The 41,359-nt window shown below is 71.0% G+C and carries 42 protein-coding genes; 13 read left to right on the top strand and 29 right to left on the bottom strand.

Annotated elements, in window-relative coordinates:
- Positions 1–100: 100 nt before the first annotated feature.
- A complete protein-coding gene (locus ACOADB_RS09995) occupies positions 101–562 on the bottom strand; it encodes a hypothetical protein (RefSeq protein ID WP_378597810.1) in 462 nt (153 codons plus the stop codon).
- A gap of 42 nt (positions 563–604) precedes the next feature.
- Positions 605–1,294, bottom strand: a complete 690-nt coding sequence (locus ACOADB_RS09990; RefSeq protein ID WP_378597809.1) for a demethylmenaquinone methyltransferase — start codon at positions 1,292–1,294, stop codon at positions 605–607.
- 94 nt (positions 1,295–1,388) lie between these two features.
- Here ACOADB_RS09990 and ACOADB_RS09985 point away from each other — a divergent pair, with 94 nt between their 5' ends.
- Entirely contained in the window at positions 1,389–2,378 is a 990-nt protein-coding gene (locus ACOADB_RS09985; protein ID WP_378597808.1) for a L,D-transpeptidase family protein, read from the top strand.
- 9 nt (positions 2,379–2,387) lie between these two features.
- Here the strand turns inward: ACOADB_RS09985 and ACOADB_RS09980 are convergent, their stop codons facing one another.
- The 6 genes from ACOADB_RS09980 to ACOADB_RS09955 are packed head-to-tail and all read right to left on the bottom strand — an operon-like array spanning position 2,388 to position 9,363.
- Positions 2,388–3,071 (bottom strand): hypothetical protein, encoded by a 684-nt coding sequence (locus ACOADB_RS09980; RefSeq protein ID WP_378597807.1) that lies wholly within the window; start codon positions 3,069–3,071, stop codon positions 2,388–2,390.
- A 42-nt stretch (positions 3,072–3,113) separates the two neighbouring features.
- The gene (locus ACOADB_RS09975) at positions 3,114–3,752 is read right to left on the bottom strand and encodes an MBL fold metallo-hydrolase (protein WP_378597806.1); all 639 of its coding nucleotides are present in this window, start codon (positions 3,750–3,752) and stop codon (positions 3,114–3,116) included.
- Positions 3,753–3,762: 10 nt separating this feature from the next.
- Positions 3,763–5,628 (bottom strand): Na+/H+ antiporter, encoded by a 1,866-nt coding sequence (locus tag ACOADB_RS09970; RefSeq protein ID WP_378597805.1) that lies wholly within the window; start codon positions 5,626–5,628, stop codon positions 3,763–3,765.
- A gap of 2 nt (positions 5,629–5,630) precedes the next feature.
- Positions 5,631–7,337: a 2-succinyl-5-enolpyruvyl-6-hydroxy-3-cyclohexene-1-carboxylic-acid synthase gene (gene menD, locus ACOADB_RS09965; RefSeq protein WP_378597804.1), complete on the bottom strand. Its 1,707-nt coding sequence runs from the start codon at positions 7,335–7,337 to the stop codon at positions 5,631–5,633.
- The gene (locus tag ACOADB_RS09960) at positions 7,334–8,284 is read right to left on the bottom strand and encodes an o-succinylbenzoate synthase (protein ID WP_378597803.1); all 951 of its coding nucleotides are present in this window, start codon (positions 8,282–8,284) and stop codon (positions 7,334–7,336) included. The genes menD and ACOADB_RS09960 overlap by 4 nt, the downstream gene beginning before the upstream one ends.
- Positions 8,281–9,363 carry an AMP-binding protein gene (locus tag ACOADB_RS09955; RefSeq protein WP_378597802.1) on the bottom strand — a complete coding sequence of 361 codons (1,083 nt, stop codon included), beginning with the start codon at positions 9,361–9,363 and terminating at the stop codon, positions 8,281–8,283. Before ACOADB_RS09955 ends, ACOADB_RS09960 begins: the two co-directional genes overlap by 4 nt.
- A gap of 37 nt (positions 9,364–9,400) precedes the next feature.
- Between ACOADB_RS09955 and ACOADB_RS09950 the strand changes: the two genes are divergently transcribed.
- Entirely contained in the window at positions 9,401–10,720 is a 1,320-nt protein-coding gene (locus ACOADB_RS09950) for an MFS transporter (RefSeq protein WP_378597801.1), read from the top strand.
- On the opposite strand, the gene ACOADB_RS09945 is transcribed toward ACOADB_RS09950, so the two are convergent.
- Positions 10,701–11,156, bottom strand: a complete 456-nt coding sequence (locus tag ACOADB_RS09945; protein ID WP_378597800.1) for a MarR family winged helix-turn-helix transcriptional regulator — start codon at positions 11,154–11,156, stop codon at positions 10,701–10,703. The genes ACOADB_RS09950 and ACOADB_RS09945 overlap by 20 nt on opposite strands.
- A gap of 55 nt (positions 11,157–11,211) precedes the next feature.
- Between ACOADB_RS09945 and ACOADB_RS09940 the strand changes: the two genes are divergently transcribed.
- The 6 genes from ACOADB_RS09940 to ACOADB_RS09915 are packed head-to-tail and all read left to right on the top strand — an operon-like array spanning position 11,212 to position 16,504.
- Complete coding sequence (locus ACOADB_RS09940; protein ID WP_378597799.1) at positions 11,212–12,186, top strand: glutamate-cysteine ligase family protein; 975 nt, start codon at positions 11,212–11,214, stop codon at positions 12,184–12,186.
- Positions 12,183–13,184 (top strand): glutathione synthase, encoded by a 1,002-nt coding sequence (locus tag ACOADB_RS09935; protein WP_378597798.1) that lies wholly within the window; start codon positions 12,183–12,185, stop codon positions 13,182–13,184. The genes ACOADB_RS09940 and ACOADB_RS09935 overlap by 4 nt, the downstream gene beginning before the upstream one ends.
- A complete protein-coding gene (locus ACOADB_RS09930; protein ID WP_378597797.1) occupies positions 13,181–13,576 on the top strand; it encodes an MAPEG family protein in 396 nt (131 codons plus the stop codon). The genes ACOADB_RS09935 and ACOADB_RS09930 overlap by 4 nt, the downstream gene beginning before the upstream one ends.
- A gap of 4 nt (positions 13,577–13,580) precedes the next feature.
- Entirely contained in the window at positions 13,581–14,306 is a 726-nt protein-coding gene (locus tag ACOADB_RS09925; protein WP_378597796.1) for a gamma-glutamyl-gamma-aminobutyrate hydrolase family protein, read from the top strand.
- A gap of 10 nt (positions 14,307–14,316) precedes the next feature.
- Positions 14,317–15,612, top strand: a complete 1,296-nt coding sequence (locus tag ACOADB_RS09920) for an MFS transporter (protein WP_378597795.1) — start codon at positions 14,317–14,319, stop codon at positions 15,610–15,612.
- Positions 15,613–15,622: 10 nt separating this feature from the next.
- Positions 15,623–16,504, top strand: a complete 882-nt coding sequence (locus ACOADB_RS09915; RefSeq protein WP_378597794.1) for a 1,4-dihydroxy-2-naphthoate polyprenyltransferase — start codon at positions 15,623–15,625, stop codon at positions 16,502–16,504.
- Positions 16,505–16,644: 140 nt separating this feature from the next.
- On the opposite strand, the gene ACOADB_RS09910 is transcribed toward ACOADB_RS09915, so the two are convergent.
- Positions 16,645–16,905 carry a DUF4229 domain-containing protein gene (locus tag ACOADB_RS09910; protein ID WP_378597793.1) on the bottom strand — a complete coding sequence of 87 codons (261 nt, stop codon included), beginning with the start codon at positions 16,903–16,905 and terminating at the stop codon, positions 16,645–16,647.
- Positions 16,906–16,988: 83 nt separating this feature from the next.
- On the opposite strand from ACOADB_RS09910, the gene ACOADB_RS09905 reads away from it, so the two are divergent.
- On the top strand, positions 16,989–17,240 hold the full coding sequence (locus ACOADB_RS09905) for a hypothetical protein (RefSeq protein WP_378597792.1): 252 nt from the start codon (positions 16,989–16,991) through the stop codon (positions 17,238–17,240).
- Positions 17,241–17,308: 68 nt separating this feature from the next.
- On the opposite strand, the gene ACOADB_RS09900 is transcribed toward ACOADB_RS09905, so the two are convergent.
- Genes ACOADB_RS09900 through hemL form a run of 7 tightly spaced genes read right to left on the bottom strand, consistent with a single transcriptional unit; the run spans position 17,309 to position 24,066 of the window.
- Positions 17,309–18,034 carry an SDR family NAD(P)-dependent oxidoreductase gene (locus tag ACOADB_RS09900; RefSeq protein WP_378597791.1) on the bottom strand — a complete coding sequence of 242 codons (726 nt, stop codon included), beginning with the start codon at positions 18,032–18,034 and terminating at the stop codon, positions 17,309–17,311.
- Between the two features lie 13 nt (positions 18,035–18,047).
- The gene (gene ccsB / locus ACOADB_RS09895) at positions 18,048–19,106 is read right to left on the bottom strand and encodes a c-type cytochrome biogenesis protein CcsB (protein WP_378597790.1); all 1,059 of its coding nucleotides are present in this window, start codon (positions 19,104–19,106) and stop codon (positions 18,048–18,050) included.
- Entirely contained in the window at positions 19,103–20,683 is a 1,581-nt protein-coding gene (resB, locus tag ACOADB_RS09890) for a cytochrome c biogenesis protein ResB (RefSeq protein WP_378597789.1), read from the bottom strand. The genes ccsB and resB overlap by 4 nt, the downstream gene beginning before the upstream one ends.
- Positions 20,680–21,444 carry a cytochrome c biogenesis CcdA family protein gene (locus tag ACOADB_RS09885; protein ID WP_378597788.1) on the bottom strand — a complete coding sequence of 255 codons (765 nt, stop codon included), beginning with the start codon at positions 21,442–21,444 and terminating at the stop codon, positions 20,680–20,682. The genes resB and ACOADB_RS09885 overlap by 4 nt, the downstream gene beginning before the upstream one ends.
- Positions 21,444–22,022 (bottom strand): TlpA disulfide reductase family protein, encoded by a 579-nt coding sequence (locus tag ACOADB_RS09880; protein WP_378597787.1) that lies wholly within the window; start codon positions 22,020–22,022, stop codon positions 21,444–21,446. Before ACOADB_RS09880 ends, ACOADB_RS09885 begins: the two co-directional genes overlap by 1 nt.
- Before the next feature lie 5 nt (positions 22,023–22,027).
- Entirely contained in the window at positions 22,028–22,723 is a 696-nt protein-coding gene (locus tag ACOADB_RS09875; protein ID WP_378597786.1) for a histidine phosphatase family protein, read from the bottom strand.
- Positions 22,720–24,066, bottom strand: coding sequence for a glutamate-1-semialdehyde 2,1-aminomutase (gene hemL / locus ACOADB_RS09870; RefSeq protein WP_378597785.1), 1,347 nt, complete (start codon positions 24,064–24,066; stop codon positions 22,720–22,722). The genes ACOADB_RS09875 and hemL overlap by 4 nt, the downstream gene beginning before the upstream one ends.
- 273 nt (positions 24,067–24,339) lie before the next feature.
- Here hemL and ACOADB_RS09865 point away from each other — a divergent pair, with 273 nt between their 5' ends.
- Positions 24,340–25,554, top strand: a complete 1,215-nt coding sequence (locus ACOADB_RS09865; protein ID WP_378597784.1) for a lytic murein transglycosylase — start codon at positions 24,340–24,342, stop codon at positions 25,552–25,554.
- A 57-nt stretch (positions 25,555–25,611) separates the two neighbouring features.
- On the opposite strand, the gene hemB is transcribed toward ACOADB_RS09865, so the two are convergent.
- The 11 genes from hemB to ACOADB_RS09810 all read right to left on the bottom strand — a co-directional run bounded on the left by hemB (position 25,612) and on the right by ACOADB_RS09810 (position 37,037).
- A complete protein-coding gene (gene hemB, locus ACOADB_RS09860) occupies positions 25,612–26,607 on the bottom strand; it encodes a porphobilinogen synthase (protein ID WP_378597783.1) in 996 nt (331 codons plus the stop codon).
- Positions 26,608–26,705: 98 nt separating this feature from the next.
- Complete coding sequence (locus tag ACOADB_RS09855) at positions 26,706–28,382, bottom strand: uroporphyrinogen-III synthase (RefSeq protein WP_378597782.1); 1,677 nt, start codon at positions 28,380–28,382, stop codon at positions 26,706–26,708.
- Complete coding sequence (gene hemC / locus ACOADB_RS09850) at positions 28,379–29,362, bottom strand: hydroxymethylbilane synthase (protein ID WP_378597781.1); 984 nt, start codon at positions 29,360–29,362, stop codon at positions 28,379–28,381. The genes ACOADB_RS09855 and hemC overlap by 4 nt, the downstream gene beginning before the upstream one ends.
- Entirely contained in the window at positions 29,359–30,669 is a 1,311-nt protein-coding gene (locus tag ACOADB_RS09845; protein WP_378597780.1) for a glutamyl-tRNA reductase, read from the bottom strand. The genes hemC and ACOADB_RS09845 overlap by 4 nt, the downstream gene beginning before the upstream one ends.
- The gene (locus ACOADB_RS09840; RefSeq protein WP_378597779.1) at positions 30,666–31,373 is read right to left on the bottom strand and encodes a redox-sensing transcriptional repressor Rex; all 708 of its coding nucleotides are present in this window, start codon (positions 31,371–31,373) and stop codon (positions 30,666–30,668) included. Before ACOADB_RS09840 ends, ACOADB_RS09845 begins: the two co-directional genes overlap by 4 nt.
- Before the next feature lie 154 nt (positions 31,374–31,527).
- On the bottom strand, positions 31,528–31,980 hold the full coding sequence (locus ACOADB_RS09835; RefSeq protein WP_378597811.1) for a GtrA family protein: 453 nt from the start codon (positions 31,978–31,980) through the stop codon (positions 31,528–31,530).
- Positions 31,977–33,044, bottom strand: coding sequence for a glycosyltransferase family 2 protein (locus ACOADB_RS09830; RefSeq protein WP_378597778.1), 1,068 nt, complete (start codon positions 33,042–33,044; stop codon positions 31,977–31,979). Before ACOADB_RS09830 ends, ACOADB_RS09835 begins: the two co-directional genes overlap by 4 nt.
- 38 nt (positions 33,045–33,082) lie before the next feature.
- The gene (locus ACOADB_RS09825; RefSeq protein ID WP_378597777.1) at positions 33,083–34,579 is read right to left on the bottom strand and encodes a hypothetical protein; all 1,497 of its coding nucleotides are present in this window, start codon (positions 34,577–34,579) and stop codon (positions 33,083–33,085) included.
- Positions 34,576–35,160: a hypothetical protein gene (locus ACOADB_RS09820; RefSeq protein ID WP_378597776.1), complete on the bottom strand. Its 585-nt coding sequence runs from the start codon at positions 35,158–35,160 to the stop codon at positions 34,576–34,578. The genes ACOADB_RS09825 and ACOADB_RS09820 overlap by 4 nt, the downstream gene beginning before the upstream one ends.
- A gap of 51 nt (positions 35,161–35,211) precedes the next feature.
- A complete protein-coding gene (locus tag ACOADB_RS09815; RefSeq protein ID WP_378597775.1) occupies positions 35,212–35,454 on the bottom strand; it encodes a glutaredoxin family protein in 243 nt (80 codons plus the stop codon).
- The gene (locus tag ACOADB_RS09810; protein ID WP_378597774.1) at positions 35,451–37,037 is read right to left on the bottom strand and encodes a class I adenylate-forming enzyme family protein; all 1,587 of its coding nucleotides are present in this window, start codon (positions 37,035–37,037) and stop codon (positions 35,451–35,453) included. Before ACOADB_RS09810 ends, ACOADB_RS09815 begins: the two co-directional genes overlap by 4 nt.
- A gap of 56 nt (positions 37,038–37,093) precedes the next feature.
- On the opposite strand from ACOADB_RS09810, the gene ACOADB_RS09805 reads away from it, so the two are divergent.
- The 3 genes from ACOADB_RS09805 (at position 37,094) to ACOADB_RS09795 (ending at position 40,163) form a co-directional block, all read left to right on the top strand.
- A complete protein-coding gene (locus ACOADB_RS09805; RefSeq protein WP_378597773.1) occupies positions 37,094–37,978 on the top strand; it encodes an HAD family hydrolase in 885 nt (294 codons plus the stop codon).
- 144 nt (positions 37,979–38,122) lie between these two features.
- Positions 38,123–38,929 carry a sigma-70 family RNA polymerase sigma factor gene (locus ACOADB_RS09800; RefSeq protein WP_378597772.1) on the top strand — a complete coding sequence of 269 codons (807 nt, stop codon included), beginning with the start codon at positions 38,123–38,125 and terminating at the stop codon, positions 38,927–38,929.
- 115 nt (positions 38,930–39,044) lie between these two features.
- Entirely contained in the window at positions 39,045–40,163 is a 1,119-nt protein-coding gene (locus tag ACOADB_RS09795; protein WP_378597771.1) for a DUF5667 domain-containing protein, read from the top strand.
- A gap of 165 nt (positions 40,164–40,328) precedes the next feature.
- Here the strand turns inward: ACOADB_RS09795 and ACOADB_RS09790 are convergent.
- Positions 40,329–41,359, bottom strand: a 1,031-nt coding sequence (locus tag ACOADB_RS09790) for a lysophospholipid acyltransferase family protein (RefSeq protein WP_378597770.1), incomplete at its 5' end; no start/stop codon positions are given.

The raw sequence follows: 41,359 nt of genomic DNA, 5'->3' as shown, positions 1-41,359 counted from the left end.
CGCTGTAGCGGTCGGGTAGCACCGTCAACGGGCGCGTAGAGGCGCGGACAGCGTGTTACAGCGACAGGCCGGACCGCAACAGGTAACAGGTGCGCGGGCGTCAGGTGCTGGGCGAGTCGAGCCGCAGCAACCACTCGTCAGGGAAGAGAACGCGCGGGATCAGCATCGAGTGTCGGCTGACCCGATCCTTCGCGATGATGAGGTCCCGCCCCACTCGATGGCTTCCGATACGCCCCCACGGCAACTCCATCGCTCCGGAGGCAGTGCGCATCACGAAAGCTGTATCAGTCGCCTCGGTGGTGACTGTTGCACCAACCGGGAACGCGGCCGCGAACATTCGCCGCACGGAACGACCTGCAACGAGGGCTCCAACGAGTACTGCCAGCCCGGCAGCGGCACTGAAGGCGCCCAGCAACCAGCCGCCGAGGAGTCCGAACACCGGCGCGATGACGAGGACCAGGAGGAGACCCGGCAGGCCAGGGCCGACCCAAGTTCGCCGGACGGCGGCGCCCAACAGATCGTCGTACGCGGCCTGCGTCACCGTCCAGGTCACCTGCTGCATGGGCGACAACGTACGGCCACGAGGATTCAGGAATCCGCGCGGTCAGGCGGTGGCGCGGTGCAGCGACACGATGCCGCCGCTCAGGTTGCGCCACTCGGGCGCGTTCCAGCCGGCGGCGCTGATCAGGTCGGCCAGCCCGCGCTGGTCGGGCCAGGCGCGGATGGACTCGGCGAGGTAGACGTAGGCGTCGGGCGCGGAGGACACCGCGGTGGCGACGGCCGGGAGGGCCTTCATGAGGTACTCGAGGTAGACGGTGCGCCACGGGGCCCATGTCGGGTGGCTGAACTCGCACACCACGAGGCGGCCGCCGGGCTTGGTGACCCGGCGCAGCTCGGCCAGACCGGCCCGGGGGTCGACGATGTTGCGCAGGCCGAACGAGATGGTCACCGCGTCGAAGGTGGCGTCGCGGAACGGCAGCTTCGTGCCGTCGCCGGCGGTGAAGGGCAGGTGCGGGAACTGCTTCTTGCCCACCTGCAGCATCCCGATCGAGAAGTCGCACGGTACGACGGTCGCGCCCGCGTCGCGGAACGGCTGGCTGGACGTACCGGTGCCGGCCGCGAGGTCGAGCACCATGTCGCCGTACGCCGGATCGACGGCGTCCAGCACTTCCTTGCGCCAGCGGCGGTCCTGGCCGAAGGAGAGGATGTCGTTGGTCAGGTCATAGCGCCGCGCGACGGTGTCGAACATCCGTCGGACATCGGCGGGCTGCTTGTCGAGCTCTGCGCGGGCCACCGCGGAAGCGTACCTACGCACGCATTACCCACTGATCGGCGGGTGAGCAAAAGTCGTTCGCAACCAACTGGCCTTCCGTGGCGTCTCCCTAGGCATGAAGACCAAGACGCGCGTCGCTCGCCGGATCAGCCTCATCACGCTGGTGGCCGCCCTGTGCTCCGTACTGGCGTACGGCGTCGGCTGGGCCGTCCAGAAGGACACCCTGCCGTGGGAGAGCGGCCCGCAGGCCGCGGGCGCGTCCCTGGGCGAGGACGACGAGATGCCCGGTGAGATGCCGGGCGACGGCGCAGGCAACGACGACCCCGTCGACGACGCAACCGACGTGCCGGCCGACCCGACCGAAGACCCGACCGACGACCCGACCGATGCGACGGACGACCCGACGCCGAGCACGGATCCCCAGCCCACCAAGGATCCCGGTCCCCCGCCCGCCGGACCGGCGCTGCTCTCCCCCGGTGACCGCGGCCCCGACGTCCGCGACCTCCAGGCGCGGCTGAAGCAGATCGACTGGTTCAGCGGAGATGTCACCGACAACTACGGCGACCTCACGACGAAGGCGGTCCGCGGCTTCCAGGCCAAGCGCGGGTTCGAGGTGACCGGCGAGGTCGACAAGCGCACCCTCGACCGACTGCACGCGATGACCCGCGTGCCGACCAGGGCGGAGCTCACCAACCAGCCGCCCCCGGGCAACGGGGGCAACAAGCCGGGCGCGCTCGACCCGCGCTGCAAGACCGGCCGCGTGATGTGTGTCGACAAGAGCAGCCGGACCCTGCGCTGGGTCGTGAACGGCCAGGTCCGCAAGACCGTCGACGTCCGGTTCGGCTCGGCCGAGCTGCCGACCCGCGAGGGCGCGTTCCACGTGACCCGCAAGAGCCCCAACCACGTGTCGAGCCTCTATCACACGCCGATGCCGTTCGCGATGTTCTTCTCGGACGGCCAGGCCGTGCACTACTCGCCGGACTTCGCAGCCAACGGCTACAACGGCGCATCGCACGGATGTGTGAACGTGCGGGATCGCGACGCCGTGGCGTGGCTGTTCGACCAGGTCGCCGTGGGCGACAAGGTCATCGTCTACTGGAGCTGACCGGGAGGGTCAGCCCTCGGTCTTCTCGAGGAGTACGTCGACGTAGTGGACGTACTCCTCCGGGTCCAGCCCGTTGCTGACGACGTCGAAGGTCACGCCGTCGGCCTGCACGTGGCACCCGATCTGGTAGTTGGCGCCGGTCAGCTCCTCGCCCGTCGGGACCCCCGTCGTCGGGTCGACCGACTCGACCCACTGCACGGCGCACGGGTGGCCGCCGAGCTTCTTGAGCTCGTAGTGGGCGCCGTTCTGGTTGTTCTCGAACGGGCCCTGCGGGAGCACCGGGCCGGCCGGCCCCGGGACCACGGTGACGATGATCTCGGCCGACCTGGTCTGGCCGGTGGGGTCGTTGAGCGCCGCCAGGCTCGCGTCGATGTCACGGTAGTAGCGCATGTCGGCATCGCCGTACACGTCGGTGAGGTTGGCGATCGCCTTCTTCTCCGCCTCCCCGAACGCCTTCGCGATGTCGTTGGCGTCGGTCACGTCCTCGGGCGAGTCGGCCTTGAAGTCCTCGGGCGTCGATTCGGAGAGCGAGATGAACCGGTCATCGAGGCGGTCGGGCAGCGCCGGCAGCTCGGCTGCGCTGGCGCCGGGGTCCTCGACGAGCTCCGGCAGGCCCACGCCGAAACCGACGGCACCGGCAAGAAGGACGACTCCGGTGGCGGCACCGGCAAGGGACGAACGTGCGATCGGCATCGGGCCATCATGCCCGGTCCACCTGAGAGTCCCGGACCCTGCCTACAGGTCGGAACCGTCGGGCAACCGGACGTAGTCGAGACCCCGCGCCCCGAGCAGGCGGCCGAACTGGCCGTCGATGATGCCGAGGCCCTCGCCGGAGTAGATCCGGTCGTGGATCGCCACGTTGCGCGCGGCGCCCACGGATCGGGCGAAGTCGACACCCTCGCTGGCCCGCATCCAGGGCGCACACACCGGCGCCAGGAGTACGTCGACCGGGAGGCCCGGCACGGTCAGGGCATCGCCGGGGTGGAACACGGTCTGGTCACCCACCGTCAGGACGTACCCGCTGTTGTGGAACCGCGGCAGGTCCGGGTGGATCACGGCGTGCAGCTCGCCGATCGCGCGGACGCCGATGCTGCCGACCTGCCAGCTCTCGTCGGGTGCCACGACCGTCACGCGCTCGGCGACGTCGGGTGCCGTGTCGCGGATCTGCGCGGCGACGGCAGCGATCGTGTAGATGGGCGCGTCGGTCGCGCGCAGGTGCTCGGGGTCGTAGTGATCGGGGTGCTCATGCGTGATCAGCACGGCGTCGACCCCGTCGACCGCCTCGCGCTGGGTCCAGACACCCGGGTCCAGCAACACGGTGGTGCCCTCGGACTCGATTCGTACGGCGGCGTGCCCGAACTTCGTCAGTCGCATGGCGCCAACGCTATCCGGTCTGGTGGTGCACGAAGCACCACCGCCAGTCCTCGCCCGGCTCGATCGAGCGCATCACCGGGTGCTGCTCCGCACGGAAGTGCGCGGTGGCGTGGCGGCCGGGCGAGGAGTCACAGCAGCCCACCTGCCCGCAGGACAGGCACATCCGCAGCGCGACCCAGCGCTCACCTTCGGCGACGCAGGCCGGGCAGGCGAGCTCGGCCGGCGGGTCGAGGAGGGGCAGCGATGCGAGGTGCTCGCACCCGTCGGCACGGCTGACGGTCGTCGTGCTCCGGAGCTCGGCGCGTTCGGCCTCCGCAGCGTCCAGCATCGATTCCTCGACGTCGAGCATGGCGAGCACCTCGCTGACGATCTCCGACGGGACAGTGCCCGTCGAGCGGATCTCCAGCACCCGTCGGCGTTCGGCGTCGATCATCTCCCCGCGCCAACGGGCGTAGAGGTCGCTCGGGCTCTCCTCGCCCTCGGTGGTGCCGAGGCGTTCCCACGCGGCGAAGTTGCGCTGCTCGATGCGCTGGATGATCAGGTCCCTGACCCGGTGGGGGTCGCTGCAGTCCTCGGCCAGCTCGTCGAGCTTGTGGAAGCCGGCCTTCGCTGCCTGCTGCAGCAGCGTCGCGCGGGCGAGGGCGTCGTCGTGCGGGTCGGGCGAGGGGACGCGCAGCCGGCGGGCGACCCACGGCAGGGTCAGGCCCTGGCCGAGCAGGGTGCCGGCCACCACGGCGAACGCGACGATCAGCAGCACCTCGCGGTGCTCGGTGTTCTCCGGGACGGTGAAGGCCGCGGCGAGCGTGACCACACCACGCATGCCGGCCCAGCCGATGAGGAACGAGTACCGCCAGCTGGCCCGCTCGCCCGTCACGGGGTCAGGACCGGGACGGATCAGCAGGAAGCGGGAGACGAAGACCCAGACCATGCGGAGCACGACGACCGCGACCAGCGTGGCGGCGCAGGCGGTCGCGATGGTGCCGACCCCGAACTCGCTCTCCTCGACCTCGGCGAGCAGCCAGTCGGCCTGCAGGCCGATCAGCAGGAAGACCGTGTTCTCGAGGACGTAGGCGATGGTGCGCCAGTTGGTGCGCTCCGCGATCCGCGACTGGGCGGTCTGCAGGATCGGGGCGACGTGTCCGAGCAGGAGACCGGCGACGACGACTGCGACCACACCGGAGGCGTGGATCTCCTCAGCGAGGATGTACGACGCGAACGGGATCACCAGCGAGATGGCGGTGTCCATCAGCGGGTCGGTGATCTTCTTGCGGAGGAAGCCGACCACGAGGAAGGCAAGGACGCCGACGACGAGGCCGCCACCGGCCGCGCGCACGAAGTCGAACCCGACCTCCCACACCGTCACGGTCGCGCCGATGGCCAGCACCGCGGTCCGCAGCGCGACCAGCGCGGTCGCGTCGTTGAGCAGGGACTCGCCCTCGAGGATGGTGACCACCCGTCGTGGCAGCCCGATCCGGCGACCGATCGCGGTCGCGGCAACGGCGTCCGGCGGCGCGACGACAGCACCGATCGCCAGCGCGAGCGGCCACTGGATCTCGGGGATGACGGTCCGGACCACCACGGCGACGCCCACGGTCGTGAAGGCGACCAGCCCTACGGAGAGCAACAGGATCGGGCGCCGGTTGGCGTTGAAGTCCACGAGCGAGGTGTTGACGGCCGCGGAGTAGAGCAGGGGTGGCAGCAGTCCGAGCAGCACCACCTCGGGCTCGAGGCGCAGCTCGGGCACGCCCGGGACGTACGACGCCGCGACGCCCACCACGACCAGGGTCAGCGGGGCGGGGATCTCGACGCGTTCGGAGATCGCGGTGACGGTCAGGACGACCACCGCGATGGCAACGAGCAGGAGTGCGATGTCCATGGCTACCGCTCCTCGGGGGTGGTGGCGAGGGCGCGGATCTGGAGGTCCAGGTCGCGCCGACCGACGCGACTGATCGTGGCCTCGATGACCTCGATGCCGCCATTGGGGCTGGCGAGCGCGTGCTCGAGTTCGGGGCGCGACGCGACGCGCAGGTGCGGGATCCGGGCGGCCGCGCACAGGCTGCCCAGGTCCATCCCGTGCGGCGTCCCGAAGAGCCGCTCGAAGGACGCGGCGTGGGCAGGCGCACCCTGTTCGAGCATCGAGAAGATCGCACCGCCGTCGTCGTTGGCGACCACGATCGTCAGGTCGGGCCGTGGTTCGTCGGGGCCGAGCACGAACGCCGTCTGGTCGTGCAGGAACGTCAGGTCCCCCATCAGTGCGAGGTTCCGTGGTCTCGAGACGGTCGCAGAGCGACCTCCTCGACCAACGAGCGAGCGACCGAGGGCAGCGCCGATCGACGTGCTGATCGTGCCGTCGATGCCCGCGAGGCCCCGGTTGGCGATCACCTTGCGGCGGGTGCCGACGGCCGGCGGGCGCGCCATCAGGTCCAGGTCGCGCACCGGGCTCGACGCGCCGACGACGAGCAGCCCGGCCGCGGGGAGGGCAGCGAACGTGGCCCCCGCGACGTCGTACGGCGTCAGGGTGGGCTGGTCCGCGAGCAACCGGTCGATCCGGCGACCCAGCGCGCGATCGGCCTGCTTCCAGGCATCGAACCAGGCCGGGTCGTCCACCTCGTCCTCAGTCCAGCGCGGCGCGAAGATCGCCGTCGAGCCCTCCGGCTTCGGCGGCCAGATGCCGCGGCCGGGCACCACGAGCACCTCGACATCGGGACGCTCGAGAAGACGGGTGACGGGGCGGGACAGGGTCGGGCGACCGAAGACCACGACCCGCTCGATGCGCGCGCCGAGGTCCGTGCCGACGAGCAGGCGGTAGGTGCGCAGGGCGTTCTCGCCGGTGCGGGCGCCGCTGGTCGGCTCGGCCAGCAACGGCCAGCCGGCAGCCTCGGCCAGCTGGCGGGCCGGCGGTCCCGAGTCGTCGCCGGCCACCACGACCGTGCGGGGGCCGCGGGGCAGGGCAGTGGGTTCGAGGCTCGCCGCTGGCACGCCTGGCACCTCAACCCCCGGCTGCCGTGCCATCGGCCCGCTGGTCGAGGTGCGAGCGTCAGCGAGCCTCGCAACCCGGGGCACGTCAGGAACGAGGGGGGCGTCGAGCTGCAGGTTCACGTGGACGACGTCGTGCGGCGGCGCGGCGACCGCGTCCAGTGCGGCGACGGTCGCGACGTCGTACGACGCCAGGAGGGGACCGAAGATGCCGGTCTGTTCGGTGGTCTGGTTGGCACCGGTGCCGCGCAGTCGTGCGGGGCGGTCGGCGGAGACCACGATCAGGCCGACGCCTGCGTGGACTCCCTCGAGGACCGCCGGGTGCAGGTTGGCGACGGCCGTTCCCGACGTGGTCAGCACCGCTGCGCGCGAGCCGCCCTTGGTCAGCCCGAGGGCCAGGAAGCCGGCCGTCCGTTCGTCGATGCGGGTGTGCAGGCGGGCTCCACCAGCCTGCGCGGACGCCCACAACGCCATCGACAACGGGGCATTGCGCGATCCCGGCGCGACGACGACGTCGGTGACCCCGGCCCGAGCGAGCCAGGCCACCAGCGCGTCCGCCAGGTCGGCGGCGCTGTCAGCAGCGCTCTCGGCAGAGGTCGGGGAGCTCATGATCGACGATCCTCCCGCAGCTCGCGCACCGCGGCGAGCCGGGCCTCCCAGTGCTCGACACGATCCGGGGCGGCGCCCAGCGCCGTCAGCTGTCGTACGTCGACCGTGGGCCGGAGCACGGGCAGGGCTCCGTCGACGGGGAGCAGGGGGTGGGCGACGACGTCCGAGGTGAGCAGCTGCACCGTGGCCAGCCCGCAGGCGTACGGCAGGTCGGGCAGGGAGGCGGCGAGCGCGACGCCGGCGGCGATGCCGACCGAGGTCTCGAGCGCGGACGACACCACGACCGGGAGGCCGATCCGTTCGGCGATCTCCAGGCAGGCGCGTACCCCGCCGAGCGGCTGCACCTTGAGCACGGCGATGTCGGCGGCCTCGAGGTCCCGCACCCGATAGGGGTCCTCGGCGCGACGGATCGACTCGTCGGCGGCGATCGGGACGTCCACCCGCCGGCGCACCCGGGCGAGGTCCTCGACGGACGCGGTCGGTTGTTCGGCGTACTCCAGGCCACCGGCGGCGCGATCGAGACGCCCGATGGCGAGCACGGCCTCGTCGACGGACCAGGCGCCGTTGGCGTCGACCCGGATCCGCCCGTCGGGACCCAGCGCGTCCCGCACCGCTTCGACCCGGGCCTCGTCGTCGGCAAGGGTCTGGCCGGGCTCGGCCACCTTCACCTTGGCCGTCCGGCAACCGCCGTCGAGCACGATGGCGTGCGCGCGCTCGGGACCGACCGCGGGGACGGTGACGTTGACCGGGACGAAGGTGCGCAGCGGGGCCGGCCAGTCACCGGCCGCCGACTCCTCGGCGCAGCGGAGCCAGGCCTCGGCCACGTCGGGCGGGTACTCCAGGAACGGGCTCCACTCGCCCCAGCCGCCGGGTCCACGCAGCAGTGCCACCTCGCGCACCGTGATGCCGCGGAAGCGGGTGCGCATCGGGATCGCGACGATCTTCACGGTGCAACCTCCTCGACCAGCGAGAGGAGTCCCTGGCGGTCGGGCTTGCCGTTCGGCAGCAGCGGGATCTCATCGAGGACGACGAACTGGCGGGGTGCCCAGGCGCGGGGGTGGGTCTCGGCGACCCAGTCGCGGAGGGTGGTCTGGAGGTCTCGAGACGGTCGCTGCGCGACCTCCTCGACCAACGAGCGAGACGGTCGCTGCGCGACCTCCTCGACCAACGAGAGAAAAGCGACGACGCGGTTGCCCCACTCCGGGTCCGGTACGCCGAGCACCTCGGCCTCAGCGACCGAGGGGTGGGCCAGCAACCGCTCGGCGACGGCGGGGCCCGGCACGTTCAGCCCGCCGCTGACGATCACGTCGTCGATCCGGCCGATCACGACCAGGCGTCCGTCCTCGTCGATGCGGCCGGCGTCGGAGGTGAGGAACCACCCGTCGACGAGCGTCTCGCGGGTGAGGTCGGGCTGGTCGACGTACCTGGTGAACAGGGTGGGGCCGGCGATCCGGATCCGGCCACCCTCGCCGAGCGCGATCGCGACGCCGTCGAGGGGCAGGCCGTCGTACACGCAGCCGCCGGCGGTCTCGGCGGAGCCGTAGGTGGCGACGACGTGGACGCCGGCCGCGGCGGCCCGGGCGCGCAGCGCGGGTCCGATCGGTCCGCCGCCGAGGAGCACGGTGTGCGCACGGCGCAGGGCGGACAGGTCATCGGGGGTGTCGAGCATCCGGGTCAGCTGGGTGGGGACGAGGGACACGAACCAGCCCGACCCCTCCGGCCAGCCCGCCTCCCCCAGGAGCACCGGGTCGTGGCCGGCCACCAGCGACCGCGCGACGACCTGCACCCCGGCGACGAAGGTCGGCGGCACGGCGAGGACCCAGGGACCGGTGGCGCCCAGCCGCGCGGCGGACGCGTGGACGGAGGCCAGCAGTGCTTCGCGGGTGAGCAGGACGCGCTTGGGAACGCCCGTGGAACCGGACGTCTCGACCACCAGGGCACGTGTGGAGGTGTCGCCCTCGAAGAGCCACGAGCGCAGGCCGGCGACCACCTCGTCGGGGTTGCCGCGCACCGTCCAGAAATCCACCTGACAGACGCTAGCGGTGCGGGCGAGTATGGGCGCGATGAGCACACCTGTCCCGGACACAGGATCGGGCACGTCCGGCGTCTTCCGTCGCCTGATCCCGCCCACTCCCCTGTCGCGCCGCCTCGCCCTGCAATCGATGCTGTTCTCCACCGGCGACGGTGCGTTCAACACCGGTAGCGCGGTGTTCCTCACGCAGGTGGTCGGGATGTCGGCGGGCAAGGTCGGACTGGCCCTCACCATCGCCGGGATCGCGGAATTCCTCTTCGCCTATCCCGCCGGTCGCGTCGTCGACCGGTTCGGCCCGAAGCGGGTGTGGGTGATCTCGACGGTGTTCCGGGTGGCGTGCTTCTGCGTGCTGCCGTTCGTCGGGTCCTTCTGGGAGTACGTCGCCCTGGCGGTCGCCTTCGCGCTGTTCGACTCCGCGGGCCACTCCTCCCACCACGCCTACGTCCTCGACGTCCTCCCCACCAAGGAGCGGGTCGAGACGCAGGCCTACATGTACTCCGCGCTCAACGTCGGCTTCACCCTCGGCGCGATCATCGGTGGCGTCGCCCTGGCCTTCGACAGCCTGGAGGTGATCCGCTGGACCCCGCTGTTCGCGGCCGCGCTGCTGCTGGCGAACGCGTTCTGGATCAGTCGACTCCCCGACGCACCGCACGACCTGCGGGTGGCCAGCGGCGAGACCCGGGTGAAGCCGATCGGACCGGGTCCGATGCGCAACCGGGGCTGGATGCTGGTGTCGTTCTTCCTCGGCACGCTGTGGACCAACCAGGTGCTGCTCAACATCGTGATCCCGCTGTGGCTGGTCGAGGCCACCGACGCACCGCACGTGCTGCTGGCGTGGCTGTTCGGCACCAACACGGTGCTCTGCATCTTCCTGCCGGCGTACACGTCGAAGGGGGTGCGGACCCTGGAGGACGGGCTGCGCTACATCTGGATCAGCTCGGGCTTCTTCGTGGTCTCGTGCGTGATCACGATGGTCACGCACTCGACGGTCGGGCTGATCACGGTGCTGCTGGTGTGGCTCGGGCACGTGACGGTGACCGGCGCCGAGCTCGCCGTCTCCGGTGCCAGCTGGTCGTTCCAGGCCGAGCTGATGGACCCGAAGCGGCGCGGGGAGTACCAGGGCGTCAACGACATCTTCGGCGCGCTCGGCTCGAAGTGGGCGCCGGCCCTCTACACATTCCTGGCCCTCTCCTGGGGCGCGGAGGGCTGGCTGGTGATCGCGGCGATCATCGTGCTCGCGTCGCTCGGGATGGGCCCGTCGGTGCGGATGGCCCAGGGCTTCGCCCAGCGGAACTTCCCGCCCGAGGAGGAGACCGTGCCGGACGCAGCACTCACGCCGGATCCGGCCTGAGCATCTCCCTGACCCGGAGCAGCACCTTGCGGGTGGTCTCCAGGTCGGCCGCGCCGAACTCGTCACGCAGGATGTCCTCCACCTCCATGATGTGGTTGAAGCCCTCCTGCGCGACCTTCTTCCCGTACTCGGAATAGCGAACGAGCTTCGCCCGCCGGTCCGTCGGGTCCTCGACCATCTCCAGGATCCCGAGACGGACCATGTCGCGGACCACCTCGCCCATCGACTGGCGGGTGATACCGACGCGCTGCGCCATGTCGGCAGCGCGCGAGCCTTCGGGGCCCAGCGTGGCGAAGACCGCGTTGTGGGAGCCGCCGATCTCCGTGAACCCGGCACGGTGCGCGTGGGCCAGCATGTCGTAGCTCAGCGCCCGCGCCGCCTTCTCGGTGAGCGCGATGAAGGGTTCGAAATCCGGACGGACCAGTTCGCTTGACATTTGACAGGTTGCCTTCCATTATCTGACAGGTAACCTTACTTTATCAGGAGTTGTCATGGATGCACGAACGATCCACTCCCAGGTCGCCCGGCTCTTCCGCCCCCTGTACGCCGGCGGCACCCGCACGGTGCGCGCCGCCGTCGAGCAGGAGTTCTTCGCGGTCGACTTCTTCAACGGCAGCAGCGTCGATCCGACGCGCGTCCGGGACGCGGTCGCTGGACGTCCCTACGCCCCCTGGGTCAGCTTCGAGCCCGGCGGACAGGTCGAGCTCAGCCTTCCCGTCGCACCGTCCGCGGCGGCGGCCGGACGCCACCTCGTCGAGGTGACCCAGGCACTCGCCGCGGACCTGCTCGGCTCCGGGATCGTCCTGTACGCCCAGCCGGTGCGGGCCTGCGAGCCCACCACCTCCCGGTTCCTGCGTTCGCCGCGGTACGACGCCATGGAGCGCCACTTCGACACGATCGGCCCCGCGGGACGCCGGATGATGCGCCACACCACCTCGACCCAGGTGTGCCTCGACTGGTGGCCGGGCCGCGCCGGCCTCGAGCAGTGGCGACTCCTGCTCCTCGCCGGCCCGTTCCTTGCCGCCGCGACCGCACGCAGCACCGGCCCCACCGGCCGGCTCACGACGTGGCTGGCCGCCGACCCGGACCGCACAGCGTTCGACGACCGGCTCCTGCGCGGCGACCCGGTGGCGGCGTACTCCTCGTTCGCGACCAGCGCCATGGACTTCCTCGGCGAAGGCGTCGAGGCACATCTGTCCACGCTCTTCCCTCCGGTGCGGCCGCGCGGCAGCTACCTGGAGGTCCGGTTCCCGGACGCCCAGCGCGCCGAGGACGTCGGGGAGCTGGCCGAGGGCCTCGCCGCTCTGCTGTACGACGACGAGCGCCGCCGTACCGCCCTCGCCTCCCTGGCGGGCGAACAGTCCCGGCTCGCCGAGCACTGGGCGGCTGCGGCCGCCGGGACCGGCGACGCAGAGCGCGGCCTGGCCCTCCTCGGCTCGCGTCGGGCGATGGAGGTGGCGGCATGAACGTCCTGGTCGTCACCGACCCGGTGGCCGACATCGACCCCACCATCGACGCGACGGTCGGCCTGGTGGCGGCACTGCAGCGCCTCGAGGTCCCGGTCTGGATCAGCACACCCGCGGACCTGTCCGTGGTCGACGGTCGCGTGCGGACGCTGGCCGCGCGCGTCGTGCTCGCCCCGCGCACGCGGGGCCGGGACCACCGCTGGATCGTGGAGCGCGACTGGTTCCACGTCGTCGAGCGGACCCGGTTCGACGTCGCGGAGCGGATGGACCTAGTGCTGCTGCGCATCGACCCGCCCGTCGATGCGCGCTACCTGCACACGACGTACCTCCTCGACCTCGTCGAGGCGGCCGGCACCCGCGTGACCAACCGGCCCGAGGGAGTGCGCGCCCTGCACGAGAAGGCCGTCGCCCTGCGCTTCCCCGAGCTCTGCCCGACCACACTGGTCACCACCGAACCCGCGGAAGTGCGGCGGTTCGTGGCCGACCACGGGGCGGCGGTCATCAAGCCCGTGGACGGCTTCGCCGGCCACGACGTGTGGCTGCTGCACGACGACGGAGCAACACGGGCGCTCGCGGAGTCGGCCACCGCGGGCGGGACCCGGCACGTGATCATGCAGGAGTACCTCGCTCGCGTGGAGGCCGGCAACAAGCGCCTGTTCCTGCTCGACGGGGAGATCGCCGGCGCGGTGCTGCGGCGCCCCGACAACGACGACTTCCGGATCGGCATGCCGTGCGCACCCGCCGAGGTCGACGACGCGGATCGCCACATCGCCCACGCCCTCGCTCCCCTGCTGCGCCAGCACGGCATCGCCCTGGCCGGGCTCGACGTCATCGACGGCCGGCTGATCGAGGTCAACGTCACCTGTCCCGGCGGGATGGCCAAGACCGACGCCCTGCTCGGCACCGACCTCTCCGGCGCGATCGTGCGCCGGCTGCTCGACCTCGACGAGACCCACCCCTCCTCCCCTTCCGACCTGAAAGTGATGGCCACCCGATGAGCACGATCGTGATCACCTGCATCGCCCTGATGGGCATCCTGCTGTTCCTCCTCGGCGCCAACGTGACCCGGCACCGGGCGATCCGCGGCGACAAGGGACCGCAGATGCCGACCGACCCCGCCGACCGCCTGCTCATTGCGCAGCGCGCACACGGCAACGCGGCGGAGTACGTGCCGACCCTCGTCGTCCTGCTCGTCGTCTGCTCGACGCTGACCGACGGCTGGTGGCTCGACGCCCTGGCGATCGTGGCCGCCGCCGCCCGGTTCACCCACGCCTACGGCATGCTCCGCGCCACGACGCTCGCGGCCCACGGCCCGGTCCGTGACTCGGGCGCGATGTTCACCTACCTCTCCGGCGTCGCCCTCGGGGTGACGGCCCTGGTCGCGATGTGACCCGATGAGACGGTCCACGGCGGGACGGCCCGTGATCGGCATCGCCGGCCACGGGTACGACGTCCCGAGGCCCTTCGGGACCCTCCCCGTGTACGGCGCCCCGCAGTCCTACGCGACGGCGATCCGCGCGAGCGGAGGGCTGCCGGTCGTGGTGCCGCCGGGCGCCGGCATCGACCTGCTCGGCGTGCTCGACGCCCTGGTCCTCACGGGCGGTGGCGACATCGATCCCGCCCGCTACGGCGGCGTGCCGGGGGCGGCGCGCGACGTGGACGCCGGGCGGGACGAGGAGGAGATCGACCTGGTCCGGGCGGCCGCCGTCGACGAAGTCCCGGTGCTCGGCGTCTGCCGCGGCCTGCAGGTCCTCGTCGTCGCGTTCAGCGGGACGCTGCGCACCGACGTGGACCACGATCATCCCGCGACGGGGCACGCTGTCACGACCGCACCCGGTTCGATCGTGGGCACCCTGATCGGCGCGGCCTCGACGACCAGCGCGCTGCACCACCAGGCAGTGGAGGATCCGGGACCGACGTGGGTCCCCACGGCCTGGGCGGGCGACGGGGTGATCGAGGCCGTCGAGCCCCGGCACCCGGGCTGGCCGGTGCTCGGCGTGCAGTGGCACCCCGAGCTCACCTGGAACGAATGGCCGCACGACCCGACCGGCCCGGCAATCTTCGGGTGGTTGGTCGCCGCGGCAGAAAAACGTTCGACACGGAGCCCGGTCGCGTCGTAAAATCGTCTTGATGTCAAGACAAGTCTCGGAACGCCTCCTGCGTCTCGCCGGCCCGACTTCCCTGGTCCGCCGGCTCTCGGCCCAATCGGTCCTCTCGGCATTCGGAGACGGCGTCTTCCTCACCGGCAGCGCCGTCTTCTTCACCCAGATCGTGGGCCTCAGCGCCGCGCAGGTCGGCCTCGGGCTGACCGTCGCCGGCGTCGTGTCGTTCTTCCTGGCCGTGCCGCTCGGCAAGCTCAGTGACCGGTACGGCGCCCGCCGGGTCTGGGCCATCGCATCGCTCATCGAGGCGCTGCTCTACGTCGCGTGGCTCGCCGTCGGCGGCCTCGCCACCTTCATCGCCATGATGATCCTGCTCGAGGCCGTGCAGGTCGGGAGCCGGGCAGCCCGCAACGCCTACCGCTTCGACATCTTCCCCCGCGAGGAACGCGTCTCGTCCAACGCCTACTTCCGGGCCGCCCGCAACGTCGGGTACACCTTCGGCGCACTGCTCGCCGGTGTCGCCCTGGCGACCAACAGCAACGACGTGATCCGCGCGGTACCGCTGATCACCGCCGGGTTGCTGCTGCTCAATGCCCTGCTCGTGTCACGACTCCCGGCCGCCGTACACGCGGCGACGGAGGAGCAGGCCGAGTCGGCGCTCGAGGCGGCCTTCGACGACGCCGGCGACAAGCAGAGTGCGCTGCGCAACCGGGGCTACCTCCTGATGTCGATCTTCGGCGGCGTGCTGGCCACGCACCAGGTCCTGCTCAACGTGGTGATCCCGCTGTGGCTGGTCGAGGAGACCGACGCACCACGCGTCCTGCTGGCCTGGCTGTTCGGCACCAACACGGTGATGGCGGTGGCCCTGCAGGTCGCTGCCGCGCGCGGCATCACGACCGTCTCCGACTCGCTGCGCGCCCAGCGCCGCGGAGCAGTGTTCTTCATGCTGTCCTGCGGGATCGTCCTGGTCACCCACGACACGATCGGCTGGGTGACCATCGCCCTGGTCTGGATCGGTCACGTCACGGTCACCGGTGCCGAGCTGTTCCAGTCGGCCGGCGAGTGGGGCCTGCAGGCCGAGCTGTCGGACCCGAACCGCCGCGGGGAGTACCAGGGCGTCAGCCAGCTGGGCCACACTGTCGGCTCGGTCTGGGCCCCGGCCGCCTACACGTTCCTCGCGATGGAGTGGGGTGCACAGGGCTGGCTGGTGATCGCCGCGATCGTGCTGGTGGCGGCCATAGCCATCCATCCGGCCTCCCGTGCAGCCGAACGGCACCTGGAGCGCTCGACCCCTGCGCCACGCCCGGCACCCGAACCTGCTTGAATCGCCGATCATGGCCACCCCCGCCCACTGGATCGCCGGCGCCCGCCTCCGGACCCTGCCCGCAGCCGTCGCCCCCGTCCTGGCCGGCACCGCCCTTGCGGCGTACGACGACCACGCGGTGTGGTGGAAGGCGCTGCTCGCGCTCGTGGTGAGCCTGGCCCTCCAGGTGGCGGTGAACTACGCCAACGACTACTCCGACGGCATCCGCGGCACCGACGACGAGCGCGTCGGACCGCTGCGCCTGGTCGGCTCCGGGCTCGCGACGCCGGCCGCCGTGAAGCGCGCAGCGTTCCTCGCCTTCGGCGTCGCCGGCGTTGCCGGACTCGCCCTGGCAGCCACCACGTCGTGGTGGCTGGTCGCGATCGGGGCGGTCTGCGTGCTGGCCGCGTGGTTCTACACCGGCGGCTCGAAGCCGTACGGCTACCTCGGCCTCGGCGAGGTGATGGTCTTCGTGTTCTTCGGACTCGTGGCCGTGGTGGGCACCACCTGGGTGCAGACCGAGTCATGGGGCACCATCGGCTGGGCGTCCGTCGTGGCCGGTGCCGGTGTCGGCGCCCTGGCCTGCGCGATCCTCGTGGCCAACAACCTGCGCGACATCCCGACCGACACGGTCTCAGGGAAGATGACGCTCGCCGTACGCCTGGGCGACGCCCGGACCCGAAAGTTCTATGCCCTGCTCGTGCTGGCCTCGGCGGCCGCCGTCATCGGCCTCGCCGTCCTCACCACGTGGTGGGCGCTGCTCGGCCTGGGCTTCCTGCTCCCGGCGGCCAGCGCGGCGCGCATCGTCCTGGGTGGCGCGCGCGGACCGGCGCTGATCCCGGTGCTCCAGCAGACCGGCATCGCCGAGCTGGGCTGGGCGATCCTGACCGGCCTCGGCCTGGTTGTTGCCTGAGGACTGACCCGGCGCCGGCTGGCTTGTCGCCATGCCAACTCGAGCCCTTGCAAAGTCAACCGCGGCGCGGCAGCGCGTCGAGAGGCGCGATGGCAGCTTGCTGCCCCTACCGGGCGCCGGAGACGCGCTCGCGCAGACTGTCAGTCGTCGTCTTCCTTGGCGCGCGATTCCTCGAACCGATCGACGATCCGGTCCGCCCGTCCGGCGACCCGGTGGGCGAACGCATTGCGCTGCCGCGCGAGCAGTGTGTACGACGCGAGGCCGCTCACCAGGAACGCGAACACCACGACGAGCAGCAGGTTGACGGAGTCCGCCACCAGGAACCACACGCCGAAGATGGTGCAGAACGCGGCGATGAACAAGGCGAGGCGCAGGCCGGTGTAGATCCAGAACTCCTTCACCCGCACAGGGTAGGCGTCGTGCCCGGACGTCCGGGCACGGGCATCCGGCAACGAGATGACCGGGCCGGGCCTACGCTGAGGGTGTGAAGTTCCTGCTGGTGGTCATCGTCTTCGCGGTCGTGACGTATCTCGCGATCCGCTGGATGCAGGACCGCGGCCCCGGAGCCTCCCCGGCCAAGCGCCGCCCGTCCCGGCCCCAGCCGCCCAGCCGCCCGATTGCCCCGGACGACGACGAGTCGTTCCTGCGCGACCTGGAGCGCAAGCGCCGCAAGCAGGCCCGCGACGCGAAGCCGCCGGACCCGCCCACCCCGCCTGCCCCCACGTCCGACTCCTGACCCCTCCCTCACCAGGTTGATTGATATCAATCAACCTGCGGAACGGGTGGTCCGAGCGAGCACGCCGGTCAGCGACCGCCGGCCACCCGCAGCGTGGTGGCGGTGACGTACGCCGCCTGGTCGCTCATCAGCCACGCGACCGCGTTGGCGATCTCCTCGGGCTGACCGGCCCGGCCGAGCGGGATCTGCGGCGCCATCCGTTCCACCCGTTCCGGGTCGCCGGTGGTGGCGTGCAGGTCGGTCGCGATCAGGCCCGGTGCGATCGCGACGACCCGGATGCCGCGGTCGGCGACCTCGAGGCCGAGGCCCCGCGTAGCCGCATCCAGGCCGGCCTTGGCCGCGGCGTAGTGGACGTACTCCCCCGGCGAACCGATGGTCGCGGCCCCCGAGGTGATGTTGACGATGACACCGCCGCGGTCCAGGAGCGCCACCGCTGCGCGGGCCACCAGGATCGGGCCGGTCAGGTTGATGTCGATGGTCCGCCGGATCTCTTCGGTCGGCGTCTCGTGAAGCGGCGCGAAGCGGTACGTCGCACCCGCGTTGTTCACGACGCCGGTGATCGGACCCACCTCGGCGGCGCGGGCGAACAGCTCCTCGATCCCGGCGTCGGTGGTCAGGTCGGCGCGGACGGTGACGCAGCGGACGCCGAGAGCGGCGATCACGTCGGCCGTCGCGCGGGCACTCGCCTCGTCACTGAGGTAGCCGAGCACCAGGTCGTGGCCCTCGCCTGCCAGTCGAGCCGCGATGGCGGCACCGATGCCGCGTGTTCCTCCGGTGACGATGGTCAGGGACATCGAACCAGCACCCCTACAACAGGGAGACCAGCGCGGGCGCCGGCGCGTCATCGACGAACCGCTCGACGGCGTACGAGTGCTGGCTGGTCGTCGAGAAGTAGTTGATCCCGATGAAGTTGAACCACAGGGTGGCGAGGCCGACGAGCGCGAGCATGGCGGCCTTGCGGCCCTTCCAGCCGGCGGTGGCACGGGCGTGGAGGTAGCCGGCGTAGACCACCCACGTGATGAACGCCCACACCTCCTTGGGGTCCCAGTTCCAGTAGCGGGACCAGGCCTCGTGCGCCCAGATCGGGCCGGTGATCAGCACCGCGAAGGTCCAGACCGGGAACGCGAAGGCGTGCACGCGGTAGGCGAGGCGGTCCAGCGCCGGCAGATCGGGCACGCGGCCCATCCAGCGGGAGAGCTCCCGTCCCGCGGCGGCGGCGCGACGCTCGGCCCGCATCCGGACGAGGTACATGATCGAGGCGATGCCACCGAGGGTGAACGTGCCGGTGGCGATCACGGCCGACACGACGTGGATGACCAGCCAGGGCGAGTTGAGCGCCTCGGTCAGCGGCGCGACCTCGTCGTGCAGCCAGATCACCGCGGTCATCAGGACCGTCAGCACGAAGCCGACGACGATGGGGCCCATCCAGGCGAGGCCGAACCTCTTGTGCAGGCCGACGTACAGGAGCGTCACGACGAAGGTCCCGGACACGGTGAACTCGTACATGTTGCCCCAGGGCACCCGGTTGGGGTCGGCGGCCATGCCGCGCCCGAGCAGGGCCACGAAGTGCACCGCGCAGGCGACGATCGTCAGCAGGAAGCCGAGGCGACCCAGGAACGCGATCGTCAGCCGGGAGCCGAGGCGGCTCAAGAAGGTGTCCCGCGCACCTCGCTCCACCTCGGAGGTCGAGGAGGTCGCACTGCGACCGTCTCGAGACCCGTCGCCACCGCCGGCCGCGACCAGCTCGCCCGCGGGCTGGCGCATCGCCGCCCACTCCGCAAGGTGGACGAGCAGCGCGATGAAGTAGACGAGACCCGCCATCGCAACCGCCTGGTTGCTCAGGGTCTCCCACGCGGTGTTGCTCACTTCGGTGCCTCCTGCAGTTGCGCCAACAGTCTGGCGAGGATCTCGTCCGTCTCACCGTTGCCGGAGCGATCGAGTACGGCGACCTCGACCCGAGTGCCGCCCGTGCCGTCCATTGTGTCCCCCGAACCCGCGACCGCCCGCACCCAGACCCGTCGTGGCCGCAGGAACAGCGACATGCAGAGCCCGATCAGGGCGAGCACGACACCGAGCAGCGCGACGCCCTTGCCCGGGGTCTGGCTGATCTGGACCCGGATCCACGGGTCGACCCGGTCGAAGGTGACCGAGCCCAGGCCGTCCGGCAGCTCGACGGTGTCGCCGATCTGCAGGTCGAGGCGGAACGGCTTGCCGTCCTCGCCCTCGACCGGGGTGGCCTTCGACTTGTCGAGCACGTAGACCGACTGGGAGCGACCGTCGTCCAGGCCGAGGTCACCGGTGTAGGCCAGCAGCGACAGCGTGGGGAACAGGTCATCACCGAAGACGGTGACGGGATCGCCATCGACCATCTCGAACGTCGGGTAGAAGAGGCCCTCGAGCCCGATCTGGCCGGGCTTGGCGGCGGGCGCCTTGACGACGCCGAAGGACAGGAAGGTCGCGTCCTGCGGCAGGAACACGGTCGGCCCGGTCGCGACGACGTCGCCCTTGCCGTCGCGCACCGTGATCACGGGGGCGTACCCGTGGCCGATCAGGAACACCTCGGTGCCGTCGACGTTCAGCGGGTGGTTGACCCGCAGCGTGTAGTCCTTCGCGTCGGACTGGCCCTCGCGGTAGGACAGGTCGGCCTCGAACTTGCGGGCCTGGCCCGCGCGCGGCCCGTCCCTGAGCCAGTCGACCCGGAACTCGTTGACGCTGAACCGGAAGTCCTTCATCTGCTGCTGGGTGAACAGTCCGCCCGGCTTGAAGTCGTCGTACTGCGTGAGGTTGTTGCTGAAGGTGCTGCCCTCAACGAGGATCACGCCGCCCTGGTAGCCCCAGAGCCCGCCGACCGCGAACCCGGCCAGCACGATCAGCACTGACAGGTGGAAGACCAGGTTGCCGGCCTCGCGCAGGTAGCCCCGCTCGGCCGAGACGGCGTCGCCACCTTCGGCGTCGGCCCGCAGCCGGTGCCGGCGGCCGAGCACCGCACGCGCCCGGTCGAGGACCTCGTCCGGCGTCAGGTCCGTCGTGTACGACGCATGGGCCGGCAGCCGCGACAGGTGACGCGGCGCTGCCGGGGGCTGGGCACGGAGCGCGCGGAGGTAGACGAACAGGCGCGGCACGATGCAGCCGACCAGCGAGAGGGTGAGCAGCAGGTAGATCGCGGAGAACCACGGCGAGCTGTAGACCGAGAAGAGGTCGAGGCGTTCGTACAGCGGGGTCAGCTTGGGGTGCTGGTCCTTCCAGCGGGTGACGGCGAGCGAGTCGACGCCCTGCTGCGGGATCACCGATCCGGGGATGGCAGCGAGGGCGAGGACCAGCAGCAGGATCAGCGCAGTGCGCATCGAGGAGATCTGTCGCCAGACCCACCGGGCGAACTCGCGCGCGGTCAGCTCCCCGGGACGGCGCTCGCGGGCGTCGGGCTTCGGGCCGGAGGTGCTCACAGCGCGGTCTCCCCGAAGTCGACGGTGCGCAGCTGCGCCCACTGGACGACGTGGTCCCACCAGCCGGTGACCATCAGCACGCCGATCACGACGAGGAAGAACCCGCCCGTGCGCATCACCGCGACCTGGTGGCGCCGGACCCAGCGCAGGGCGCCGACGGTGCGGTTGTAGAAGACCGCGACCAGGACGAACGGCAGGCCCAGGCCCAGGGCGTAGCAGAGGGCGAGGAGCCCGCCGCGCGCTGCGGTGGCGCCGTCGGCGTACGTCAGGTTCAGGATCGCCCCGAAGGTCGGGCCGATGCAGGGGCTCCAGCCGATCGCGAACATCGCGCCGATCACCGGCGCGGCCCCCAGGCCGACGGCCGGCACCTTGTGCATCCGGAAGTCGCGCTGCAGGAACGGCACCAGCCCGGCGAACGACAGGCCGAGCACGATCAGCAGCACGCCGAGCACGAGCGTGATCGTGTTCTCCCACTGCTGCAGCTCGGCTGCGAAGCCACCGAAGGCCGTGCCGGCGAACACGAAGACGACCGCGAAGCCCAGCACGAAAAGCACGGACCCGGCCAGCATCCGGCCGCGACGCTGGCCCGCCTCGCCACTGGCAAGGTCTGCTCCGGACAGGCCGGTGGCATAGGAGAGGTAACCCGGGAGCAGCGGCAGCACGCACGGGGAGAAGAAGGAGACCAGGCCGGCGATCAACGCCACCGGCACGGCCAGGCCGAGCGAGCCGACCGAGGCCTGCTCCGTGAACCACTCGCCCATCAGTCGCTCTCGGCCAGGGTGTCGTCGATCAGCGTGGAGAGCGTGCTCTTCGACGGGATGGGTCCGTTGATCAGCGCAGCGACACGGCCGTCCTTGTCGAGCAGGATCGTGGCGGGCGTGGCGTGCGGGGAGAACTTGCCCAGGCGCAGCAGGGTCTCGCTGCCCGGGTCGTAGAGGGAGGGGTACTCGACCCCCCGGTCGCGCTCGAACGCCGCCGCGTTCTCGGGCGCCAGGTCGCGGATGTTGATCCCGACGAAGGCCACCTCGTCGGCGTCGACCTCGGCCTCGGTGTCGACCAGCATCGGCATCTCGGTGCGGCACGGACCGCAGCCGGACCACCAGACGTTGAGGACGACGACCTTGCCGCGCAGGTCGGTCACGTCCAGCGCGTCACCCTGGACCGTCGTACCGGCGAAGTCGACGGGGTCCTCCCGGTCGCCCTTCGCCACCTCGATGACCTGGCCGTCGCCGGGGACGTAGTCGAGGTCGCCGGTACCGCCGATGTCCGAGCATCCGGCCATCAGCACCACGGCGGCGATCAGTGCCACCGAACGGGCGACACGACTCCTGCGGGTCATGCGGGTCATTCGGGAGGCGTTCCCTCCGGCTTGTTCTCCTCCGGCGCGTCACCGGCCGAGAACGGCGCGGCGATGTCGCCGGTCGGGATCAGGTCGATGGCGGGCTCGGCGTAGCTGACCTGGACCAGCTCCTCGCCGGCGAAGTGGAAGGAGGTGATCGAGCACAGCGTGCACTGGCGCTTGCGCGGGTCGTGCAGGAACGAACGCTTCTCGGCGGCCAGACGGGTGGTCCAGATCGGGAGCTGGTGCGAGACCAGGACGGCCTCGTGGCCCGTCGCGGCGACGCGGGCGTCGTGGACGGCCGCCATCATCCGCTCGACGATGGCCTTGTACGGCTCACCCCACGACGGCTTGAACGGGTTGTAGAGGTGGCGCCACAGCAGCGGGTTGCGCAGCGCGTTGTTGCCCTTGCCGAAGGTGAGCCCTTCGAACTGGTTGGTCGACTCGATGACCCGCGGCTCGAGGGTGACCTCGAGGCCGAGCTTCGCCGCGAGCGGTGCCGCCGTCTCCTGGGCCCGCTCCAGCGGCGACGAGCGGAGCACCGTGATGTCGTTGCCTCCGAGCGCCTCCCCGATCCGGTCGGCCATCGCGAGGCCGCGGGTGGACAGGTGGAACCCGTCGCGGCGGCCGTAGAGGACACCCCCCGGGTTGTGGACCTCGCCGTGGCGGACCAGGTGGACGACGGTGTCGGGCGTGCTCATGCGGTCTCCCCGGAAACGGCCGCGGCAGCCTCGGCTGCAGCGGGAAGGGCGTCAAGGACGTGCTGGACGGCGCGGTCGTCGTGGGACGACGACACGAACCAGGCTTCGTACGCCGACGGCGGCAGGTGCACGCCGCGGTCGAGCATCGCGTGGAAGAAGGCGCCGTACGCCGCCACGTCGGTGCGCTGCGCCTCGGCGTAGTTGGTGACGGGTTCCTCGGTGAGGAACACCGAGAACATCGAGCCCGTGGACTGGATGACGTGGGGGACGCCAGCGGCCGTGAACGCCTCGGCCGCGCCGGCACGCAGCGCGTCGGCGACGACGTCGAGCCGGGCGTAGACCGCGTCGTCGGCGGCAGTCAGGGTGGCGAGGCCGGCGGCGGTGGCGATCGGGTTCCCGGACAGCGTGCCCGCCTGGTAGACCGGCCCCTCGGGTGCGAGGTGCGCCATCACGTCGGCCCGGCCGCCGAACGCGGCGGCCGGGAAGCCACCGCCCATCACCTTGCCGAAGGTCGTCAGGTCGGGGGCCCAGCCCTCGACGGCACCGTCGGTGCCCCACTGGCCGGACGCGGAGACCCGGAACCCGGTCATCACCTCGTCACTGATGAACAGGGCGCCGTGGGCACGACACGTCTCGGCGAGGAACTTGTTGAAGCCGGGCGCCGGCGGGACCACGCCCATGTTGCCGGGCGCCGCTTCGGTGATGAGGCAGGCGATCCGGTCGCCGTACTCGGCGAAGACGGCGGTGACCGCAGCCGGGTCGTTGTAGGGCAGGACCACGGTGAGGTCGGTCGAGCTGGCCGGTACGCCCGGAGTTCCCGGGACGGAGAAGGTGGCCAGGCCCGAGCCGGCCGACGCAAGGAGCGAGTCGACGTGGCCGTGGTAGCAACCGGCGAACTTCACGACGACGTCGCGGCCGGTGAAGCCGCGCGCCAGCCGGATCGCCGACATGGTGGCCTCGGTGCCCGAGGAGACCAGGCGCAGGCGCTCGACGGGGGTGCGCGCGACGATCGCCTCCACCAGCGCGACCTCGCCCTCCGTCGGCGTGCCGTACGACGTCCCGCGACCGACCGCTTCACGCACGGCCTCGACGACGGCCGGGTGGGCGTGGCCCAGCAGCATCGGGCCCCACGAGCAGATCAGGTCGACGTAGGTGTTGCCGTCGACGTCGGTCAACCAGGGACCGGTCGCGGAGGCGATGAAACGAGGGGTTCCGCCGACCGCGTTGAAGGCGCGGACCGGCGAGTTGACCCCGCCGGGAGTCACTGCCCGGGCCCGGGCGAAGAGGGCGTCGGAGCCGCTGGTGGGGCCGGTGGTGGGGCCGGTGATCACGAGGTCGGGCACCGCGCCATTGTCACTGATCGACCCCAGCCGCCCGCCATCGCGGTCCGATTGGCCCCCGGGACTAGTTCGTCGGGCACATACCACGCCGTCCGCTTTGTGAGCGGGAACATGTGACACCCGTAACGTCGGTGTGTCAAACTTCGTTGTCCAGGTGTCATGCCATTCGGTTGGTCCACATCGTGGGTCACCGGACTACGCGTGACGCACGGGTGGGCCCAGCGAGGGAGTGGCCCACGGAAATCGGCCGAAAGGCCCGGGGAGAGAGTCCGATACATGTCGAGGAAGCGTCTGGGGCGTCTGCAGCGCGTCGCCACCATCATTCCGCTCGCTCTGCTTTCAGCAGCGTGGACCGCATCCGTTGCCGGTATCGGCAGCGTCGCAGCGCCGGTCATCGCCGCTGAGGGTCCGGGACAGGTCACCGACGGCACCAGCGTGCCCGAGGAGTCGATCGAGGACCCGGCCAGCTTCTCCGACCCGGCCAACGTCGAGGGTCTCAACGGTGGCAACGAGGCGGGCATCATCTCCGCCGCGTCGACCAACGCGATCCCGGCCGCCGCTCTCGCTGCCTACCAGCGTGCCGAGACGGTCATCAACTCCGCGGACGAGTCCTGCAACATCACCTGGCAGCTCATCGCCGCGATCGGCCGTGTGGAGTCCAACCACGGTCGCTTCGGCGGCAACGTCCTCAACGACGACGGTGTGGCCACCCCGGGCATCTACGGCCTCCCGCTCAACGGCACCAAGAACACCCAGGCGATCTCGGACACCGACGCCGGTGTCTACGACAACGACGCCAAGTGGGACCGCGCCGTCGGCCCGATGCAGTTCATCCCCTCGACCTGGCAGGTCGTCGGCGTGGACGCTGACGACGACGCCGCCCGCAACCCGCAGGACATCGACGACGCTGCTCTCGCGGCCGCCGTCTACCTCTGCTCGGGCGACGGCGACCTCTCCACGGTCGTCGGCCAGCGCGCCTCGGTCTACCGCTACAACCACAGCCAGGCGTACGTCGACCTGGTCCTCAAGATCATGAACGCCTACCTCGAGGGCGACTTCACCTCGGTGCCGAACAACTCGACCGCCGCGGGCTACGTCGTTCCCGAGCCGCCGAGCTTCAACTCGGGCCACAAGAAGGGCAGCAAGGGCGGTTCCAGCAGCACCGGTGGTTCGTCCACCGGCGGCACCGGCGGCACCGGCCAGACCCCGGGTGGCGAGACCCCCGGTGGCGAGACCCCCGGTGGCGAGACCCCCGGCGGCGAGACCCCCGGCGGCACGCCGACGATCCCGAAGACCAACACGCCGCTCGACCCGGTCATCGAGACCGTCGACGACGGCGTCGGCGCGGTCACCTCGAACCTGATCAGCGGCCTCCTCGGCCCGCTCGTCAAGGCCGAGGCCGGACCCGCCTGCAAGGCGGCCTACCCGAAGCTCACCCAGACGGTCCAGCTGCTGAACTGCCTGCTGAGCTACGGCCTCGCGGCGCCGTAACACCAGAACAACGAACGAGAGCCCCGGACCAACGGTCCGGGGCTCTCGTCATTTGCGTCAGCGGCGCAACAGTCCGGCGGCCTCGGTCGCCCAGTACGTCAGGATCATGTCGGCGCCGGCACGACGGATCGAGGTGAGCGTCTCCAGGATCGCGGCCTCCCGCTCGATCCACCCGTGGGCGGCAGCGGCCTCGACCATGGAGTACTCGCCGGAGATGTTGTAGGCCGCCACGGGCACCCCGAAGTCGGCGGCGGCGTCCGCGACACGGCGCAGCACGTCGAGATAGGCCAGGGCGGGCTTCACCATCACGATGTCTGCCCCCTGCTCGATGTCCAGGAGGGCCTCCCGGACGCCTTCGCGGGCATTGCGGCCGTCCTGCTGGTAGGTGCGCCGGTCGCCCGTCAGCGAGCTGTCCACGGCCTCCCGGAACGGCCCGAAGAAGGCGGAGGCGTACTTCGCGGAGTAGGCAAGGATCCCGACGTCGGTGTGACCGACGTCGTCGAGGGCCGCGCGGATCACGGCGACCTGCCCGTCCATCATTCCGCTGGGGCCGACCAGGCCGGCACCGGCCTGCGCCTGCACGACGGCCATCGCGGCGTACTGCTCGAGCGTGGCGTCGTTGTCGACCCGGCCCTGGGCATCGAGGACGCCGCAGTGTCCGTGGTCGGTGAACTCGTCGAGGCACAGGTCGCTCATCACGACGAGCTCCTCCCCCACCTCGGCCACCACGTCGGCGATCGCGACGTTGAGGATCCCGTCGGGGTCGATGCCGCCGGAGCCGGTCGCGTCCTTGTGCTCGGGGATCCCGAACAGCATCACGCCGCGCAGTCCGGCTTCCGCCGCCTCCGCCGCCGCCTTGCGCAGCGAGTCGCGGGTGTGTTGCACGACGCCGGGCATCGAGCTGATCGGCATCGGTTCGCTGGCGCCCTCGCGGACGAACATCGGCAGGATCAGCTGGCCTGCGGACAGGTTCGTCTCCGCGACGAGGTCGCGCATCGCTGCCGTCGTACGAAGGCGGCGGGGGCGTACGACGGGGCGGTCGATGTCAGTCACGCCGCCATCCTACTTTTGTCGGGTCCGACCAAAAACAGTCGTGTGCCCGGGACCCCGCCATGACGAGCTCCCGGGCACACGACCCAGAGCGGGACGAACTACTCCGCGGCAGTCTTGCGGCGACGGGCCGAAGGCTTGCGGTCGCTCGGCTTGGTGACGGGGTCACCGGCCTCGAGCATCGCCACCCGGCGGGAGGCACCGAAGCCGGCGAGGGCCTCCACCAGCAGCTCGACGTCGGGCGCAGGCGCCATCACGTCGACCCGGAGGCCGTGCTCCTCGGCGGTCTTGGCCGTGGCCGGACCGATGACGGCGATGATCGTCGACGGGTGCGGCTTGCCGGCGATGCCGACCAGGTTGCGCACCGTCGAGGACGACGTGAACACGACGGCGTCGAACCTGCCCGTCTTGATCGCGTCGCGCGTCGGCGCCGGCGGCGGGGCTGCCCGGACGGTGCGGTACGCGGTGACGTCGTCGCACTCCCAGCCGAGGTCGATCAGGCCGGCGACGAGGTTCTCGGTCGCGATGTCGGCACGCGGCAGGAACACCCGGTTGATCGGGTCCAACTGCTCGTCGTACTCGGGCCAGTCGGCCAGCAGGCCGGCCGCGGACTGCTCGCCCGAGGGCGTCAGGTCCGCACGCAGGCCCCAGTCGGCGATCGCCTGGGCGGTCTTGTCGCCGACAGCGGCGATCTTGAGGCCCGAGAAGGCGCGGGCGTCGAGGCCGTACTCCTCGAACTTCTCGCGCACTGCCTTCACGGCGTTGATCGAGGTGAACGCGATCCACTCGTAGCGACCCTCGACGAGGCCGCGGACGGCCTTGTCCATCTGCTGCGGGTTGCGCGGCGGCTCGACCGAGATGGTCGGGACCTCCTCCGGCACGCCACCGAACTCGCGCAGCCGGTTGGAGAGGGAAGCGGACTGCTCCTTGGTGCGAGGCACCAGGACGCGCCAGCCGAACAGCGGCTTGGTCTCGAACCACGAGAGCTTCTCGCGCAGGTCGACGACGGCACCGATGACCGTGATCGCCGGCGGCGCGATCCGGGCGGCGCGGGCGTCGGCGGCGATCCGCTCGAGCGTCGAGGTGATGGTCTGCTGCTCGGTGGTGGTGCCGACGCGGGTCATCGCGACGGGCGTCTCCGGGGAGCGACCGGCAGCGATGAGTGCCTTGGCGATCTCGGCGATCTGGCCGACCGCGGACAGCAGGACCAGCGTCGGGACATCGGCGTACCGGGACCAGTCGACGGCCTTGTCGCTGCAGGTCACCACGGACACCTCGCGGTGGTCCTTGGTGGTCAGCGGGATACCGGCGTACGCCGGGACCGCACCGACCGAGGAGACGCCGGGGACGACCTCGAACGGGAGACCGGCCTTGGCCACGGCCTGCGCCTCTTCGGGACCCGAGGCGTAGAGGAACGGGTCGCCGCCCAGGAGACGGACGACGCGCACGGGGCGCTTGGCCTGCTTGACGACCACCTTCGAACGGGCAGCGTGCGTGAGCGGCTGGCCGTCCTCACCGAAGCCACCGTCGATCAGCTCGGGAGCAGCGTCGGAGGTCAGCTCGCCGGTCGCCGCCGCACGGGCCCGCACGACGTCGACGAGCGACGCGTGGGTGGGGTCCTCGGTGATGATCACTTCGGCTTCCTCGATGAGCCGCACCGCACGCACGGTCAGGAGGTCGGGGTCACCGGGACCGGTGCCGACGAAGGCGACCCCACCGGGGCGGGCCTGGGGGGAGGCGGGAGTCGGGGCAGCCTTGGCTGTCGTGGCTCGCGTCATGCGTTGTGCACCTTTGCGGATCGTGCGGATGGGTCAGGGAGCGTGGTCAGTTCGGCCGCGCCGTCTTCGATCATTTCCTTGGCAAGGGCTGCGCCCAACGTGGCCGCGGTGCCGGGCCACGTCGTTTCGTCCTCGCCCAGGGGCGTGGCGGCGGAGCGGCGGACCGCGAGCGCACCATCAGTGGACAACGCCACGGCCCGCAACCACAATTCGGGGCCGTCATCACCTTCTGCTATGTCGGCCAGGGCACCGATGGGCGCCGAACAGCCGCCCTCGAGGGTGGCCAGCGCAGCACGTTCGGCGGTGACGGCAGCACGGGTCGCCGGGTCGTCCAGACCCACGAGCACGGCGAGGGTCGCGGCGTCGTCGGTGCGGCACTCGACCGCGAGCGCGCCCTGGCCGGGAGCGGGCAGCACCTGGAGCGGGTCGAGCACCTCGGTCGCCTCGTCCACCCGACCGAGGCGGGACAGCCCGGCGCGAGCGAGGACGACGGCGTCGTACTCACCGGAGGTGACCTTGGCGATCCGTGTGTCCACGTTGCCGCGTACGCCGACGAGGTCGACGCCGAGCCCGAGGGCTTCGATCTGCGCGACCCGGCGGGGCGATCCGGTGCCGACGCGGCTGCCCTGCGGCAGCTCGCCCAGGGTCAGCCCGTCGCGGGCCACGACGACGTCGCGCGGGTCCTCGCGCACCGGGATCGCCGCCAGCGTGATGCCGTCGGCGGGGTAGGTCGGGAGGTCCTTGAGGGAGTGCACCGCGACGTCGACCTCGCCGGCCAGCAGGGCATCGCGCAGGGCGCTGACGAAGACACCGACCGAGGACCCGGGGCCGGACAGCGGTGCTCCGGAGGCCTGGCTGCGGTCGCCGTCGGTGTTGATCTCGACGAGCTCGGTGGCCACGCCGAACCGGTCCCGCAGGGCGTCGGCGACGTGGCCGGACTGGGTGGTCGCGAGGGCACTGCGGCGGGTGCCGATCCTCATGACGGACCCTCCTCGACGACGACGGGGCGGGTGACGGCGTCGACGGCTTCCGGGTCGAGGGCGAAGAGCTCGGCCAGCGCAGCGGCGTAGGACACGGCGCCCTGGTCGTTGGCGAGCTCCTTGACCCGGACGGTCGGCTCGTGGAGGAGCTTGTCGGCCACGCGGCGGACCGTGTGGCGGATCTCCTCGCGGGTCAGGTCGTCGAGGTCCGGGAGCCGGCTCTCGAGGCGGGTCATCTCCGCGTCGACGACGCCGGTGGCCATCGAGCGCAGGGCGACCACGGTCGGCGTGACGCTGGCCTGGCGACGTGCGGCGAGGAAGGCGTTGACCTCCTCGGCCAGGATCCGGCGGACCTCCTGGACCTCGCGGCCGGTCGCGCCGCCCTGCAACACCTTGGCCAGCTCGGCCAGGCCGACCAGGCTCACCCGGGGCAGGTCGAGGACGTCGCGCGAGATGTCGTGCGGGAGGGCGAGGTCGATCAGCGCGAGCGGGCGCCCGGGCTCACCGGCGCGCGCCGCTTCGACCATCGCGCGGTCGATGAGGGCACCCGAGGAACCGGTGCAGCTGATCACGATGTCGGCGCGGGAGATCTCGGCGCCGAGCTGCTCGAGCGGGACGGCGTGCGCGGCGTACTGCTCGGCCAGGCGGGCCGCACCGTCGACGGACCGGTTGACCACCGCGAGGTGTCCGGCGTTCAGACGGCTGGCGGTGGCGGTGGCGAGACCGGCCATCGCGCCGGCACCGACCACGACGACGTACTTGCCCTCGACGGGGCCGACGGCCTCGGAGGTGACGTCCAGGGCGGCACTCACCAGGGACGGCGCGACCTGGTCGATCTCGGTCTCGGCGCGGGTGCGCTTGCCGACGCGGAGCGCCTGCTGGAAGAGGAGGTTGAGCGCGGGACCGACGGTGCCGAGCTCCTGGCCGCGGCGCAGCGCATCGCGGGTCTGGCCGAGGATCTGGCCCTCGCCGACCGCCATCGAGTCGAGGCCGGCCGCCACCTGGAAGAGGTGCGAGATCGCGCCGTCGTCGTAGTGGACGTAGAGGTGCGGAAGCATCCCCTCGGTCGACTCGCCGGCGCGCTCGACGAGGAGCCGGGAGATCTGCTCGATGCTGCCGTGGAACCGCTCGACCTCGGTGTAGATCTCGAGGCGGTTGCACGTGGCGATCACCGTGGCCTCGGTGACGTGCTCGCACGCGGCGGCGTCGGCGACGAGCTTCTGCACGCCGTCGTCGTCGAGGGCGACGCGCTCCAGCAGCGACATCGGCGCGGAGTTGTGGGAGATCCCGACCACCAGCACGCTCATGCAGCACCTCCATCAGCGGTGACAGCAGCGGCTGCGGCCGCGGCGTCAGCACCGTTGGCCTTGCGCTGCTCGTGGTAGGCGAGGATCTGCAGCTCGATCGACAGGTCGACCTTGCGCACGTCCACGCCCTCGGGCACGGCCACCACGGCCGGCGCGAAGTTCAGGATGCTGGTGATGCCGATCGCGACCATCCGGTCGGCGACGGACTGTGCCGCGAGGGCGGGCGTGGCGATGACACCGATCGCGACGTCGTGCTCCTGCACGATCGCCTCGAGCTCGTCGAACGCGCGTACGGCGACGCCCGCGACCGTCTGGCCGATCAGGTCGGGGTCGGCGTCGAGCAGTGCGACGACCCGGAAGCCGCGGCTGCGGAAGCCGGAGTAGTTGGCGAGCGCGTGGCCCAGGTTTCCGATGCCGACGATGACGACCGGCCAGTCCTGGGTGACCCCGATCTCGCGGGCGATCTGGTAGCGCAGGTAGTCGACGTCGTACCCGACGCCGCGGGTGCCGTAGCTGCCGAGGTGGGACAGGTCCTTGCGGAGCTTGGCGCTGTTGACGCCTGCTGCGATCGCGAGGTCCTCGCTGGAACAGGTGCGGATACCGCTGTCGGCCAGAGCCGTCAGCGCCCGCAGGTACACCGGCAGGCGGGCGACCGTGGCCTCCGGGATGACCCGGTTGGCGTCTGTCGAACTCCGTGTGCTCACAGCTCCACTTTCCAGTCACGACCAGCAGAACTAGGTGGGTCGCGGCTCGATCACTGTAGGAGTTTGTGAACGTGAGAACAAAATTGGTGAGCCCCCTTGCACGGGGTGCCCGGAGGGGTTCGGAGCGTCTCGACAAGACGCCCGCACCCCGCGACTACTCGCCCAGCTTGGGTGCCGGTTCCCCCGGGTGCTCGACCGGCCACACCACGAAGCGGTAGGCAGCGAAGTTCAGCACCAGGCAGCACGCGATCGAGGCGAGCTTCGCTCCCCAGATGCGTACGTCGTCCGCGGCCATGCCCGCCAGGGTGACGTCCGGGCCCTGCTCGAGCACCCACAGCCAGCCATGGATCAACAGCGGCTGCGCGACCCACATGACCAGGCCGGTGGTGGCGACGAAGAGCGCGGCGTGCCGCAGCGTGAGCTTGTCGGCCTTGAAGGTGAACAGCCCGTTGACCACGAAGCTGAACACCATGCCGGCGCTGCTGGAGACGAAGTTGGCGACCGTGATGCCGAGCTGGTCGTGCAGCAGCACGAACAGCACCGCATCGATGGCGGTGTTGCAGAGTCCGACCGCGCCGAACCGGAGCGCTGTTGCCCGGTGGCTCAGGACTCCGCCCCCGGGTCCCTGTCACGGTGGCGGCGCGGAGCGACACCGACCGCCGATCCTTCGCGAGCCTCGACGGCATCGCGAGCGACCATGGCCACGGTGTACAGCGGCCGGTCCTGCGCCTCGACGTAGATCCGTCCGAGGTAGCTGCCGATCACACCCATCATCACGAGCTGGATGCCGCTGAGCATGAACATGCCGACGCCGAGGAACGCCCAACCGGGGACGGACTCGTCGGGGTTGAAGATGCGGACGGCCAGCACGTAGAGGCCGAGCAGGACGCTGAAGGCCGAGATCGCGAAGCCGAAGCGGGAGATCAGCTTCAACGGCGTGGTCGAGAAGCCGAGGATGCCGCTCGCCGCGAAGTTGAGCATCTTGCGGAACGGGTAACCCGTCTCGCCCGCGAACCGCTCGTCGCGGTCGAAGAGGTGCGCTTCCTGGCGGAAGCCGACGTGCGCCACGATGCCGCGCAGGAACCGGTCGTGCTCGCGGTAGCGGGAGATCTCGGCGACGACGCGGGCGTCCATCAACCGGAAGTCGCCGACGTTGCGCGGGATCTCGATCGACGCGAGCCGGTCGAGCACCCAGTAGAAGCCGAACGCGGTGAACCGCTTGAAGGGGGTGTCCTTGCGGGTCCGGCGCTGTGCGTAGACGACGTCGACGCCGTCCTCCCAGCGCTCGATCATCTCGACGCTGACCCGCGGCGGGTCCTGCAGGTCGGTGTCCATCACGATCACGGCGTCGGCCGACTGCGCCTCGGCGACGAGGTCGAGCCCGGCGGTCACGGCGAGCTGGTGCCCGAAGTTGCGGGAGAACTGGACGACGGTGACGCGGGGGTCCTGGGCGCGCAGGTCGATGAGGCGTTCCAGGGACGCGTCGCGGCTGCCGTCGTCGACGTACACGAACTCGAAGGCCAGGTCGGGCCGCTCCGCGGTCGCCTCGACGAGAGCAGCGTGGAAGACGGCGATGCCCTCCTCCTCGTTGTAGACGGGGAGGACGTAGGCGATCCGGCGGGGACCGTCGTGCGTCGCGGGGGCGTCCGAGTCGCCGCGTGTGCCTTCCATGGGGGCTGACTCTAGAGGAGCGCCCGGAACAGGGTTGCTCACAGGATCACGGCGCCGAGCAGGACGACCGCCACGAGGCCGGTCAGCACGCTCAGCAGCACCTGCACCCGCCCGAGCCAGGTGACGGCGGTGCCGTCCATCGCGGTGACGATCCCCTCCGGCGGCGGCACGGCCCCGGGCCGTGCGAGCTGGCGCTCGCGCAGGAACGAGAAGGCCGCAATGGCGAGGATCGGACCGGCCGTCGTCCAGTAGCGCCCGCCGGCGATGTGGACGAACGGCTGCACCAGCAGGGCACCGAGGGCCAGCTTGGTCAGCACGTCGAGCAACCGGGCCTCGAGGCTGCGACGTGCGTGGAACAACAGCGACACCGCACCGATCAGGACCAGCGGGACGTAGAGCGCCCAGGTGACGGCGTTGGCGACCTGCGCGCCCGCGTTGCCGAAGGTCCCCCGACCTTCCTCGGGCTGGAGGTAGCCGGTGAAGTTGTTCGGTTGCAGCGAGTACGCACCGAGGTTGTGCACCACCTGGTCGAGGTAGTGCGAGGGCGTCAGGTCGCGCAGTGCGTAGCTCGACATGTGCTTGAGGACCTCGACCTCACTGGTGTCGGTCGAGCGACCCACCTCACGGGCGTAGCGCAGCGGCCGGAACCACTGCGTGCTGTCGGGATCGCAGTGGCCGAAGCAGACCTCGCTGCGGTTGCCGAACGTGTTGGCCATGACGGTCGGGACGGTGGTGGTCGTCATCACCCGGCCACCGAGCGCCTCGGACGCGAAGTACGACCAGGGCGCGAGGAACAGCACGAAGACCACGCCGGCCAGCACGGCCGAACCGATGGCGCGCAGCCGGACCCGCCCGCGCAGCATCACGACCGCCGTCGCCAGGGTCGCCACACCGAGGGCGGCGAGCAGCAGCGACGTGCTCGAGCGCAGGTAGAGCTCGGCGGTCGCGAGCAGGCCGAGCACCAGCCCTTCCTTGAGGGTCGGCGCCTTGCCCTCGCGCAGGCCCCGGTACATCTCCACGAGGTGGACGATCAGCAGCACCAGGACCAGGCCGGCGCACAGGTCGCCCCAGGCGCCGTACGAGAACACGACGTAGCTCGGGATCAGACCGGGTACGACGACCAGGACGCACGCCCAGCCGGGGCTGAGCCGACGGGCCACCGAGCGCACCACGATCAGGAACAGGACCAGCGTGAACAGCCCGAGGTACGCACGGACCAGCCACATCGGCGCGTCCGGGAACAGCAGGTAGACCGGGGCGATCACCACGGGCATGCCGGGCATGAACCACCCCGACGCCACCACGTTGCGCTCGAGCTCGGCCGAGTCGGGTGAGGTGAAGGCGAAGCTGTCGCGCAGCAGGTTGGACAGCGCGCGCCCGCCGTTGAGGTACGCCGACTCGTCACCGACGGGCGCTGCGTGCATCACCAGCGGGAAGATCAGCAGCTTGAGGACGACGTGGGCGACGACGAGCCAGCCGAGCAGGATCTCGGGGCGCGGCAGCCACGCGGGTCGGGCCAGCAGGAGGCGGGTCACTTGATCGACTCCCGACGCTTCTTGCCGGCATCGGCCCATCGCTTGGTGGAGGAGGGGAAGTCGCAGACCGGGTCGTCCTTGGCCTTCGCCACGACGGGCAGGTCGAGCTCGAACTCACCCCGGACGAGGGTCTCGGCGCTGGTGTCGGGGAGCTCGGTGACGGTCAGGTTGACCTCGGTGGACCCTCGTCGCAACACGGTCTGCCCGATGTCGATGCCTGCATCAGGATCGGCGCTGGTGCTTGCCACGGTGAATCCGACCTTGGTGAAGGCCGCGATCAGCAGCCGCTGCGCCTCGGCCCGGTCCACCAGGTCGTACTGCCCGTAGAGGTGCCGCCGCTCGCCCTCGGGCGTCGCGACGTCCTCGTCCCACCGCACCTGGTAGGCGAGACCGTCGAACCTCGCGTCACCGGGCAGGGGGTAGCAGCCGCTCTCGATGGCGTCGGTGGTGATCAGCGGCCGGTAGTTGTTGGTCGGGACGGCCCGGCCGAACGAGTGGCTGAGGAGCAGCACGACGAGGACGGCGACGACGCCGACCGCGACGCCGACCCGACGGCGGTGCGGCGAAACGAGAAGGAGCATGGTGGCCCGAGGATAGTCGCGGCCGTGGTGCTTCCCGGGGAGGCACCCGGCTCAACCCGCGAGTGCCCGCCGCAGCCGCTCGGGGTCGACGCGCCAGAAGTCGTGCTGCTTGCCGTCGACGAAGGTCACCGGGATCTCGTTGGCGAACCGGTCGCCGAGCGCCGGGTCGTCGTCGATCGAGATCTCCTCGTAGGACTCCCCGGTCTCCGCACAGATTGCCTCGATGACCAGGCGCGCGTCGTCGCAGAGGTGGCAGCCGGGTCGGCCGTAGAGCGTGATCCGGGGAGCGCTCATGGTTCGAGGAGGCCCATCGCGAGGCGGCGCTGCTCGCCGCGGAGCACACCCTTGCGGATCTTGCCGGTGATCGTGCGGGGCAACGCCTCGACCACTTCCACCCGCTCCGGTCGCTTGTACGGCGCCAGCCGCTCGGCGCACGATGCGCGGACCGCTGCCACCAGGGACTCGGCGTCCGCACCGGCGTCGTCCGGGACGACGTACGCGACGACGGCCTCGCCGGTGCTCTCGTCGGGGGTGCCGACCACCGCGGCCTGGCGGACGCCGGGGACCTCGTTGATCACCGCCTCCACCTCGCTCGGGTAGACGTTGAAGCCGGAGACGATCACCAGCTCCTTGACCCGGTCGACGAGGTACAGGTCGCCGTCGGCGTCGAGGAAACCGACGTCGCCGGTGGACCACCAGCCGTCGGCGCCGGGGCCGTCAGCACCGTCGGGCCAGTACCCGCTGAAGAGGTTCGCGCCGCGGATCTGGATCTCGCCGGGGTCGTCGGCCTCGGACCCGGCGAGCACGTGTCCGTCCTCGTCGACCAGCCGCAGGTCGATGCCGGTGAGGGCCGCACCGACCGAGCCCGGCTTGGAGCCCGCCGACAACAGGGTGCTGGTCACCACGGGCGAGGCCTCGGTCAGGCCGTAGCCCTGGTGCACGGGCACTCCGGCCAGGGCGGTGAACTCCTCGATCACCTCGGCCGCCAGGGGCGCCGAGCCGGACAGGATCATCCGGACCGGGCCGAGCCGCTCGGCCAGGGCGTCGACGTGGCGCCAGGCAGCGAACACGGGTGGCGCCACCGGGATCACGCTGCAGGCCTCGTCCTCGATCAGGTCGAGCGTGCCCTCGGGGTCGAACCGTTCGGCGAGCACCAGCTTCGCCCGGTGCCGGATCACGCCGCCGAGCACGGCACCCAGGCCGTAGACATGGAAGAGCGGCAGCACGCCGAGGACAACGTCGTCGGTGTGGATCATCGGCGGATCGACATCGGCGACCTGCGCGACGTTCGCGAGCAGCGCGCGATGGGTGAGCATCGCGGCGCGCGGGAGCCCGGACGTGCCACTCGTGAACAGCAGCACCGCCAGCTTCTCGGGGTCCAGCAGCGGCGGCACCGCCTGTCCGAGCTCGGCCCGCAGGTCGTCGTACGTGCTCTCGCCGTCGGCGGCGGCCGCACCGACCGCGATCACCTGGGGCGACCTGCCGTCCTCAAGTCGTACGACGCCCGCGCGCACCGCGTCGACTGCACCGCCGTCGGCGAGCACCAGCCGCGCCCCGGCGTCGGTGATCATCCGCGCGAACTCCTCGGCCGTGGAGCCCGGATTGACCGGGACAGCGACGGCCTGGGCGCGCAGGATGCCGAGGTAGCTGACCACGAACTCGAGGCGGTTGCCCATGGCGACCATGACCCGGTGGCCGGCCAGGATGCCGGCGGCGCCGAGCCCGGTCGCGATGCGTCCGACCTCGTCGTCCAGCTCGCCCCAGGTCAGGCCACGACCTCCGGCTTCGACCAGCGCGAGCCGGTCGGGAAAGTCTGTCGCAGCGGCCGTCACCAGTGCTGCCACGTCCGGCGCAGCGGTGGCCTCGGCAGATGACATAGGGGCGATCCTACGACCGGTGGTCGTCCGGACCGGCCGATCCCTAGGATTGATGCATGACCCCCGCCGACCGCCCCCGCCGGCTGAACCTGCAGCAGCGTTCGACGCTCGCAGGCGAAGCCGCTGCTGCCGCGGCGGAGGTCGAGAGTGCGCTGACGCCGGCGAACGACACGCGGGCGGCCGCGTTCTTCGACGTCGACAACACGGTCATGCAGGGCGCCAGCATCTTCCACCTGGCCCGCGGGCTGCACCGCCGCAAGTTCTTCACCACCCGCGACATCCTCGGCGCCGCCTGGAAGCAGGCGTACTTCCGGATCTCCGGAAACGAGGACCCCGAGCACGTCGCCGAAGCCCGCAACTCGGCGCTGGCCTTCATCGCCGGCCACACGGTCGCCGAGCTCGAAGAGGTCAGCGAGGAGATCTTCGACGAGGGCATGGCGCACCGGATCTGGCCGGGCACGCGCGCCCTCGCCCAGATCCACCTCGACCAGGGCCAGCGGGTCTGGCTGGTCACCGCCGCACCGATCGAGATCGCCAGCCTGATCGCGCGACGCCTGGGGCTCACCGGGGCGCTCGGCACCGTCGCCGAACACGTCGACGGCGTCTACACCGGTGCCCTCGTGGGCGACATGCTGCACGGACCCGCGAAGGCGGTCGCCGTCCAGGCGATCGCGGACCGCGAGGGCCTGGACCTGTCGGCCTGCTCGGCGTACAGCGACTCCTACAACGACCTGCCCATGCTGAGCCTCGTCGGCGACCCGTGTGCGATCAATCCCGACGCGAAGCTCCGCGCCCACGCCCGCGCCGAGGGGTGGCGCATCCGCGACTACCGGACCGGCCGCAAGGCGGCCCGCGCCGGGCTCATCGCCGGAACCGCCGCTACAGGGGCGGCGATCGCGGGCACCGTCGTACGACGCCAGGTCCGCCGCTTCCTGTCCTGACCGGCCGCGAACGGGGCTCAGCGACGCTCAGGGTGACCACCTGAATTGGTCCGATCGGCCCTCTGATCGGTTCGCAGGTTTGGGTAACACTCTGATTGGTTTCACCGTAGGATGCGCCGTGGGGGTACAGGGAGGGGACCGGGGATGACCTGGGAAAGCAGCAGCACCGCGCGTGGGCTCGACGCCCTGCGCGCCGCCGTGCTCGCTGCACTGTCCCTCGAACCGGCTCTCGCGATCGCTGGCACGGGTGGCCTTCCGGGCGCTTCGCGCGCCCGTCGCGAGGACCACTGGCTGCTCAGCGAGGCCCACGCCGAGCTCCCCAACGACGAGTTCAGCGGCGCTTCCGGACCGGCCGGGTACGGCGACGCCACCCTGGCCACCTCCTCCGAGGACTCCCCCGAAGCCCGCGAACGCCTGATCGGCCTCGTCGAGCTCGCCCGCGGCGGCGACTCCGAGGCCTTCGGCATGCTGTACGACCACTACCAGCCCTCGGTCTACCGCTTCCTCTACTACCGCACCCGGTCGGTCGTGGTGGCCGAGGACCTGTGCTCGGAGACCTTCTTCCGCGCCCTGCGCAACATGTCGTCGTTCCGCTGGCAGGGCAAGGACTTCGGCGCCTGGCTGATGACCATCGCCCGCAACCTCGCGACCGACCACTTCAAGGCCGGCCGCACCCGCCTCGAGCTCACCACCGAGGACATGGGCCAGCACGACGACTCGACAGAGGGACCCGAGAACGCTGTTCTCGCCGGGCTCACCAACGAGATCCTGCTCGAGTCCCTCACCAAGCTGCCCAATGAGCAGCGCGACTGCCTGATCATGCGCTTCCTGCAGGGCATGAGCATCGCCGAGACCGCCACGGCCCTGGGCCGCAGCGACGGGGCCATCAAGCAGCTGCAGCTCCGCGGCGTCCGCAATCTCGCGAAGCTGATGCCGGAGGGCCTGCGATGACCGCCCCCGCGCCGCGCCGCCGTGGCCTCTCCCGCGTAACTTCCACCGTTGTTCACTCGTTTGATTGCTGTACGGATGGACGGGTCTGCTTGACCCTGCTCAAGCGAGGGTGGACATGGTGATGCGCGGGAACGCCTGGTCGCGACGCGCCGAGGAGTTCGATGCCCTGGTGACCGGCAAGGCCGGCAACATCGAGGGACATCGCGAACTGCTCGACGTGGTTGCTGCGCTGCGCTCCGTGGAACCGGTCACCGCCCGTCCCGACTTCGTCTCCTCCCTGCGCACCCAGCTGATCGCGGCTGCCGAGCGCGAGCCCGCTCGTGTCGATGAGGCGCTCGCCGCGCGGCTCACCCCGCGCCAGCGCCGCGGCTCCCGCGAGCGTCGCCTTGCGGCCGTCGTCGGCGGATTCGCCGTCGTCTCGGCCACCGGCTCGATGGCCATGGCCTCGCAGAGTGCCCTCCCGGGTGACGTCCTGTACCCCGTCAAGCGTGCGATCGAGAACGCCCAGACCAACCTGCAGGCAGACGAGGCCTCGCGAGCCGAGACGCTCCTGGCCCACGCCGAGTCGCGCCTCAGCGAGGTGCGCGAGCTGGCTGCCCGCGACGACGCCGACGCCGACGTGATCTCCTCGACGCTGCAGGACTTCACCGACCAGACCGAGCAGGCGTCCGAGGCCACCCTCGACGACTACGCCACCACGGGCGAGGGCGATCGGATCGCCGAACTGCGGGCCTTCGCCGCTGACAGCATGGACGTGCTGAGCGCGCTGGGACCGGTTGTTCCGAGCGAGAGCCGTTCGATCCTGATCACCGCCACGCAGACCGTTCGCCAGGTCGACGTCGCTGCCTGGGAAGCCTGTGCCGCCTGTGCGGAGGGCGACCTCGCCCAGATCCCCGACTTCGCGCTGCAGTCCCTCAGCAGCGTGCTCAGCGGCACGATCCCCGACACTGCCTCGGTCACCGCGCCCGGCACCGGGACGGTCGAGCCGAACGACAAGCCGAGCAAGGCTCCGGTGCTCCCGACCGAGGTGCCCACCGGCCCCGCATCGCCCGTCGACCCCACCGAGGTGCCGACCAAGGTCACCGACGGTGTCGGCGAAGTGATCGACAAGGTCACCGACGGCGTCACGGGCGGTCTGCCCGGCGGCGGCTCCACGCCGACCCCCGGCGAGCAGACGCTCACCGGCACCCTGGTCGACGGACTCGGCGGCCTCTTGGGCGGCCTGTTGCAGTAGTTGCCCCACTGGCAACTACTGTTGCAGTCCCCGACCGGCACAGCCGGCCTGCCGCCATGCCAACTGAAGTCGTGCTCAAGGCAACCGCGCCGCCGGCAGCGCGGCGGGAGGCGTCGACGGGCAGCTTGCTGCCCCGGATCTACGCCGGAGACGCGCTCGGCGAAACTACTTGAAGACGGATTGGCGCTGCATCAAGAGGCTGTAGAGCGTCTGCTGGATCGTCTCGCGCACCTGGTCGGTCACGTTGAAGACCAGCATCGGGTCCTCGGCCGCGCCGGCGTCGTACTCGTCGGTGCGGATGGGCTCGCCGAACTCCAGCAGCCACTTCGAGGGCAGCGGAACCAGGCCGAGCGGACCGAGCAGCGGGAAGAACGGCGTGATCGGGATGTAGGGCACCCCGACGAGGCGCGCCAGCGAGGGGATGTTGCCGACGAGCGGGTAGATCTCCTCGGCGCCGACGACCGACAGCGGCACGATCGGGACGCCGGTGCGCAGGGCGGCGGAGACGAATCCCCCGCGACCGAAGCGCTGCAGCTTGTAACGGTCCGAGAACGGCTTGCCGATGCCCTTGAAGCCTTCGGGCCACACACCGACGAGCTCGCCACCGCGCAGCATCCGCTCGGCGTCCTCGGTGCAGGCCAGCGTCGCACCACCCTTGCGGGCGAGGGCGCCGACCATCGGCAGGCGGAACACGAGGTCCGCACCGAGCGGGCGCAGGTGGCGCCCGGTCTGGTCGTGGATCGAGACCATGGTCATCAGGCCGTCGACCGGGATCGTGCCGGAGTGGTTGGAGACCACCAGGGCGCCGCCCGTGGCGGGGATGTTCTCCGCACCGCGCACCTCGATCCGGAACCACTTCTCCGCGATCGGGCGCAGCGCGGCCATGAAGAAGCGCGTGGTGACCTCTTCGTCGAAGCCGTACTCGTCGACGGTGTAGTCGCCCGTGAGGCGTCGACGCAGGAACGCCAGGAAGCGAGCCAGCTGGGGCTCCCACTGGTCGCCGAACAGCTCGCGGCTGGCGTGCTGGAACGCGGCGAGCCAGTCGCCGACCGGGATACCGGCCAACGGGTTGCTCGAGCGCTCCTCGGTGCGTGCAGCCGTCAGCCCCGCGGGTACGGCGGCCGGCTCGTCGAGCACGGACGCGGTCCGGATGACGGGCTCCTCAGCAGCCGGCTTCGACGTCCGGACGTCCTTCG

The sequence above is a fragment of the Nocardioides sp. CPCC 206348 genome, from assembly GCF_048654705.1.
Lineage (GTDB): Bacteria > Actinomycetota > Actinomycetes > Propionibacteriales > Nocardioidaceae > Nocardioides.
This window is presented reverse-complemented; position numbering and strand designations above follow the sequence as displayed.

What these genes read in the sequence shown, in the direction of transcription:
- ACOADB_RS09995 (WP_378597810.1), bottom strand. Translation starts at nt 562, where the DNA reads ATGCAGCAGGTGACCTGGACGGTGACGCAGGCCGCGTACGACGATCTG.
- ACOADB_RS09985 (WP_378597808.1), top strand. Translation starts at nt 1,389, where the DNA reads ATGAAGACCAAGACGCGCGTCGCTCGCCGGATCAGCCTCATCACGCTG.
- ACOADB_RS09980 (WP_378597807.1), bottom strand. Translation starts at nt 3,071, where the DNA reads ATGCCGATCGCACGTTCGTCCCTTGCCGGTGCCGCCACCGGAGTCGTC.
- ACOADB_RS09975 (WP_378597806.1), bottom strand. Translation starts at nt 3,752, where the DNA reads ATGCGACTGACGAAGTTCGGGCACGCCGCCGTACGAATCGAGTCCGAG.
- ACOADB_RS09970 (WP_378597805.1), bottom strand. Translation starts at nt 5,628, where the DNA reads ATGGACATCGCACTCCTGCTCGTTGCCATCGCGGTGGTCGTCCTGACC.
- menD (WP_378597804.1), bottom strand. Translation starts at nt 7,337, where the DNA reads ATGAGCTCCCCGACCTCTGCCGAGAGCGCTGCTGACAGCGCCGCCGAC.
- ACOADB_RS09950 (WP_378597801.1), top strand. Translation starts at nt 9,401, where the DNA reads ATGAGCACACCTGTCCCGGACACAGGATCGGGCACGTCCGGCGTCTTC.
- ACOADB_RS09945 (WP_378597800.1), bottom strand. Translation starts at nt 11,156, where the DNA reads ATGTCAAGCGAACTGGTCCGTCCGGATTTCGAACCCTTCATCGCGCTC.
- ACOADB_RS09940 (WP_378597799.1), top strand. Translation starts at nt 11,212, where the DNA reads ATGGATGCACGAACGATCCACTCCCAGGTCGCCCGGCTCTTCCGCCCC.
- ACOADB_RS09935 (WP_378597798.1), top strand. Translation starts at nt 12,183, where the DNA reads ATGAACGTCCTGGTCGTCACCGACCCGGTGGCCGACATCGACCCCACC.
- ACOADB_RS09930 (WP_378597797.1), top strand. Translation starts at nt 13,181, where the DNA reads ATGAGCACGATCGTGATCACCTGCATCGCCCTGATGGGCATCCTGCTG.
- ACOADB_RS09925 (WP_378597796.1), top strand. Translation starts at nt 13,581, where the DNA reads ATGAGACGGTCCACGGCGGGACGGCCCGTGATCGGCATCGCCGGCCAC.
- ACOADB_RS09920 (WP_378597795.1), top strand. Translation starts at nt 14,317, where the DNA reads ATGTCAAGACAAGTCTCGGAACGCCTCCTGCGTCTCGCCGGCCCGACT.
- ACOADB_RS09915 (WP_378597794.1), top strand. Translation starts at nt 15,623, where the DNA reads ATGGCCACCCCCGCCCACTGGATCGCCGGCGCCCGCCTCCGGACCCTG.
- ACOADB_RS09900 (WP_378597791.1), bottom strand. Translation starts at nt 18,034, where the DNA reads ATGTCCCTGACCATCGTCACCGGAGGAACACGCGGCATCGGTGCCGCC.
- ACOADB_RS09885 (WP_378597788.1), bottom strand. Translation starts at nt 21,444, where the DNA reads ATGGGCGAGTGGTTCACGGAGCAGGCCTCGGTCGGCTCGCTCGGCCTG.
- ACOADB_RS09880 (WP_378597787.1), bottom strand. Translation starts at nt 22,022, where the DNA reads ATGACCCGCAGGAGTCGTGTCGCCCGTTCGGTGGCACTGATCGCCGCC.
- ACOADB_RS09875 (WP_378597786.1), bottom strand. Translation starts at nt 22,723, where the DNA reads ATGAGCACGCCCGACACCGTCGTCCACCTGGTCCGCCACGGCGAGGTC.
- ACOADB_RS09865 (WP_378597784.1), top strand. Translation starts at nt 24,340, where the DNA reads ATGTCGAGGAAGCGTCTGGGGCGTCTGCAGCGCGTCGCCACCATCATT.
- ACOADB_RS09855 (WP_378597782.1), bottom strand. Translation starts at nt 28,382, where the DNA reads ATGACGCGAGCCACGACAGCCAAGGCTGCCCCGACTCCCGCCTCCCCC.
- hemC (WP_378597781.1), bottom strand. Translation starts at nt 29,362, where the DNA reads ATGAGGATCGGCACCCGCCGCAGTGCCCTCGCGACCACCCAGTCCGGC.
- ACOADB_RS09845 (WP_378597780.1), bottom strand. Translation starts at nt 30,669, where the DNA reads ATGAGCGTGCTGGTGGTCGGGATCTCCCACAACTCCGCGCCGATGTCG.
- ACOADB_RS09830 (WP_378597778.1), bottom strand. Translation starts at nt 33,044, where the DNA reads ATGGAAGGCACACGCGGCGACTCGGACGCCCCCGCGACGCACGACGGT.
- ACOADB_RS09820 (WP_378597776.1), bottom strand. Translation starts at nt 35,160, where the DNA reads ATGCTCCTTCTCGTTTCGCCGCACCGCCGTCGGGTCGGCGTCGCGGTC.
- ACOADB_RS09815 (WP_378597775.1), bottom strand. Translation starts at nt 35,454, where the DNA reads ATGAGCGCTCCCCGGATCACGCTCTACGGCCGACCCGGCTGCCACCTC.
- ACOADB_RS09810 (WP_378597774.1), bottom strand. Translation starts at nt 37,037, where the DNA reads ATGTCATCTGCCGAGGCCACCGCTGCGCCGGACGTGGCAGCACTGGTG.
- ACOADB_RS09805 (WP_378597773.1), top strand. Translation starts at nt 37,094, where the DNA reads ATGACCCCCGCCGACCGCCCCCGCCGGCTGAACCTGCAGCAGCGTTCG.
- ACOADB_RS09800 (WP_378597772.1), top strand. Translation starts at nt 38,123, where the DNA reads ATGACCTGGGAAAGCAGCAGCACCGCGCGTGGGCTCGACGCCCTGCGC.
- ACOADB_RS09795 (WP_378597771.1), top strand. Translation starts at nt 39,045, where the DNA reads ATGGTGATGCGCGGGAACGCCTGGTCGCGACGCGCCGAGGAGTTCGAT.